This window comes from Corticicoccus populi, from assembly GCF_042686195.1.
Taxonomy (GTDB): Bacteria; Bacillota; Bacilli; order Staphylococcales; family Salinicoccaceae; genus Corticicoccus; species Corticicoccus populi.
The window spans coordinates 1,325,385-1,382,401 of record NZ_JBHUOQ010000001.1; the positions used below are offsets into that span (position 1 = coordinate 1,325,385).

The following is a 57,017-nucleotide window of genomic DNA, read 5'->3' on the forward strand; positions in this document are numbered from 1 at the left end:
ATAAATGTTGTAATCGATATGATTTCAGCGCTTCTCATTTTAACAACCTCACTGGTTACTTTGGCGGTTGTAATATACTCTTTCCAGACTATTGGAAAGGATCGCGAACGATACTATTATTATCCAATGGTTATGTTTATGATTTCAGGTGTAATCGGTGCATTTTCAACGGGTGACATATTTAATATGTTTGTTTTCTTTGAAGTCTTTTTACTGGCCTCATATGTTTTAATTACACTCGGCGGCACGAAGATTCAAGTGCAGGAAGGGTTTAAATACCTGTTAATTAACGTGATCGCATCGAATTTCTTTGTTCTTGCTGTTGCTTATCTGTACTCGGTTGTCGGATCTTTAAACTTTGCAGATATTCACAATAAACTGAGCGGTTATGAAGGTAACCTTGCTGTAATCAGTATCATCTCAGTTGTATTTCTTCTCGTATTCGCTGCAAAAGCCGGATTGTTCCCATTTTACTTCTGGCTGCCCGGCTCATATTACGCACCGCCGATGCCGATATTAACGCTGTTCGGTGCTCTGCTGACAAAAGTCGGTATTTATGCAATAGCGAGAACGTACTCTCTCTTCTTTATTGATAACATTGCTTTCACACATCAAATGCTGATGATGCTTGCCGCAGCAACCGTTATAATGGGAAGTATTGGTGCAATAGCTTATACTGATATGAAGAAAGTGCTGATTTATAATATTATTATTGCTGTCGGTGTCATTGTTCTTGGTTTATCCATGATGGATCAAACAGGCTCTATCGGAGCATTATACTATTTAGTACACGATATGATTATTAAAGCAGCATTGTTTATGCTGATTGGATTTATTATTTACAGAACCGGTCATACACGTGCAGAAAATACCGGCGGGCTGATAAAAGTCCATCCCTGGACAGGCTGGATGTTCCTAATCGCAACTCTGGCACTTGCAGGTGTACCGCCTTTATCAGGATTTTACGGAAAGTTTTATATCGTTCAATCTTTAATTCTGAATGGTCATATTATTTCAGCAATTATCGTATTAGTTTCGAGTCTCGCTGTCCTCTACTCTGTAATCAGAATATTTATCATGGTATTCTGGGGAGAGGAAATGGATTTTACAAAATTAAAGCCGATTAAGTATGATAAAATTTTATTTGCATCATTTGCGATGGTTATATTAGCAGTCGTCTTTGGATTATGTGCGGACACATTATATCCGCTGTTTGAAATGGCTGCACAATCTCTTTATGATCCATCCACTTATTCCAGTATTTTAGTGGAGGTAGATTAAATGGCATTACAAATTTTAGTTAACATTATTCTCGCATTTTTATGGGTTCTGACTGTTTCGGAACTTAATCTGGGTACATTGCTTACAGGTTATATTATAGGTATTCTCCCTATTTATATGATGCGCCGGTTTTTCCCGGGTACATTCTATCTGCGGAGATTTTACTTTATCATTAAATTATTTTTTATATTTATCTGGGAAATGATTAAGGCAAATTATGATTTGTTTAAAATCATCTTGTCCCCGAAAATAGATATTCACCCCGGTTTCTTTGCTTATCCTTGTGATTTAGAAGAAGAATGGGAAGTATCTCTGTTGTCTGCTCTTATCTCGCTCACACCAGGTACAGTGATTGTCGCAATTTCCGACGATTTTTCTGTCCTGTACATTCATGGTATTGATTTAGTCGATGCTGATGAATATATTAATGAAATCAAGAAAAACTTTGAAGATGTTATAAAAGAGGTGGCTAAACCATGACTACTGTATTAGATATCGTTGTGATTCTCAGTCTCATTATTCTGTCCATCTCTTTAGCCGGGCTGATTTTCCGAATGATTAAGGGACCGTCACTCCATGATAAACTTGTAGCACTCGATACTTTTGGTGTAATGCTGATGGGGATGATTGCTTTAATTTCTGTCATGGTTGGTACTGCACAATATGTTGCTGTTATTCTTTTAATCGGTGCACTGGCATTCATCTCAACTGTTGCATTTGCGAAATATCTGGAAAGGAATGTGCTTATTCATGATGATAGAGATCTTGATGACTAGCCTCATCTCAATCCTTTTACTTGGCGGATCGCTGGTCACATCATTTTCAATGATTGGTATTGTGCGTCTTCCTGATATGTATTCCCGTTTACATGCAGCAACAAAAGGAGCAACACTCGGTGTCATTATGCTGATGCTCGGTACCTTCTTCTATTTCTGGTATGTCAAAGGCGAGATTGATTCGCAGATTCTGCTTGCTGCTGTATTTATTTTAATTACTGCACCGGTCAGCGGTCATATGCTTTCAAGAAGTGCCTTCCACGCCGACGTAGAACCTTATAAACTCACTGTGCTTAACGAGTTAAGACGTGATGAAACAGGTACTGATGTTGAAGATGACGTTGAAGATTAATTTATATTGAAAAAAGCATCGCGCAAATTTGCGCGATGCTTTTTTATCTTTTCTTTTTAACTGCCATTGTACATCTTGATACACATACAAGTGCATCGTTCTCATCTGTAATATCAATATTCCATACTTGAGTACTTCTGCCCTGGTGACGTACTTCTGCTTCAGCATACAGCACGCCGTCCTTTTTAGTAGAAATATGATTGGCGTTAATTTCCATGCCGAATGTAATCTCATCATCTTTAATCAGACGCGCCGCCCCTAAGGATGCTGCGGTCTCTGCAAGTACGACATTCGCACCGCCGTGCAGGTAGCCGAACGGCTGAAGTACCTTTTCAGTGACCGGCATCTTCATGACCATCCTGCCAGGTTCCTCATTAACTATTTCGATATCAAGAAGACCAATCAGTCCTGTATGTTCATTATTTTCTCGTGGCATATTCACTCTCCAGATACTTTACAATTGTACGGATGTGAACACCCGTCGGCCCTGCAGGGCTGAAAGAAGTTTCCCTGCCGGTGGTTGCAGTACCTGCAATATCAAAATGCATCCACGGGGTTCCGTTTGCAAACTGTTTAATAAAACCTGCGGCAAATGAAGCTCTGCCCTGACTTTCAACATGGTTGGTAAAGTCTGCAATTTTTGACGATTTCACTTTCTTTTCCTCTACTTCATCAAGCGGCAGTCTCCAAAGCGACTCACCTAACTCTTCGGCAAAGTCAAATACCGGTGACAGCAGGAGCTGGTCTTTATTCGTAAATACACCCGTCCGTTCTGCACCGATCGCAGCAATCACTGCGCCTGTCAGTGTCGCAAAATCCAATATCACGCTTGGCGAATACTGTGATGCATGGAAGACCGCATCAGCAAGCACGAGGCGTCCTTCTGCGTCTGTATTTTTTACTTCTACAGTGTGACCGCTGTATGCTTTAAATACATCATCCGGCTTCATTGCATTACCGTCAATCATATTTTCAGCAAGTGCAATGACACCTACAACGTGTACCGGCAGACCGAGCTTCACAATTGCATAAAGCATTCCAGTCACATTCGCCCCGCCGCATAAATCATATTTCATTTCAGGCATTCCCGTTTTTGATTTAATGGAATAACCGCCTGAATCATAAGTAATCCCTTTGCCGACTAACGCAACAGGCTTATGGTCGCGGGCATCCGGATGTTTGTATTCCACAGTCACAAGCCTCGGCTTGTTTACAGACCCTTTGCCGACCGCTGTAATTAAACCGTAGCCTTCTTCTTCAAGCACCTCATGTGTTTTCACTTCACCGGTCACATGTTCTGATTCTTTGAATAGATCAATAATATATTCAGAGAACGCTTTTGGTGTCATAAAATTCGGCGGTGTTTCAGCAATATCGCGTGATATATTGACGCCTTCACCTATCACCTGTCCCTGTACTGTATCATCTGATATGTCACCTTCAGTAACGACTGTCACAGAAAGTACCGGCGGTGCTTCATTATCCTGTTTATAATTGCTGAACTCATATGTACTGACCTGTGACATATAACCGAGTGCTTCCGCTCTCTTTTCAGGAAGCGGGAAGGATTCCAGCATAAACTGGCACGATGATGTTTTTGTGCGTTTTAAATATTTAAAGATTTTCCCGAACAGCTGGTGAAGTTTTTTAATCGTTACAGCAGATGAGTCTCCGAGACCGACAGTAACCACTTTTTTAATTTCCGTCTGAATCATCACAGCTGTCGTTGAAATTTCTCCAAAAGATGTTTCCAGTATTTTATTCTCTACTAAATCTTTCAACTGCCCGTTTAATAAAATATCCATTTCTTCCACTGAAGGAATATCAGATAAGTTATTAGGCAGCCCGATAATAATCGGTCCTTCTACCGCTTCGTATCTTTCCGAGTAATTAAATTCCATCCTATCATCCCTCCTAGAACATTTGATATCCGGCTTTTCGCAAATAACGGATTGTGTATCCCGCTGCGATGATTCCCACAAATCCGCTTCCAAGCATTAAAATGTCAGGCAGTGACAAATTAATAATGCCTTCCCATGCTGCACTGAATGATTCTCCCGGATTTGTAATGTAGGCGTATGTTGATATGCCGTCCATTAAAAAAATTACGATGAACGGATAGACAAATGCCATCAGCCATGTCACTTTAAGTATCATGTTTAAAATAAAACTAATGCCGTAAAACAAGACAAAGAAAAGCAGCATGGATACTATTAACTGAACAATAATTGCCATGTGTTGTGCCTCCAAAAAAAGCATGGGCACTTATATGCCCATGCCGTTGTTATATCATCAATCTATTAAAATAATTTACCTTTTGAGTACGCAAGGAACGGTCCGCCGATTTTAAAGATTGCTCTTGAATCGATTACACGTTTCATGAACGCTGCTTTTTTACCTTTGATTTCACGTCCGAGTGCAATACCGATACCATCACTTGAACCTAAAGAACATACTGTTCCTTTATCATCATATTTGAAAGATTTAAGCTTTTCGCCTTCTAATTTCAATTTGATATTTTTCGCTGTATGCTCACCGAGCTGCATTGCAATCTGTGCAGTTGTCGGGTAAGGTCTTGCATCCGCACCTTCACCGTTCATCACAGCTGCAACGTCACCGATAACGAAGATATTGTCATACCCTTCAATTGTCAGGTCCTGCTTCGTTACAATACGTCCGCGTTTAACACCGTCAAATGATGCTTCCATCAGTCTTGAACCGCGTACACCTGCTGTCCAGATGACGTTATTTCCTTCAAGCTGCTTTTCAGTATCATTCTGTTTAACAACAAAACCTTTTTCATTTGTTGCAACAATCGGTGTACCGATCAGGAATTCCACACCGCGTTTTTCAAGGTATTCCTGTGCATACTTCCCTAAATGTTCAGGGAACATCGGCAGCATAGAAGGCATTGCTTCAACACAAGTTACTTTTACTTTGTTGTAATCAATTTTGTGCTTTTTAGTCAGTTCCGGAAGACTTTCAACAAGTTCACCAAGGAATTCTATTCCTGTGAATCCTGCTCCGCCTACAAGAATTGAAAGATCGTTGTCATCACCGGACTGTTTATAGTTCGCAAAATTCTCTTCGATTTCTTTACGAACCGCTGATGCAGTCTGTGGATTCACGATGGACTGTGCATGCTCTTCCATACCCGGAATACCGAATGTTTCACTTTCAAATCCGAGAGCTACAACAAGAATGTCAAATTCAAAGTCGCCCTGATTCGTTTCTACACGCTTCTCATCTTTATGAATCGCAGTCACTTCAGCAGGTACAAACTTAACCTTCTGAGCATCAACTACTTTACTGATTGGATATGTTCCATCTTCCCAGTTGATTGTGCCTGCCGCTGTTTCATGAAGCCATGTCGCTTCATAGTGATATTCGTTTTTATTGATTAATGTAATGTCTGCATCTTGGAAGCCAATTAATTTCTGCAACTTTGAAACTGTCTGTAACCCAGCGTATCCAGCACCTAGTACAAGAACTTTCTTTCTTTCAAAACTCATTGAACTGTCACCTTTTCCTAAATTAATTATATGGTATAGTCAAAAATAAGACCGCTAATATTAATTACAATAATATCATAACTAATATTAGCGATTTAGAGATTACTTTTCAAGTATTTTTGTGATTTTATTAGCAATTTTCCGGTGTTCCGGCATTCTGTTTTGTTCTGAATGAAGCACCGCAGCCGCAGGACAGCATCGCATTGGGATTATCTATCGTAAATCCGCCGCCCATTAAAGACTGTTTAAAATCAATTACCGTGCCGTCAATCACAGCAACATCCTTTTTAGCAACCAGTACTTTCACACCGTGAAATTCATATTCTATATCGTTGTCAGATTTATCTGTCTCTGCAGCCATCCCGTATGTGAGGCCGGTACAACCGCCGCCCTGCACTTTAAATCTGAGGAAGCCGTCTGACATATCATTCTTTTCAAGCATATCTTTAACTTCATATGCCGCACTTTCCGTCAACGTAATATTTGACATACTCCTCACTCCTTCAATACTTTCAATTATATATGACATGAAATCATAGCTCAAACTATCTGATTAATTTCCTGTTTGTTCTTCAGAAAATCATGTATCTGTTTCAGGGACTTTATTTCAAATCATCGAACATATCATACAACTTATCCTGTTTGTCCTGCTGCCTTTCAATTCTTTTATATATTTTATCTTCCAGTTTGTCCGGCTCTTTCGCACTGACCAGTTCACCGTCTACGAGCGCAAAGAAAGACTTGCTGCAAAGTCCGCAGTTATTTGTACATTCATAATCGACACAGTCAATACCCTCAGCCTGCTCCAGGCGTTTAAACACTTCTTCTGTGCCCTTTAACATATTCGAATTACAAAATTCAACCAGGCTGAACATTTGTATGACCTCCTCTGATTCTTTCTGTTTACATTTATATGAAGATTCGTTTGTAGTTTATAGTTTTTACAATTATACTGTACATAGAACATAATACATAAAGGTGATGACATGAAAAAAATAGTTTGTCTCGGCGGCGGCTACGGTAATTTAAGAATCATCCAGAAATTACTGCCCAAACTGCCGAAAGATTATTCAATTACTTTAATCGACAGAAATCCCTATCAAGGGGTTAAAACCGAATATTACGCTTTAGCTGCAGGAACTAAAAGCGAAAAGGAAGTCCGTGTACAATTTCCAAAAAATGATGCTGTTGAACTGTTGTTTGGGAAAGTCACACACATTGATTTAAGCGGTAAATTTATTACGCTTGAAGATGAAAACATTCATTATGACTACCTGGTTATCGGTCTCGGGTGTATCGATAAGTACCACGAAATTCCGGGTGCAGAAGCACACACATACGGCATCCAGACTTTAAATGACTCAAGAGAGACATTTAACGCCATCGGCGCACTGAAGCCGAACGCTTCTGTCGGTATCGTCGGTGCGGGCCTTTCCGGCATCGAAATCGCAAGCGAACTGCGTGAAGCAAGAAGCGATTTGAAAATAAAATTATTTGACCGCGGCGACCGTATTCTTCCGATGTATCCTGTCCGCTTAAGTAATTACGTAAAAACCTGGTTTACAGACAATGATGTTGAAATCATTCCATATTCCAATATCGTTAAAGTCGAACCGCACAAAGTTTATAATAATGAAGACTCACACGACCTTGACATCTGTATCTGGACTGCGGGTGTGCAGCCTGTTGAAGTGGTCCGTAATCTGCCCGTTGAGTTCGGTGTCGGCGGACGTGTAGTGTTAAACCAGTACCACCAGATTCCAGACTATGAAGATGCATTTGTAGTCGGTGACTGTGCAGCTTTGACACATGCACCGTCAGCACAGGTTGCTGAAAGCCAGGGCGAACAGATTGCCGATGTCCTTCAAATATTGATGAAGGGCGACCCACTGCCTGAAACGATGCCTGACATTAAATTAAAAGGCGTTCTCGGCTCCCTTGGTTCAAAAGAAGGCTTTGCCTATTTAAAAGAACGTACTGTAACAGGACGTATCGCACGTATGCTTAAAAGCGGTGTCCTCTGGATGTATAAACTCGGCGGTAAATAACTGAATCTATAAAGTAAAACCACCAAATTCAAATTTGGTGGTTTTGTAGTTTCAATTAAAATACCTGCTCAATTTCTACAAACCCCGGTACTTCTTCAAGCATTGCACGCTCAATACCAGCCTTTAAAGTAATTGTAGAACTTGGGCACGTTCCGCATGCACCGAGTAAACGTAATTTTACTACGCCGTCTTCTACATCTACAAGCTCACAGTCACCGCCGTCACGTAAAAGAAACGGTCGGAGCTTCTCTATAACTTCCTCAACTTGTCCATACATTGTATCCTGATCAGTTGTCATTTAATTCACTCCTATCAAATCTTACGAAAAATAATCTATATATATTATAATAGATTTAAGAAGAAAAATCTATCATCTGAAAGGCGGAGTTTAACTTTGAAATATGTTGTGAATGTTTACGGCCGTGAGACAGTATGTGCGAGCTGTGTGAATGCGCCCGGATCACAAGAAACGTATGAATGGCTGGAAGCTCTTTTAACACGCAAATATCCGGACCGCACATTCAACTTTAATTATATTGATCTAGACCACACAGAGAATCTCTCGGACTTTGATGAATCTATTATAGAACAGATTAATGAAGATGAACTTTTTTATCCGCTTGTTGCCATCAATGATGAGGTGCTGCAGGATGGTTACGTTCAAATCAAACCAATACAAAAATGGCTTGACCGCACGGAAAACGAGATGCAGACGTAAATTTCATATAATAAAGAAGCCCTTGTCTGTAAACCATTATTAAACACGAAAGACACTGTATGATTTAAATCATACAGTGTCTTTCTTTAATATGACATTTCAAAACTTAAAACTCATATATCGGTGTTAAACTCTGAAATCTATTTTTTTGTACCGTCCTTGACATCATCGCTTCTTATCTGCTGAAAATCCTGCATATGTTCAGCTTTTGCGAGGTCATCCTCTACTGTGTTCTTCTCAAGAGGTACACCTGTGCGGTAAGCAGAACGGTTAATCATCAATGCCGACAGCGGTGCAGTCATAAACACAAAGATAATCGCCAAAAATATTTTAAAATTAAACTCACCCTGCGGGATGAAAAATATCAGTGTAGCAAGCATCAGACTGACTATACCGAGTGTCGCACTCTTGCCGGCAGCATGCATTCTGCTGTAAACATCTTTTAAGCGGACAACACCGAACGAACTGACCAGTGTAAAAAAAGTACCGATTAATATAAATATACTAACTATTATCTCTGTTACGGTCAATGACAGCACCCCTCTCAATAAATTTTGAAAGTGTTACTGTCCCGACAAATGCCAATATTCCGAGAACCAGCACAACATCAGAATACGCAATTGTATTCTGCAGAATCATGATTAATCCGATAAAGCCGACTAATGTGATGCCGATTGAATCAAGTGCGAGAATACGATCATTCACTGAAGGACCAAGTACTGCCCTTACTAAAAACAAGACAAGAGAAATCGATATTCCTATGAGACCAATATATAGAATTATGTTAAACATTTCTATTTAGTCACCTCCAAAATCGCCTTTTCAAGACTGTCCCTGATGTCTGCAATCATCTCAATTTTATTGGGTACATCCAGCGAATGCACATATATTTTTTTATTATCCAGTGAAAAGTCCATAGAGACAGTTCCCGGTGTGAGAGAAATTAATGCTGCGAGTGTCGCGATTTCGAAGTTTGTTTCAAGCCTTGTATCTACTTCGACAATCCCCGGTTTATTATGCAGTTCTCTACTCATAACCACTTTCAATACATCCAAGTTAGCCTTTATTAATTCCCGGATAAAAATCAGTATTAATTTTATAAACGCCCAGGTTTTTCTGAAATAAAAGTCGAATCCAAGAAAGTACCTTAGAATATAAAGCACGAATATCCCTATAATATAGCCGAATAAAAAATTCGAAAACGTTAAGCTGTTATGCAAAAACATCCATATGATGGCGATGAGTAAATTGACTATAATTTGAAATGGCATGACATCTACTCCTTTAAGACCGCATCTATATAATTAGACGGCTCCATGATTTGTTCTGCAATAACCAATGAATACTGGAAGACATATTCTGCTCCAAATCCTAAGATTACCGATAAGGCAACAAGCGGCGCAACAGGCAGTAAGAGTTTATTTACACTGATTTTCGACTGTTCTTCTGTCAATTTGTTCTTACCCCAGAAGACATAAGAGAAAATTTTAATCATCGAGAATAAAGTCAACAGTCCAACCAGTAATGCAACTGCTGAAATAACATACTGCCCCTCTTCAAAACCGGATAAAATAATCGGGAATTTACTGAAGAATCCGCTGAGCGGCGGAATCCCGGCAAGCGATACTGCACTGATAAAGAAGAACCAGGCAAGAAGCGGATGTGATTTCAACATCCCGCCCATCTGTTTAATATCCGTCGTACCGGTGACTTTCTGCGTCGCACCGGACAGCAGGAATAGTGCAGTTTTTACGAACATATGGTGGACAATATAAAATATCGCACCCGCAACAGCAAGCGGCGTAAATATTCCGAGACCCATAACCATATATCCCACCTGACTGATGATGTGATAACTCAATATCCGTTTAAAATCAAATTGGGATACTGCACCGAGTACACCAAGAAGCATGGTGAAACCGGCAATCGTCACAATTACACCTTTATGTGTAAATTCAGGTTCATGGTAAAAAATCAATGTGAATGTACGGATAATCGCGTATATTCCGACTTTGGTCAACAGACCGCCGAACAATGCAGCAATGGCTGCAGGCGGACCGAAATACGATTTAGGAAGCCAGAAATACAGTGGAAATAATGCCCCTTTTGTCGCAAAAACGATGAGCAGCATGATTCCAATGACCGTCAGCGTTCCTGTCTGACCTGCTTCAGCAATTCTTTCCGACAAATGCGCCATGTTCAAAGTTCCTGTAACTGAATAAAGCCAGGCAATCGCAACAACAAACAGTGCTGAAGCAAAAACATTAATGATCACATATTTAAAAGATTCTCTCAGCTGATATTTGCTGCTCCCGTTGACAATTAAAACATAGGAAGACAACAGCATAACCTCGAAGAATACAAACAGGTTGAAAATATCACCTGTTAAGAATGAGCCGTTTACTCCGATAAGTAAGAAGAAATAAAACGGATAAAAGAAGAATTTCTCCCGTTCTTTTGAGATTGTCCCGTAAGCAAAGAATAAACATGCGGCACTCAGTATACTTGTAATCAACAGCATAAGAGCTGCCAGGTTATCAAGAACTAATATAATTCCGTAAGGGGCTTCCCAGTTTCCTGCTGCAAGGGTCACTGTCCCTTCATAAAATGCAATATGTGCCAGATAAGCAGAAATAGCGATTAAAGCCAGTACTCCGATTCCGCTCAGTACCCGCTGCAGTTTCGTATGCTTATAAAAGATGACTAATATTGCCCCGATTAAAAATGGGAAAACGACCGGTAAAATAATTAAATTACTCATCTTTTGCCCCTTTCAATTCCTCTAAATCCACTGTCTTATGGGCTTTATATGTCTTATAGCCCATGACTGCAAGCAGTGATGTGACTCCAAACGCAATAACGATAGCAGTCAGTATAAGTGCCTGAGGCAATGGATCTGTATATGAAGATTCTTCTAATGATAACAACGGAGGTGCACCCGTCTGAAGTCCTGCCATTGTCAGCAGGAGAAGATGCACACCATGTGAAATTACGAGTGTGCCGATGATGACACGGATTAAGTTCCTTGACATCATCAAGTAAACTGCGACTGCGAATATAATACCTATGACAACTGACATTAAGATTTCCATGTATCATCATCCTCCGCAATCGTAGAAATAATCGTAAGTGCTGCACCAACAACTACCAGATAAACACCCAGGTCAAAGACCAGTGCCGTTGTAAGCTCTACCTCCCCGAATATCGGAAAGCTGAAATAATCAAAAAACTGAGTCAGGAAAGGATATCCGAATATTACAGAAATCACACCTGTTACAGCGCCAAACAAAAGCCCGAGACCAATCAGCATAATGAAATTGAGTGGTATCACTTTTGTGATCGATTTTAAATCAAATACCAAATACAGCACTACTATTGCACTTGCCGTCATTAAACCGCCGACAAAACCGCCGCCCGGAGCATTATGTCCGGCAAGGAAGATGTAGATTGAAAATGTAAATACAACTACTGCAATCAATTTCATAAATGTCTGCAACATCATATTATTCGGTGTCTGCTTCATACATCTTCACCTTCTTTAATCTTGAGTTTAATAATCGAGTACACTCCAAGTGATGCGATTCCGAGCACTAATATTTCAAGCATTGTATCCAGGCCACGGAAGTCGACTAAAATCACGTTAACAATGTTGTATCCGCCGGCGAGTATTTTCGAGTAATCTACATAGTACTGAGAAATAGATTCGAACCCGATAATGTTTCCGGTTGAATATGCACTTAAAGAGACCAGCGTAATCATTACACCAACACTTGCAGCAACAATGATTTTCAATATTTTCATGACCGGCTTCTCAACATCTTTCGTTAAATTAGGAAGATGGTAAAATACCAGCATAAAAAGTACAACCGACACTGTTTCAATTAACAGCTGTGTTAACGCAAGATCCTGCGCTCTGAATACAACAAACATAAATGCCACAACATATCCTGCTACACCGGTCAGTATAATGGCTGTCAATCTGTTTTTCACAAAAAGCAGTAAAACAACAGATGCGGTCAAAAGACCAATCACAATCCACATATACGGTTCCACAGGCGAGATATTTTCAAGATGGAATGAAAAACCATCAAATTTAAACATTGTATAGAATATGAGACCGACTATAAATAAACACATGTAGATAAAATAGTCTCTCAGTCTTCCGGTCATCTGGACTCTTGTTATTTTTTGTGAGCCTGTAATTAAACCATCATATCCCTTGTCATAAACTGCATTAAAAATATCATTCTCTTTTTGATATATACCAAACTGAGACCATTTCTTCATTGTCATATACAGCAGTATGCCGATAACAATAACTCCAAGTGTCATCATCAGTTCAAGATTAAATCCGTGCCAGTGGTAGATATCTACGTGGAATCTTTCTCCGTCACTGAGTACACCGTTTAAAATAGACTGCATTGCCGGTTCTATCATAGTATATCCGACAATATTCGGGAAAAAGCTCAGAGCAAGCACTGCAATAATCAGAACAACCGGACTGATCAGCATTCCGACAGGTGCTTCGTGAACGTGCTTATTCGGCAGACGTTCCGGCTTAAATTCACCTGTAAATGTTCTAAAGAAAATAATTGCAGAATACAATAATGTAAATATGCTGGCGATCCAGGCAATCACGGGAAGAAGCATTCCGAATGTATCGGCATTCCACATTGAATAGTCCGTGACATTAACCATAGCAGTAAAGAACAGCTCTTTACTTAAGAAACCGTTAAACGGCGGCAGACCCGCCATCGCTGCAAGACCAATGAAAGCAATGGTTGCCGATACCGGCATTATTGTCATCAATCCGCCGAGTTTGCGAATATCTCTTGTCCCTGTCTCATGATCAACAATACCCGCCATCATAAATAGAGCACCTTTAAATGTCGCGTGGTTCAGAAGATGGAACACTGCTGCGAGAATCGCAGTGGTGTAAAGTGCATTATCCCCATACATATAATAGAATGCGGCACTTCCTGCACCAATCATGCTCATTATCATCCCAAGCTGACTGACAGTTGAGAAAGCAAGAAGACCTTTTAAATCTTTCTGTCTGACAGCAGATACAGAGCCCCATATCATTGTAATAATCCCGACAATAGAAATAATCCAGAACCAGTACTGGCTGCCCCCGAAAACAGGTGTAAACCTTGCTACAAGATAAATCCCTGCTTTTACCATTGTTGCCGAGTGAAGATAGGCACTGACAGGCGTCGGTGCCTCCATTGCATCCGGCAGCCAGATATGAAATGGAAACTGTGCAGATTTAGTAAATGCACCAAGCAGCACCAAAATCATTGCCGGCAGGAGAAGTGAATGCCCGAGAATGATATCACTGTTTTCGATAAGTGCCTGTATGCTGAACGTTCCACCCATTACGTACAGGAGCGAGAATCCGCCGAGCATTGATAAGCCGCCAAAAACTGTAATGTACATCGACTTTTGTGCACCGTAAATAGATTTTTCCTTAGTATACCAATAGCTGATTAAGAGAGAGGATGACACGCTGGTCAGCTCCCAGAAAACATATAAAACAATCAGGTTATCCGATGTTGTCAGCCCGAGCATCGCACCCATAAACATCAGCATGTATACGTAAAAATGATTCAGACGCTCTTTTTTATCCGACAGATAAAAAATGGAGTAAAGAATAACCAAAGTACCGATTCCGGTAATCAATAATGCAAATAATAAACTCCAGCCGTCAATGAAAATATCAAAATTAATCCCCAGTGAAGGCACCCATCTGAAACTTTCCATCACTGTTCCGCCACTTGATGTGATCGGAAGGTATGTTAAAAAATAAATAAATAATGACAGCGGTATAAAAAGTACAAACCATCCAGTATGTATCTGCTTAACGAATTTATATAAGAAAGGCACTAAAATCGCAAACAAGAATGGTGTGAGTACCGCAAGATGCAATAGCGTCATATCATTTCCCCCTGTAATGATTAAACTGTAAATTCAGTGAATTGTTCATCCCAATAAGAAAGAGTCTCTCCACTATAGACACATTTATCCTAGTGTGACAGACTCCTCCCGAAATTTCTTATTATATTTTACTGAATTTATAAACTCTATTTCTGATAAATATAATGTTCTCATAATTGCATTTATAATACAAGTGAAATCTGAAATTTATTGTAAAGCGGTTTCATTATTTTTACTCAGCAGATTTTGATAAAAATCATCCTCACCGATAATAACCACCCTGTCGCAAAGTGCTTCAATCTCATTCATATCATGCGAAATATAGATAATGGTCTTTCCTTCATCCACCGATAAAGATTTTAGCAAATGACCGATTTCTATCCTGGATTTCAAATCTATGCCCGCTGTCGGCTCATCAAGAAGCAGAAGTTTCGGATGATGAATCAGACTGACTGCGAGATTTAATTTTCTTTTCATTCCTCCGGACAAGTCATTCACCTTTGTATCAAAACGGGTGAGCTGCACACTGCCGATAATCTCTTTCAGCTCAGATTCAGTCCGCTTCACTGTCGATAATTTAGAGAAAAACTTCATGTTTTCCATAACTGTTAAATCTTCAAAAAGCGCTATGTCCTGAGGAACGTATCCAATTTCTTTTCTGATTTTCTTATATTCTTTCCGGTACAACTGACCATCCAGATAAATTTCTCCTTTTGAAGGCTTTAAAAGCGTGGTCAGTATTTTCAAGAGTGTGGATTTTCCGGCACCATTCTCTCCGATGAGGCCGATAATCTCACCTTTTTTTACTTCCATATTGAAATCTTTAAGTACCTCATGTTTTCCATAGCTTTTATAGACGTGACGTACACTTAACATTTCACACACCTCTTCTTTTCCAAATGAAAATGCAGCAGCTCAGTACCAGCAGCCAGAATAAATTCATACCTCCGTTTATAAACGACACAATGATATGAAAATCTAAAATATAAGGTACACGGATTAACGGCAGTAAAATCTCTATGCCGATTAAAACTGCTGTCATCAGTATTGCTGTACGGTAATATCCAATTAAACTTTTCGATAAAAGTGCCGTGACTAAGGCGGCCATGTTTAGTGCCAGCCTGAAGCACAGAAGCGGCACAAAATTGACAGATGTATCAAATATTAAAGAGAAAACAAGAAATGAAATCCAGTCAAACACCATCATCACTGCTGTATATAAAAGCATATTAAAAATTAAGTATGTCTTGTACGTCCATCTCATTGATATAAATCGTGAATATATGCCTTCTTTTCTCTCATTTACTATAAAATCAAACATAAACAGTGCAAACAACAATGATAAGTACGCCCAGATATGTACCGGATTCACACCTTCAGTTTCTTCAATTTGTTCTTCTCCCGAAAGTTCGAAAGACTGTGTCACAAGATTAGTTTCACGCTCTGTCTGTTCAATCTGCTGTATCACTTCCGCTTCTTCCAAAACACTATCCGGTGCGTATATTTCTTTCATATCGAATATCTGCTCAACAGCATACAGCTCACCTAATTTCCCCTGAATCACAGATGCTGCCACTTCTTTTACCGGGTCATAGAAAAGTGAACGGTCGGTGTAATACGTCTCCACGATATTTCTTCTTACACCGTCTTCTATATTTTCCTCGAAATCTTCTGGAATAATAAACACACTGTCAAACTCATACTGTTCCATTGAATGCAGAACGCTGTCCGTCATACTTTCATCAAATATTTCCACATCCATATATTCACTGTCAATTAATGCCTCAATGACATCAGCGGTCATCTCCCCGCCTTCATCTTCTGCAATCACCGCAACAGGAATTCTGAAATCATCGCTCGTTCTGTTAATCACAGTGGTGAGAAGAACAGTTAAAAGTAAAGGAAGAACGAGCCATAACAGCAGTTTCCATACTTTATGCCTGACAAGAAGCCATCTCGTCTCAAGCAGTATTCTCATCGTCTGAAACGCTCCTTCCACAATGCAGAAGCAGCCAGACAAACACAAGCCGCAGCAGCAGTAATGATTAAAATATCCAGCTGATATGTATATCTGCCGTTTAATAAAATATTCTCTATCCAGTTGAGACTCTGAAAACTGTAGATGTAATCAAAAAACGCTGTAAAATAGACAGGGAAATACGCAGCCGGAACGACCGCACCCGCAAGAAACAGAATCAGTATTACTACCGCAATTTGAGCCATAAATTTTATTTTCATTGAAGGTATGACTAAATCAATAACTTCTACTATGAGGGCAGTCACTGTCACATGAAGTGAAATCAACACCATTACCCTGAAGAAATTTTCAGGAACAAGAGCCAAAACTTCAAATCGTGTCAATAAATAAAGAAATACAGTACTTACAGCCGTTACAGTAATCACTGTAACTAAGACTTTCGACACACTCTTCACAAAATCAGTGACCCCGAAAAGTCTCATTCTTGCCTCTATCTGTTCATTCACATCACGGCTCAGAACCATACTTAATATCAACACCCAGAGTGTCACTGTAATAAATAGTCCACTGACTAAGAAATAACTGCTCCCCTGGCCGATTCCCGGACTGATCTCGTGTTCATCCATCATATTCCTGCTTGATACGACCTGCAGAAAGTAATTAATGAAATGCTGGAAAATCATTTCGTGACGTTCTTCCATATCCATATCAAAAGATTTTGCATAATGGTTAATGGTTAGAATATTGGACTGGGATGACCTGATGTAGCGTACGATTGTATCCACAACTTCACTGACCAGGTAACTTTCAAGCTGTCGGTTTTGATTTCCGGTCACTCTTAGTTCACTTGATTGTCCGGCCATCATATCCTGATAAAAATGTTCAGGGAAAACAATATAACTGACAAGCTCATCCTCTGAAACGGCTGCCTCTGCCTCCCTTTCATCTAATTCAATCAAACGCAGACTGTCACTGATATCTGATGTATCTGACAGACTTGAAACAAGCACAGCGGTTTCCTCACTGTCATCCTGATTGACAATCCCGACTTCAAGTGTCCGTTCTTCAAACTGCATCAACTGTGTCAAAAGTACAACTAACAGAAAAATAAAAAGAAACGGAGAAACGAAAAGAAGAGGAAGTGATATCCACTTCCTCTTAATTCTGTTAAAGTCGTTGGCGATAAAAATGAAAAGACTGTGTATCGTTCTCATGTCAACCGCCCTCCTTAACTAGAAACCTCCAGGTTCCATACCACCAAAGTTCTCATTTACCCATGAGTCAAAGGCAGGACCAAAAGTATTTGTAAAGTAATCATTTAATTCTTCTTCACTCATTTGTCCGATATTCACTTCATTCGTTAAATCCGGAACACTGACGCTGTCCACTGTAACACTTTCCTGAGCAATATTAAGTGTTGCAGTATCTCTTGTGATGGATACACCGTCCTCAGCATAGATTGTATAATCTGCAGTTACCTGATCATCTTCATAAGTGGATTCTGATTCTAAGAAAATAGATAAGTTCTCCATTCCCTGGCCCATTGGGACATCGAGCTGAAGAGTTGAATTTACTGCATCACCGGAATTATCTTTAGTTGAAGTCAGAACAATATTTGAGTCTGCTTCACTGGTTGATAATGTGATTGTATCTTCAAAACCATTTTCCACTTCATTTAAATCTGCATTTATTGTGAAAGTCATCTCCTCAGTACCATCACCAAGTACTGCATTGTAATTCATGACATTTCCATTTTCTGATATTTCATTCGTACCATTTAAGTTTACTGTTGCAGTCGTATCATTATTAACCGTCGTAACATTCAAATCACGCTGTACAATATCATCACCATCCAGCCATATCACAGAGGAGAGGCCGTCCGGGAATCCGACATTCTGTACATCTTCTGCAGCAGTTCTGAGGCTGTCACTTACATTCGAACCGATTTGATCCGCTTCATCCTGAGGCATACCGATGCTTGATGCTGTCACCTGTGCCTGAATCATATTAATCAGTTCTTCATCATCCGCCATCTTGTTGAAAAGATCACTTAAAAATGTATGAATCTGCTCTTCTGATAAATTCATTGTCAGTTTTTCAGCATTAATCGTATTTTCACCGACTGTAATTTCTTCATTTTCAGACTCAAAAGCATCGTCCGGAAGCTGGTCATGGATATAAGACATATATTCATCTTCGATATATTCACGCTCAGTTTCACTCAGCATTTGATCATCGAAGAACACAGAGTAATCTATTTCCTCTTCTTCACTGAAAGCTGGATCCATCATGCTTAACAGTCCTGGTGCATCCGCTTCATTTAAAGTTAAGTATTCTTCAATAAACGGGAAAGTAATACCGGCGTTATCACCAGTTAAAAATAAATCCAGTCCGTCTACTGAAAATCCTGCAACATCTGCAGACAATGCAAATGTGGAAATTTCATCTTCCATGTCCGTACCTGTAGATATGTTAATCTCTGATCCGCTGATTAGTTCCGAAAGACCCATCTGCTGCAGCGAAGGATCATTGGATGATGCAGTAATATTCAAGTCCGTTTGCACCGGATTCTCCTGCATATATTCATACCATTCAAGTTCCTCGGAAAAACGCTCTTCAAAAATTTCAAACGTATTATCAATATCTGCTTTTTCAGAAAGCAGATAACTGTTTTTAGGTGTGTTAACCATTGACTGGAAGATGAAGTATCCGCCGATGCCGACAATTAACAGTACACCCACAACAATACCGACAATGAGGCCGGTTTTTGATTTTTTTGTCTCACTTTGTCCGTCCATAATTCTCACTCCTATTTATATAAGTTAAATTAATGATACCATAACAAATTTGTCAAATATATGGCGGACCGTACTTCTTTGTTAATTTACAGATATATTTAATCCTCTTCTCCTTAAAACTACAGCAAACATAGCAGTAAGCGTACCCACAATAATATCTTTAATAATGAATGGGATGACTGTAATCATCAGCGCTTCAATAATCCCGACAGGCGTACCGATAACAGTATTCATGATAAATACGAAATACAATGCACCGAACACGAAAATAATCAGCAGTGCGCTGTATGTATAGAGCAGTACCTGATAAAACGGGATTCCCGGCTTTGCACCGAAACCCGCAACAAATGCGGCAGGTATAAACCCTAATATGAATCCGAAACTTGGTGAGATAAATGAGCCGATACCGCCGCCTCCGGCAAACACCGGTACACCGGTGAGGCCGATTAATAAGTATACTGTTGCCGCTGCTGCTGACAATTTTGGTCCGAGGATGAGGGCAGTCAATAAAATCATCGGGGTCTGGAGAGTTATGGGAACAGGCCCGACCGGTATTCTAATCTGGGCACCGACTGAGATTAATGCAACAAATAAAGCGACATAAACCATATGTTTTATTTTCATTATGTAGACTCCTTATTATTCAATATGGTTTATCATAGCATTAAAAAACTCTATTGTTAACCTTTTTATTTTAAGGTTAACAATAGAGTTTAATTTACTCCACCGGTGTAAACGGTTTGCCGCCGTTTAACACCTGCAGTATATTATTGATGCACAGTTCCATCATCTTGTCTCTCGTATCTACAGAGGCACTGCCGATATGCGGCAGCAGTGTCATGTTTTTTAACCCTACAAACGGATGGTCACTGCCTATAGGCTCTTTATCAAAAACATCGAGTGCAGCAGCGGCAATTTCACCGGTCTCAACCGCGTTCTTTAAGTCATTCTCGACGACATGGCCGCCCCTTCCGATATTGATGAAGTGCGCTGTATTTTTCATTTTTTCAAATGCTGTTTTATCAAAAGTATGTTTTGTTTCACTCGTCAGCGGTGCAGCACAGAGAACAAAATCAGATTGATTCAAAAGCTCATCAAACGATACCAGATCCGCATTTAAATTTTTAGCATAATCCGATTCTGAACGGTTATGGTAGAGCACCTTACAGTCAAATCCATTTAGTCTTCGCGCAAATGCCGCACCGATAGCGCCCATTCCAAAAATCCCGACAGTTTTTCCGTACACATCAGTGCCTGCCATGTGATAAGGACTCCAGCCCGTCCAACTGCCGTCTGTAAGTTCTTTATTGGCCTCAATGACACGTCTCGCAGACATCAGCATCATTGTAAATGCAAGTTCCGCGGTCGTCTCAGTCAATACTTCCGGCGTATTTGTAACAACAATATTTTTACGTTTTGCAGTTTCTAAATCGATATTGTCATATCCGACTGCCAAATTTGATATTACATGCAGATTTTCAGCCAGGGACAATACTTCTTCATCCACCTGCTCGCTGAGCATCGTCATCACTGCGTGTGCATCTTTAACTTCTTCCAAAAATTTTTCACGCGGCATAGGAATTTCATATTCCGGCCAGACAACGACTTCAAAATCTTTCTCTAATTTAGCAATACATTCTTTGTTGATCATACGGGTAATCAATACTTTCTTTGTCATGACAATACACTCCACTCTGCTAGATTATTCACTGCGTGATTAGGTTTTACATCTTTTTTTAATATATCTTCAAGAGGTGTAACGCCGGTATTTACATGAATTGTATCTATTCCGCCGTTTATACCTGTCATAATATCTGTATCATAATTGTCACCAATCATGGCTACATTTTCTTTATCCAGTTTCATGCGTTTTAATGCCGCTTCCAGAATATGATGTTCCGGCTTACCGATGATGACAGGTTTTTTATTCGTCGTTTCCATCACAACCTGTACTAAAGAACCGTTGCCCGGGACAAATCCGTATTCTGTCGGGAATTTTTTATCAAGATTTGTTGCGATAAAGGATGCACCGCCTGCAACAAGCAGTGACGCTTCTTTTAGTTTATTGTAGGTCACATCTGTGTCGAGACCCATCACAACTACTTCCGCCCTGCCTTCAGTCACATGAAGACCTGCCTTTTCAATCAGAGTTTTCAGGCTGTCAGTTCCGACAACATAAGCACTCTCACCGCTGTGGTGCGTTTTTAAATATTCTGCGGTTGCCATCGAAGACGTATACATCCGTTCTTTCGATACATCAAATCCCATCTTCAACAGCTTTTCCGTTGCTTCTTCCTGGGATTTCGTTGCATTATTCGTTAAAAACAAGTAGGGAATATTATGCTCGTTCAGCCGGTCAATAAAGACCTTTGCCCCGTCAATCACAGTCTCCCCGTTGTACATTGTGCCATCAAGGTCAATCAAATATCCCTGATACATTCAATCATCACCTTTAAATGCCGTTACTGTCTGGCCTTCATTGATAAAAAACTGCTCTATACTTGCTTTAAAGCCCTGGTAGGCTGAAATATGCTTCAGAAAGTCCCGCTTCAACTTCCCGTGGTCAATATTCGTATAATCTCTGGTCAAAATTTTACGCCATTTAAAAGTCTCAGTAAAATGTACTTTATCCTCACTGGAAACTGCCTTTTCATTTTCAAGTATATCAATGACATCCTGGTAGCTCCCGGGATCTCTTAAAATGAAAGCATCAATAATCATGTTTCCGACATCCACTGCTGCTTCTATCAGCATGTGACAGATTCTTTCGAGTTCAAATGTTTCTGCCGTTTTCACTTGATATGACAGTGAGTCCACATATTCGAGCCGTGCTGTCAGCACTTCTTTATCCACAAAATACAAATTTGACACTCCTTCTCAGTTTCTTTATTACAGTATTAATATTATGATAGCATGAAACAGTATGTTTAAGGGTGATATACATTCGGGAATTATAATACTGCATTGAAATTAATAATACAGACAATCAGGACTTCGGAGGGGGAAAAAATAATGTTGGATTTCTTTTTATATGATGATACAGAAGACACTTACACAAGGTATGTGAGTTTTGTCGGGGAGCACGGGCGGTATGATCTCGCAATCATGCAGACGACGCGCTTCTTCGGGAAAAGTCTTGTTTTAAATATGCAGAGTAACCGTTTTGGAATTATCGGCAGTGATGACCTTCAGGAGGAGGGATATATCGCACATATTCTGGACCTTGACAGCGAGCAGGGAAAAGAGGTGGAAACATTTCTAAGTGATATTACTTCTTCTGAATGGGGCGGTATGGAATAAGTAAAGGGCAGATTCGTCTGCCCTTTACTTTGTTATCCCTGTTTTTTCAATGCTGCGTATGTCTTACCGGGCAGCGGTTTTTGTTCATTTTCAAGCGTATGTTTACTGCCTTCATCAGGAAAAACTTCCTGCCCTTCAGTATCTTCATTATCCGTCAGGTCACTGACATCTTCCGGCTGATCCATCGCTTTTACTTCTGCCTTCGTTACTTTCCTCAGTACAAAATATGCACAGCCGAAGTTGCAGTATTCGAATAGATAATCCTGAATCGCACTGTATTTTTTATCCCGATCTACTTTCTTTTTGTTATCTCTGTAAAAACCGGCAAGTCTCAGCTTTTCATAGCCGATGTCACCGACGATGTAATCATATTTGTTCAAAACCTCACTGTACTTCTCAACAAACTGTTCTTCATTAAACGCATCACGGTAATTCTCAATCAGTTCAAAATTCATATGATTGATCGTTATCATTTGTTATTCACCCTTTAATAATTCATCACCGATACGCTGTTTTGCTTTTGCTGCCTCATTCACCTGTTCATCAGCATGATAGCTAGAGCGCACCATCGGGCCTGCCTGGCAGTGTTTAAATCCTTTTTCCATCGCCACTTTACGCAGTTTCCCGAATTCAAGCGGTGTATAGTATTTTTGGACTTTCAAATGTTTACGTGAAGGCTGCAGATATTGGCCGATAGTCATAATATCCACATCATTGGCACGCAAATCATCCATTGTCTGATAAATTTCTTCAACAGTCTCACCAAGTCCGACCATTAAACTGGACTTTGTCGGAATATCCGGATTTAATTCTTTTGAACGTCTTAAGAACTCAAGCGTTCTATGATATTTTGCTTTTGCACGAACTCTCGGTGTCAACCGTTCAACTGTTTCAATATTATGGTTCATAATATCCGGTTTCGCATCCACCAGTGTTTTTAAATTATCATACTCTCCCGCCATATCACTCGGCAGCACTTCAATTGTAGTGTATGGATTCATTTCACGGACTTTTCGAACGGTTTCCGCATAGACTCTTGAACCTGCATCTTTAAGATCATCTCTTGCGACTGCGGTAATCACGACATGCTTCAAGTTCATCATCTGCACAGATTCAGCCACCCGGTTCGGTTCATCCCAGTCGAGCTCATTAGGAAGTCCTGTCTTTACGGCACAAAAACGGCAGCCGCGTGTACATATTGCTCCGAGTATCATAAATGTTGCGGTCCGTCTCTCACCCCAGCACTCATGAATGTTCGGACACTTAGCCTCTTCACAAACAGTATGTAGATTTTTCTCACGCATCATTTTCTTCAGCCCGGTGTAGTTTTTATTCGTATTTAATCGAATTTTCAACCATTCCGGTTTTCTTAAAATCTCTTCATTTTTTGTTGCCATTTTAGAACGCTCCAATCCTAATAGTGTCGTCTACACAATATTATCATAAATGCACAGCCAATTAGTAAGACTTGAAAATATTATTCAAAAAAAATCCCTGCCTGTCAATTAGATGACACATAGGGATTGTAAAAATTATTCGGATACCGGCCTTTTGATCGGCTTGTATATAAACTTCGCAACAATATACACACCGATAACCAGAGCAAGTACAGTTAACAGAGAAATCCACAGATTATTTGTTGAGCCGAGTACAATATAGCCGATAAAAGCAATCACTGCTGAAAGAACGGCATACGGCAGCTGTGTAATGACATGTGTAATATGATTACACCCGGACCCCGTAGACGCGAGGACAGTGGAATCTGAAATCGGAGAACAATGGTCTCCAAACACTGCTCCTGAAATAACTGCTGCAATTGCAGGCAGCAGCAGGTCAGTTTCACCAAGAGAAATCATAATTTCTCCGGCTATCGGTACTAAAATACCGAATGAGCCCCAGCTGGTACCTGTCGCCAGTGACATCAAACACGCCACTGCAAATATAACTGCAAGAAACATACTGACCGGCAGATTGGAATCCTGCACCATCTGTCCTAATACTTCGCCTGTACCAAGATCACTGATTAAATCACCAATCATCCATGCAAGTGTCAGTACAGAAATTGCCGGAAACATCGCAAGAAATCCTGATTTAATACCAACCAATATTTCCTTACCGCCAAATAACTGATTATTCTTTGTATGCTTACGATAATAATAAAATGCTAGAATCAAGCCGACAATTCCACCCGCTATTAACGAATGCGTGACCAGCATATTCTCCATCACACTGTATAAACTGAATGATCCTGCTTCCACTGCACCTGTTACAAGCATAGCAGTAATCACAGTCGCAACAAGACCGACCATGGGAACAATTAACGCCTGTGCCGAACTGTCTGAAACAACAGGAAGGTCATCCTGTTCACTTTTTTTAATATCTTCTTCATCAGCAAGGACGTTATCAACAATTGCTCTTTTTTCCTCTTTCCGCATTGGACCGATATCAAACTGAAGAAGGATAACGATAAACATCATCAGCAATGCAGCAATAACATAAAAATTCATCGGTACTATATATAAAAATGCCTGAAACGGCGTAATGGAGGTAATTCCCGCAGCTATTAACAGCGGCGCGATTAAACCCATTATTCCGGCACCCCAGCTTGAAATCGGTGCAATAACAGAAACCGGTGATGCTGTAGTATCCACATAATATGCAAGTTTCGCTCTGGAAATCCGGTATTTATCCGTTAAAGGTTTTGAAACCTGACCGGTCACAAGTGCACTGAAATAATCATCGATAAAAATAATAATACCAAGGATACCGGTTAAGAGTCCGGCACTGCGTCGGTTTTTCACTTTCCCGATAGCCCAGTTGGTAAAAGCTCTTGCGCCGCCTGACATATTCATAAACGCAATTAAAATTCCGAGCATCACTAAAAATAACAGAATAAATGCATTCCATGTATTCAATGCCCCGTCCTCAATAAAAATCCAAATAAATGCATCCCAGACCAGTCTGAACATTCCGGTCACACTGCCGTCGGCAATGATAAATGCGGAAGTGATAATTCCAGTCCCAAGACTTAAACCTACTTTTCTTGTAATCACTACAAGTAAAAGTGTCAACAGCGGTGGAACTAAAGAAATATATTCCCAGTTAAGTATACTTTCCATGTCTTTTTGACCTCCAAAAATAAAAAATCACGCAGCATGATAAATGCTGCGTGATTTCTATATCATCATTGTAGCGCATCATCATCATGACAGTCCTGAACTTATTCAATCCAGTCCCAAAAATTAAACGCGCCCGTTAAATTTTTTCGGCATTCATCCCTTTCAGAGTGGTTCAAACGTATGCCTACTCACCACACCTACTCTTGATTCATGCAACCTCTACTTCGTGCTATTCAATTAACAGATTGTATTATAGCACATGGAATAATCCATGGCTACAGCTTTTCACTGTATTTTCGTACGATATCTCTTAAAAAATCAGGCATAATATATTTTTTCCGCGCCGTCTTAAACTGTGGGAAAATACGCCCGAAAGTGTACATGTCCAAAGTACCGAGTGTGTATATTTTCCGCTCATCAATCGGCACTCCGCCAACATAGTATGCACGTTCAGACTGGATACAGCCGATATTATCCGTCACAAAAGTGCCGAAAATATCACCTCTGAATCCCATACCCCGCACGACTTCATCCTTGAATTCGTGTCTTGCAGCCTGGTTAAATACTTCCTTCAGCTCGCGTCCTGTCAGTTCAATCTGCACTGCATTAATCGGATGCGGCAGTACCTTGTGCAGATCATATTCTGTTAAAGTTCCGCCTTCAAATGCTTTTGCGATCAGACCGGTGTGGACGATACCGGCATCACTTTCCGTAAATTCACGCAGCATTTCTGCAAGTGTCGATATAAACCTGCCCGGACGGTATAAAGTTCTCGGTATCTGACCCATATTATCTTTGACAATCTGACTCTCAAGCATAAATTTACCGATATCATAATATTGATCATCTACATTTGCCAATAAATCACTCTCTGTTAAACGCGCTTTGCTGCCTGTTAATTTACGTCCGTCAAATGTTAAAGTTACTTCACCGATATAATCACCAAAACGTCCTGCAGCACCGATTAAAGTATTACCGACAACATCACCGTTTAGGAAATGGTGATGTGTATGCGAACTTAAAATGACATCAAATTCCGGAAACATCATGGCAAGTGTCTCATCATCGTATTTACCGAGATGTGATAACATAATAAGACAGTCGACCTGGTCCTTAACCTCTTCTACCGCACGCATAATCCAGTCGAATGCATCCGAAACCTCCCAGCCGAGCGCACGGTAAAACGGCGTGAATTCAACTGTAGCTGCAACAAAGCCTATTTTGATGCCGTTCACTTCTTTTATAGTATACGGATTAAAAAACGGTACATCTGCTTCAGGTTCCTTCAAATTCGAGCAGATCACATCAAAATCTGCATCTTCATATAATGTTTTTAAATCGTTTTTTTCGAGTGTAATTCCTTCATTGTTGCCTATAGTTGCGACATCACAACCCGCTTCATTTAAAAGTTCAACATTACCTTTTCCGAGAGTCGCTTCTGTATATGGATGGCTTCTGTCGACATGGTCACCGATATCAACATAAAGCATGGATCCGCCGTACTGTTCTTTTTTATTTTTAAGGAAGTTCATGATTTTCAAGTAATTATAAAGATGACTGTGTATATCGTTTGTGTGAAAAATTTTTATCTCCAGTGCTCTCACTCCCTTATCGAAAAGTCACTCATCAGTTTTCTAAAATGAGCAGCAGAAATTTAGTAAATTAAAATAATTTCAGTTGCTTCGGCGACAGGCCTTCGTATTTAATTTTCATAATATCCAGAAATGACTCTGCATTTCCTGCCGCATGCCCGCCTGAATTATTATTAAAAACAATATATATGTCCTTTGTTTTATGCTTTAAAATATCAACCTGTTTCTTTAACCAGGCCAGTTCATCAGCATTATAGTCATATAAATAACGTACTGTACGCCATTCTTCCGATGTTCTGTCCTTCTGGGTCCAGCCGTGGACGTTACGTCCGTGGAGACGGATGAAAGCTGTCGAATCCGTTACCCTGTTCACAAATGGAATGCATCCCTGGCCGGCCTGCGGTTCATCGCAGATACTGTGAATGACATTATTGTCATGCAGGAAATTCAATGTCCCTTCAGTATAACTGCTTGAGAACCATGTCTGATTTCTAAATTCTACAGCGATTTTATATGGTTTTATCAAATCAACTGCGAATTTTACATAACGGATATTTTTCGGATTGCATTCAAACCACGGCGGAAATTGAAGCAGTACAAATGCTAACTTTCCGCGTTGATGCATCGGCTTAAGCATATCGGTAAATGCGGTAAATACATCCTTGATGGAATCATAATGGGCTCTGTAATCACCATGACCTGTCATATACTGGTGCGCCTTCACAATAAATTTAAACGTGTCGTGGGTTTCGTCACACCATTTTTCTATCGTCTCCTGACGCTGCACTGCATAATATGTAGCATCCAGTTCCACAATGGGAAAGTGGGAGGCATATGTTGTTAATTTGTCTTTTTTATTTGTTAAATCGGCATATAATGAGTGATGATCACCCCAGCCGGTTAATCCTACATGAATCATTTAATCACCTTCTTCTATTTTAGCATATTTGTACGAAGTGACACTTCTATTGAAACTTATAAAATTTGAAAATGTATGTTCATTATAGATATTTTACACCCTATACTGTCACAAATATGGCAAGAATATTAATATATTTATTCACACAATAAAAAGCGGCTGCAGTTCAAACCACAGCCACTTAATTAACTTTTCATATGATTCAATTACATCAGGTTACCGCTGATCCATCCGCTGCTCTGCAAGAAGTGGAATAATATTATCAAATATATGTGTATCATCATCCGTAATTGAATAGCCGCCGTAGTATTCGCTGTCAGTGTCATCCACCCGGAATTCTATCATCCGGTTAAACACATCTTCGGCAAGGTTCTCTTCACCTATCTCTAGAAGATAAAGTGTCAGAATTCCATAAACTGCGGGTGATTCATACTCCACGATCGGTTCACCACTCACCCGGTCATACATTCCATGAACAATACCACGCTCAGACATTTCCCGGGAAATAAAATCCAAAAATTCTTCAGAACTCTGCCCTGTTCTCGATAAATGATACGCAACAATCGCCTGATCCACCATATTCAGCTCATCATCAAACTGATACTCTTCACTCTCTGCATTATAGGATTTCGGAAAGAAACCATTATCAATCGGCACATCTTCCAGTACCTCCATGGTCTTTTCCGCTGCAGCACTGTCGAGCGTATCTGATTCACCGAGAAGCTGAAGCCCCTCCAAGTCAACATAGGAAAGTGTGACTGACTCACTTGCATAATCATCATTACGTTCATAATAATCTGTAAAAATCCCGTTTTTTACATTATGCTGTGACAGATACTCACTGATTAAACCGGAAGTACTGCGGTATTTATCTTCATTCCATTTATCCGCCGCATTCAATAAAGCTTCTGCGATACGAATATCATCAATCAGCGCATTGGTCGACACGCGTGCCTTCCCGTCCTCTTCCAGTTTCCAATATAAAAATCCGTCCTTATCAAGAAAATAATCATTCAACTGGCCGTATATAATTTCAAATAAGTCCTGGTCTTCTTTCTCCAGTGCATAAAGCATCCAGAGACCCATCGTCTCAGTTAGTGTCTCCCGGCCGCTGACCAAATCTTCATCAAGCGTTTCACCGTCCTGAATATAAGTTGCGAGTGTACCGTTGTCATTCTTGAACCACTTATAAATAAAATCCTCGGTACTGTATTTTGTTTCAATATCCAGCTCTTCTTCATCTCTCATGAAAAACCACCCTAAAATCACTACAATTAAAACAATTACCACTGTGTTCAAATATTTCAACCTGGTATCTCCTCAAATGATTTATTTTTATAGCGGTACAGCGGTTGTATATGTCCGGGAAGTAATGGTCTGCACTTATATTAAACTCTTCTTAATATCTTCATATACATGATCCCATAATACTTGGTCTGTTGAGAATCGAAGAACAAGTTCACTGACCTTTTCCTTGAACACTTCATTATATTCAGGTGCATCCTTTTCCGGAAGACTTTGAAGCATACGGTTATGAATATCGGCAACTTTTGGTGCGCGTGGTCCCCACTTCGATACTTCCCGCCCCTCATCATCTATGAATATAAAAATCGGGATAATCCGTTTACCATTTGTCTCATATTGATCCATCAGCTCAGGGTGTGTATCTCTAAGACAGACACTGATTTCCATGCCGCTTTTCTCTGCAATTCTTTTTAATATCGGAATATTGAGCATGCAATGACCGCACCAAGGTTCTGCAATCACAAGCGCTTTTAAATTGTTGTTCTGAATTTTTTCAATCATTGCCGCATCATCAGGCATAGAAAAATCAGCATAAATTTTTTCAAAATTTTCTCTGTGATCTGTCAGTTCGTTCACGTATGACTCAATTGACATTCCTTTATCAAACCATTCATTTAACTGCATATTCTATCTCCTCTGCCGATACTATTTTTCAATATTTTCATTGTTCATATCTTCCAGTGCCCGGTCAATCTTCTTCTTCCAGTCTTTCCTGCGGTTTACAACAAATTTATGTCTGGTGTCATCTTTCATCGTAATTGTAATTGCGTTTGGAACTGGAAGTTTATAGAGCAGGTTGTCATCAATTTCCACTGATTTTATTTCATCGAGCGGCATAGATGTCTCCCCACGTCTGAAATGAAGTGCACTGGCAATATGAAGCACGCGGCTTCTGGTTAAATACAGCTTACCTTTTACAGGATCAATTCCCTGCCACCTGTTTGCTGTACCTTTCTTAATAATGTCCTCTGCCATGCAAACCCTCCTCATCTGGTTACTGCTTATTTTATCATATCATTCAACTAAATAACCGGAATACAGATTACACTGCATCCCGGTTATTATACCATGCTTATGCCATTTCTTTGTCTTTTCTGCCGTGAACAAAGTAATATACAACGATTCCAATAATCACTAAAAACACGAGTGAAAAATACATTCCTCTGTAGCCGGTTGCAGGGACAAGGTAGCCTAAAAGAAGCGGACCTACACCAAGTCCTAAATCCAGCGCAATAAAGTAAGTTGAATTGGCAAGTCCCATTCGGTGCGGCGGTGTCAGTTTAATCGCAATCGCCTGCGCTATAGACTGGAAATTCCCGTAGCCGAGACCCAGAAGGACAGCGGCTGTTAAAAATATAAAACCTGTAGATGCCTGGCTGATTAACAGTAAACCAAGTGCAAACAGGACAAGTGATGGATAGACAACAATATTTGCCCCTTTTGAATCCATTAAAGGCCCAGTCACCGGACGTGATATTAATACCGATACACCATAGACAAGGAAGAAGAATCCGCCTGCCTGCATCAAATTAATACTGCTCGCGTATTCTGTGACAAATGACAGAATACCTGAATATGCAACAGCCATGACAAACATCGCTGCTGAAATCGGCAGGGCATGTTTTTCAAAGTACTCACTGAAACTGAATCCTTTTTTCTCCTTAAGTTCCTCTTTCGGCTGAGTAATTTCCGGCGGATTTAAAAATAAAGAGAGAATCAGGCTGACAGCTGCCATTACAACAGAAAAAATAAAAATACTGGTGAAACCAAAACCACTGACTAAAAATGTTCCGATTAACGGACCTACTGCTGTCGCAAGCACAATACTCATACTAAAATAACCGATACCCTCACCTTTCCGGGTCGCCGGAATCACCTGTGCAATAATCGTTCCGGTAGCAGTTGTTGCCATTCCTAAAAATATTCCGTGAAACAAACGGATAATCATCATGCCAATCAGACCAAGCGGCAGAAAATACATTATTGTTACAATAAAAAAAGCGATGATTCTGGTCATCAGCATTTTCTTATTACCCATCTCTGCAATCTTCTTACCTGCATATAATCGTCCGATTAAAGAACCGATTACAAAAATACTGGCAACAAAGCCTGCAAGACTGATTGAAGCATTATATTCCTGCATGGAATACGTTGCCATTGTTACCAACAATAAATACATGGACAGCATCATGACGAAATTTACAACAGACGTAAATATAAAATCTTTCGTCCATAGTATCTCTCTGTTTGAATTAGCCATTTCCTACATCATCATCCTTAATAATTTTTTAGATTTTCAGATATTTTTTTTAAAGCTTCCGTCACCTCCTGCTGTGTATCCTCATCAACACCATCCAACAGATTACGGTAGAATACATCAATTTTTTCAATCACCTTACTGCATACAGCGCGTCCGGAATCTGTCAGCTGAATCATTCTGACTCTCTTATCCTCACCAGTTACCGCTTCAACATATTCAAGTTCTATCAGTTTCTGCACCAGACGTGTAATCGTCGGTTTTTCAACATAATTATGATGTGCAATTTCACTGATGGTATGCGGCCCCTTATCCAGCAGTAATTTCATAATTCTCCACTGGGAACTGAACAAATTGTACGCATTCAATTCCTTATCCAGCCGGTTGATAAACGGACGGTAGATCGTCGCTAACTCATAAAATAAAGTGCTTGATGACATATTCTCACTCCCAATATCATTAATTAGTTACCCTAAGTAACTATATTACATCTTTACACGCCTTCTGTCAATATCAAAAAGAGTGTCCGGCAGCGGACACTCCTTGTTACTGATGCTGTTTTTCGAGTTTTTTAAATAAAGTCCCGCACTCCTCGCCTCCGAGGATACTGAAAACAATACTCGGATTCAGTGCAGAAGTAATGACCATTGATTTCCCGAGCGCCATAACATACTCTGCTGCTTTTAATTTGGTCTCCATACCGCCGGTTGAGAAAATAGATCCCGTACCGCCTGCCATGGACAATATCTCTTCATTAATTTCTGATACAAACGGGATTAATGATGCCGAGTCATCTGTTTGAGGATTGGCAGTATATAATCCGTCAACATCACTCATAATGATTAATATATCTGCATCAATCAATTCCGTGACCACTGCTGATAATGTGTCATTTTCACCGAACTTCGTACAGTGTCCGAGCTCATCCACCGATACCGCATCATTCTCATTAATAATCGGTATGATTTTTTTATTCAAAAGAGAATTAATAGCTGTCTTACAATTATGGTATGCATTCGGATAATCGATAATATCCCTTGTCATTAATATCTGTCCGACGTACTGACCGTAGTGCTGGAAGAAGCGGCTGTATAAATTCATCAACGCACTCTGGCCGACAGATGCCAGTGCCTGCTGTTCTGCGATTGAACTCGGGTACTTGTTCATCTTCAGTGCACTTGCACCGACACCGACTGCACCTGATGACACCAGTATGACTTCCTTACCTTCCTGCTGGAGTGTTGAACAGACGAAAGCCAGCCGGTCGATCTTATGGTAGTCCACTTTTGTCGGGGACTTCATAATAGAATTTGTACCAATTTTAATCACGACACGGCTGCAATCTTTTAAAGACTCTCGATTCATCCGATTCACTCCTAATCATATTTAATATTATTAATTATACATAATTACGAATAAAAATCCATATAAATTTTAATTTTTCTAAAAATAAAAGTCTTCTGCCGGTTAGACAGAAGACTTTCACAAATATCATATTATTCTCTGATGTGTCCGGAGCCCTGAATCACATATTTATAGCTCGTCAATGCCTCAAGTCCCATCGGCCCTCTGGCATGAAGCTTTTGAGTACTGATTCCTATTTCACCGCCGAAGCCGAACATTTCTCCATCTGTAAATCTGGTAGAGGAATTAACATATACTGCTGCCGAGTCAACAGCATTCAGGAAGTTTTGAATGGTTTCGTAATCTGTTGCTGCGATGGTTTCTGAATGTCCTGTAGAATACTTTTCAATATGTTCCACTGCCTCATCACAGCCGTCAATCACTTTGACCGCAATATCCATACTTAAATATTCTTTGTGGAAGTCATCTTCATCCGCTTCCTCGACCTCAGGTACAAGTGATTGAATATAACTGTCACCATGAACCGTTACACCGCTGTCTATTAAAGACTGAACTAGTTCTGTAATTTTCTCATCACCGAGATTCTTGTCTGCAAGTAACGTTTCAAGAGAGTTACACACAGATACTCTGTGGGTTTTTGAATTGATCAGGATACTTTTCGCCATTTCAAAATCTGCAGATTCATGAACAAATAAATGGCAATTTCCTGTTCCCGTTTCGATTACAGGGACAGTCGCCTGCTTCAATACTGCCTGGATTAATCCCGCGCCGCCTCTCGGAATTAAGCAGTCAATATAATCGTTCGCCTTCATGAACTCTGCTGCGAGTTCTCTTGACGGGTCTGTAACGAGCTGAATACACTCTTTCGGCAGTTCGGACGCTGCAAGCCCCTCCTGAAGGACTTCAACAATCGCTCTATTACTGTTAAGTGCTTCTTTACCGCCTCTTAAAATCACAGTATTTCCTGCTTTCAGACAGAGGCCTGAAGCATCTACTGTAACGTTCGGTCTCGCCTCATAAATAATACCAATTACACCGAGCGGTACTCTGACTTTACTGATTTCCAGTCCAATATCATTAATCCAGCTGCCGTCTCTTCTCGTGATGGGATCCACCAGGCTGATCATCTGACTAAGACCGTTCTCCATCCCTTGAAGACGTTCTTCGGTCAATTTCAAACGGTCTACGAGTGACTCGCTCATTCCCTCTGAAATACCATTGTCCACATCTTTTTGGTTTGCCTCGAGAATTTTATCTCTGTTTTTTTGGAGGGATTCCTTCATTTTCAATAGTGCATCATTTTTTACACTTGAAGATGCTGTTCTTAACGTTTTTGCTGCCTGTTTTGATTTTGTTCCAAGTTCTTCAATAGAAACTTCGCTGACTGTTTTACTTTCTGACATAAATTTATCCTTCCTCCTTCAATACGGATTCTTTTTTATACTTCCTGAATAACGTACCTTCCGTTTCACCGGCAAGTATATCAAATATAACATTTAAATCTTCAGAAGACGTAATAATCATCGATTTCCCGAGCGACATGACACTTTCCGCCGCCTTAATCTTCGTCTCCATACCGCCGGTTGAGAATGTCGATCCTGCACCACCGGCCATATCAAGTATTTCAGCGTTAATCTCATCAACATGCGGAATCAGTTCTGCTGTATCATCGTGATGAGGATTGGCATCATACAATCCATCAACATCACTTAAAATAATTAACAAATCTGCCTCCGTCAATTCTGTAACGACGGCTGCCAGTGTATCATTCTCTCCAAATCTTGTCCGGTGGTTGCGTTCATCAACAGATACCGCATCATTTTCATTAATGACAGGAATGATATTTTTCTCAATCAGGGAATTAATAGATGACTGACAGTTCTGATATGAGCTTGGATAATTAATAATATCCCTCGTCATCAATATCTGGCCGACGTACTGACCGTAATGCTGGAAGAAGCGGCTGTATAAATTCATCAACGCACTCTGGCCGACAGATGCAAGTGCCTGCTTTTCGGCAATTTCAGTCGGATATTCATCCATATTCACTTCACTCGCTCCGACACCGACAGCACCTGATGATACAAGAATCACTTCTTTTCCCTGCTGCTGAATTGAAGAACACACAAAGGCCAGCCGGTCAATCTGCTGGTAGTCCACCTTTGTCGGGGACTGCATAATAGAATTTGTCCCAATCTTAATGACTATGCGTTTACAATTCTTTAAACTCTCACGGTTCATTCGATTTCCTCCTATTATCTTTTCATACTATGCCTATACCCAATTGAACCATAGAAAATACATGTTATCCGTAACTTTTTACCCTTTTATTACCGAAATGGTTTTCATTCTAAAATCATTCAGTGATTGAATCAACCACTTTACAAATCGTAATCATTACGATATATTAATGTGAGCAAATAAAAAGGAGGCATAATAATGACTTATCACTGCGCTGTCATCGGCGGCGGCCCGGCAGGCTTAAATGCTGCACTTGTACTCGCAAGATCACTTAAGACAACGCTGCTGATTGATAATAATACCGCCCGGAATAAAGTCACACAGGAATCTCACAATTTTATCACCCGTGACGGCATCACACCTGAAGAATTCAGAAGAAAAGCACATGAAGATTTGTATAAGTACCCTGAGATTCAGATACAAAATCAAACACTGACAGACATCGTTAAAACAGAGGACTGTTTTCAATTGACCACTGACAACGGAGAAACTTTTGAAGCACAGAACATTATACTCGCAACCGGCTTGAAAGATATTCTCCCTGACATCAAAGGCATTCATGATGTATACGGCAGAAGTGTCTTCAGCTGTCCTTTCTGTGACGGTTATGAATCTAAAGATGAACCACTCGTCTACTTTGCTCATGATGACAATACTTTTCATGCTGTTAAAATGATTTCAAACTGGAATAAAGACATTACTATATGTACAAACGGGAAAAATATATTGACTGAAAAGGAATCAGAAACTCTTTTAAATAAAGGATTTCAGATTATCAATAATGAAATCAAAGCCATTCACAGTAATGACGGAAATTTAGCTCATGTTGAATTTACAGACGGCAGTATTCTGGATAAAAACCGCGGCTTTGTTTCATACCGTATGGAACAGTCGACTGATTTCTTTAAGACGCTCGGCTTGAAAATGAATGAACTCGGCGGCATCGAAACAGATCCGTACGGCAGAACAAATATATCAGGTATTTATGCTGCCGGTGATAATGCAGAAGGACCGCCTCAGCTGATTATTGCTGCTTCACTCGGCAGTAAGGCTGCTATCGGTGTCATTATGGACAGCGTTGAAAAACAATTCGAATCATAGAGTATCTCTCAAATAGTTGAGGGATTTTATTTCTAATTTTCATAAATCGTAATGATTATGTTTTAAAACTTAAAAGGAGAATTAATTTATTATGGCTAAAAAATCAAAAATTACTAAAGCAAAAAAGCGGGAACAACTCGTTGAACAGTACGCTGAGTTAAGAAAGGAACTAAAAGCAAAAGGAGATTACGAAACCCTTCGTAAACTGCCGAGAGATTCTTCACCGACACGTTTAAAAAACCGCTGCGGAGTAACCGGCAGACCACGCGGATATATGCGTAAATTTAATATGTCACGTATTGCTTTCAGAGAGCACGCACATAAAGGACAAATTCCAGGCGTGAAAAAATCCAGCTGGTAAGGAGGCATTTCATTGACTGTACCCGTAACTATCCTGACAGGATTTTTAGGTTCAGGCAAGACGACTATGCTTAACAGGCTGTTAGAAGAAAGTGTATCTGAAAATACTGCCGTTATCATTAATGAATTCGGTGATACGTCCATCGACAGCCACCTTGTCATACCGACTAAAGAAGAAATTATAGAAATCAACAGTGGATGTATATGCTGTAACGTCCGTCAGGATTTAATTACACTGCTTCAGAATATTAACATCGAAAATAAGAATATTGACCGTGTGATTATCGAAACTACCGGTCTCGCAGACCCCGCCCCTGTCATCCAGACTTTTCTTATGAAAGAAAGTATCTCACATGCTTATGAAATTGACAGTGTTATCACTATGATTGATGGAAAACATATCGTCAGGCATCTTTATGAGGATGAGGTAAAATCACAGATTGCATTTGCGGACACTATGATTATTAACAAAATAGATTTAATTGATGAAGCTGAACTGTTGGCACTGAAACATACCCTTTTTAATATGAACCGAACCGCAGAGGTTTTCACGGCTGAATATGGAAGTGTTCACGTTAACCATCTGATGAACAGGTATACATTTAATTTAAATCATGTTCTTGAAATTGCACCTGATCTCGCGGATAACAGCTATCACCATCATCATAATAACGAAATCATTTCAGTCGTTCTTAAAGTAAAAGAACCGCTTGATATGGAAAAGGTGAATCAATGGCTCGGGTATTTCGTGACTTTTAAGGGAGAAAGCCTGTACAGGTATAAAGGCATTTTAAATGTTGCCGACACAAATCGGAAAATTGTCTTTCAAGGGGTTCACATGACATTTGCAGGCATGGATGGGCCCTTATGGACAGAAAAAGAAGACAGACAAAGTGAAATCGTATTTATCGGTAAAGGCTTGGATAGTGAGAGTTTGAATCAATGGCTCCAATACTGTCTGGCCTGAATTTATTCCAGGAGGTTTTATTTAATGGGACAAATCCCTGTAACAGTATTAAGCGGCTATTTAGGTGCCGGAAAAACAACATTATTAAATCATGTACTGCATAATCGTGACGGTTTAAAAGTAGCTGTTATTGTAAATGACATGAGTGAAGTCAATATTGATGCAGAACTGGTAGAAACAGAAGGCGGGTTTTCCCGTACAGAAGAAAAAATGGTGGAGATGTCCAATGGATGTATCTGCTGCACATTACGTGAAGATTTACTTGTTGAAGTTGAAAAACTTGCAGCTAAAGGAGAGTTTGACCATATTCTTATTGAATCCTCAGGTATCAGTGAACCGATTCCTGTTGCACAGACATTTTCCTATATTGACGAAACAATGGGTATTGATTTAACACGGTACTGCAGACTCGATACGATGGTGACTGTCGTCGATGCCAATCGTTTCTGGCATGATTTCGGATCCGGGGAAACACTCATAGACAGAAGCCAGGGAATCAGCGAAGCGGATGACAGAAATATCGCTGACCTTTTACTCGACCAGATTGAATTTTGTAATGTTTTGCTTTTAAACAAAATCGATTTAGTGGAAGAACAACACTTAAAACAACTGGAAGATGTAATCAAAAGACTGCAGCCGGAAGCAAAAATTATACGAACGGAACACAGTAAAGTAAATCCAAAAGATATATTGAATACCGGAATGTTTAACTTTGAAAAAGCGAGCGAATCTGCGGGGTGGCTTAAAGAATTGACTGCAGGTGTCGAGAATCACACGCCTGAAACTGAAGAGTACGGTATCGGATCCTTTGTTTTTTACAGCTCAATCCCTTTCCATGCTGAGCGGTTCGCTTCATGGTATCAGGCACTTCCGGAAAATATTGTCCGCGCCAAAGGAGTGATATGGTGTGCAACGCATAACGACATGGCTCTTTTATTCTCACAGGCCGGACCGTCTGTTGAAGTCAGACCGTTATCCTATTGGGTGGCTTCCCTTCCTGAATCACAAATAAATGATATTTTATCTGCAAACCCTGAAGTCAAAGCAGCATGGGATAAAGACTACGGCGACCGGCACACGAAAATGGTGTTCATCGGTACAGACCTTGATCAGGAAGAGATTACTGAAGAACTAAATCACTGTCTGATGAGTCCTTCTGAAATGCAGTCGGACTGGTCGGAACTTAAAAATCCTTTCCCATGGAAGGTGAATCAAAATGTCTGAAAAAATTCCAGTTACTGTCCTGAGCGGTTTTCTTGGAGCTGGAAAAACCACCCTGTTAAATCATTTACTCAAAAACCAGGACGGACTTAAGATCGCAGTGATTGTTAATGACATGAGTGAAATTAATATTGATGCCAGACTTGTTAAAGACGGCGGTCTGATTCAGACCGATGAACAAATGATTGAAATGACCAACGGCTGTATATGCTGTACATTACGAGAAGATTTAATTACAGAATTAAAAAAACTCGCACAGCTCGATATTGATTATGTATTAATTGAGTCAAGCGGTGTATCAGAGCCTATACCTGTTGCACAAAGTTTTACTTATGAAGATGCGGAGCTCGGCATTGATTTAAACCGGTATTTTACACTCGATACTATGGTAACTGTTGTCAATTCTGAACAGTTTTTTAATGATTACCATTCTGAAGACCTTCTGTCTAATCGGAATTTACAAGTCGATGATGAAGATGAGCGTGGAATTGTTGATTTACTAGTAGATCAAATTGAATTTGCGAATATCATTTTATTGAATAAAACAGATTTAATTTCCGGGGAAGAACTGGATGCAGTAAAAGCATTACTGAGAAAACTTAATCCGGAAGCGGAAATTATTCCTGTTAAATATGGCAGGATTGAACCAATGAAAGTATTGAATACAAAACAATTTGATTTTGACGCTGTTAGTATGAGTCCGGGTTGGATTAAAGAGTTAAATGAAGAACATATACCCGAAACAGAAGAATACGGCATCAGTTCATTTGTTTATCGAAGAAAACAACCGTTCCATCCGGAACGATTGAACCAGTGGCTTAAGAGCTGGCCGTCTGAGATTTTGAGAGCGAAAGGATTTTTCTGGGTCGCAACAAGGAAAGATACTGCCTGTCTCTTATCGCAGGCAGGTTCAATGGTAACACTGGAAAATGCAGGACACTGGCTTGTTGCTGAAGATGAAAACACCTTGTCTTCACTGAAACAAGATGACCCAGAACTATTTGAAGAATGGGATGAAACATTCGGCGACAGAATCACAGAACTCGTGTTTATCGGAAGCGGGATGGACAAGGAGAAAATCGTATCTTCCCTTGATGACTGCCTGGTAACAGAAGAAGAATACTCAAACCCTGATTCGTTATCGGACCCACTTCCGCTTTAGTAGTTTAAGTTTAATATGATTGAGCCCTCAGCAGTAGTGAGGGCTTTTTCAGTTAATGTAACTATAGTGTTTTTTATAATCTACTTCACGAGAAGGCATTTTAATTTATTATTTATAGATGAGGATGGCATAATGCGATTCAGTTCTTCGCTATTTTTTATTCTGTGGCGTTTTTGCACCGAAAATGCTACAGATTCGTTGGTACACCCATATCTGTGGCGCAATGCGATACAGTTCTCCAACATTCATCATTCTGTAGCGTTTCCGCACCGAAAATGCTACAGATTCGTTGGTACACCCACATCTGTGGCACAATGCGATACAGTTCGTCGATATTCTTTATTCTGTAGCGTTTCCGCACCTAAAATGCCACAGATTTATCAATACACTCTCACCTGTGGCACAACACGCTACAGGTCTCCAACATTCAATCATTCTGGAGCGTTCCCACACTCAAAATGCTACAGACTCGTCAACATACCCACATCTGTGGCACTTCACCACAACAAAACCAAAAAAACTCCTGCCACAAGTGTGACAGGAGCAAGAATTCAAATATATTACCCGATAGATCCTTCCATCTCAAATGAGATTAGACGGTTCATTTCTACCGCATATTCCATTGGAAGTTCTTTTGTGAATGGCTCGATGAAGCCCATAACGATCATTTCTGTCGCTTCTTCTTCACCAATACCACGGCTCATGAGATAAAATAACTGTTCTTCTGATACTTTGGAAACTTTCGCTTCGTGTTCAAGAGAAATGTTATCGTTTAAAATCTCATTGTATGGAATTGTGTCTGAAGTAGACTCATTATCCATAATCAGAGTATCACACTCGATGTTTGAACGCGCACCTGTTGCTTTTCTGCCGAAGTGAACTTGTCCACGGTATGATACTTTACCGCCGCCTTTAGCGATGGATTTAGATACAATTGTTGAAGATGTGTTTGGTGCAAGGTGAATCATTTTTGCACCTGCATCCTGCAGCTGACCTTTACCTGCAAGTGCGATGGACAATGTCATACCACGTGCGCCTTCTCCTTTAAGGAAAACAGCAGGGTATTTCATTGTTATTTTAGATCCCATGTTACCGTCAATCCATTCCATTGTACCGTTCGCATCAACGAATGTACGTTTTGTAACCAGGTTGTATACGTTTCTAGCCCAGTTCTGGATTGTTGTATAACGGCAGTATGCATCTTTTTTAACAATAATTTCAACAACAGCTGAGTGCAGTGAATTTGTTGTATAAACCGGTGCAGTACAACCCTCAACATAGTGTACGCTTGAACCTTCATCACAGATGATTAAAGTACGCTCAAACTGTCCCATGTTTTCTGAGTTAATACGGAAGTAAGCCTGTAAAGGTGTATCAAGCTTAACTCCCGGCGGGCAGTAAATAAATGATCCGCCGGACCATACTGCAGAGTTCAATGCCGCAAATTTATTGTCGGAAGGCGGTATTACTGTTGCCCAGTACTCTCTGAACAGGTCTTCATTTTCACGAAGTGCAGAGTCAGTATCTTTAAAGATAACACCCTTATCTTCAAGGTCCTGTTCCATATTATGATAAACAACTTCTGATTCATACTGTGCAGAAACACCTGCAAGGTATTTTTGCTCTGCTTCTGGAATACCCAGTTTATCAAATGTTAATTTGATTTCTTCAGGTACTTCGTCCCATGAGCGTTCTGTTTTTTCAGAAGGTTTTACGTAGTACGTGATTTCGTCAAAGTTCAGTTCGGATAAGTCTCCGCCCCAAACCGGCATCGGCATTTTATAGAAATGCTCCAATGATTTCAAACGGAAATCAAGCATCCACTCGGGCTCTTCTTTCATCTTAGAGATTTCTCTTACAATCTCTTCTGTTAATCCACGGTCTGAACGGAAAATCGAAACGTCCTCATCATGGAAACCATATTGGTATTCTCCGATATCCGGCGCTTGTTTAGCCATATTCGTCACTCCTTATTATTATTTACTCTCTGATTCTTTTACACCTTTTTCAAGTGCTTTCCAAGTTAGTGTTGCACATTTTATGCGTGCTGGGAATTGGCTTACACCAGAGAGCGCTTCAATATCCCCGTCTTCTTCCGGAATATTATAATCTTCCCCCAGCATCATCTTGCTGAATTCATCACCAATCGATAATGCCTCATCAAGTGTCTTTCCTTTTATCGCTTCTGTCATCATTGATGCACTGGACATAGATATAGAGCAGCCTTCTCCATCGAATCTTGCATCTTTAACAACATTACCGTCAACATCAAGTGTTAAACGGATTCTGTCACCACAGGTCGGGTTGTTCATATCGACAGTTAAAGTGCCATCTTCAATAACCCCTTTGTTTCTGGGATTCTTATAATGATCCATAATTACAGATCGATACAGTTGATTCAGATTGTTAAAATTCATAAGAGAAAAACTCCTTCGTACGTTTAAGCCCCTCGATAAATATATCTATCTCTTCTTTTGTGTTATAAATATAAAAACTTGCTCTGGCTGTGGCAGATACACCAAGCCACTTCATCAGCGGCTGAGCGCAGTGATGCCCGGCTCTGACAGCGACACCTTCAGAATCCAGCGCTGTTGCAAGGTCATGCGGGTGAACATCTTCCAGATTAAAAGTGATTAATCCGGCACGTTCTTTCGGACCGTAAATTTCAATACCGTCAATCTCTGACATTCTGTCATATGCATACTTTGTCAGTTCCTGTTCATAATTTAAAATATGATCCGGACCGATTGACTCTATATAATCGATTGCAGCGGCAAGACCGACAGCTTCAGCAATCATCGGTGTGCCTGCTTCAAACTTCACCGGAAGGTCAGTCCATGTGGACTCATACATACCGACAAAGTCTATCATATCTCCACCATACTCTACAGGCTCCATTTCATCAAGCAATTGCGCCTTTCCATACAGTACGCCTATGCCGGTCGGACCAAGCATTTTATGCCCGCTGAAGGCATAAAAATCAACACCTAAATCCTGAACATCAACCTTCATATGGGGAACAGCCTGGGCACCGTCAACGCTGATATATGCATCATTTTGATGTGCTGTTTCCGCAATACGTTTTATATCATTAATTGTACCAAGTACATTTGATACATGTGCTACAGCTACAATTTTTGTTTTTTCATTAATTACAGATTCCAGACTCTCTATCTTGATTGAGCCGTCGCTCTCAAGCGGAATAAAGACCAGGCGGGCATTTTTACGCTTGGCAAGCTCCTGCCAGGGAACAATATTCGCATGATGCTCCATTTCAGTTACAACGATTTCATCGCCTTCTTCAATGACTGCATCACCAAAACTGCGTGCAACGAGATTAATCGATGCCGTAGTTCCACGAGTAAAGACAATCTCTTCAAATCTTTGTGCATTGATAAAGCTTCTGACTTTCATTCGTGCCTGCTCATACTGATCTGTCGCCTTTGTACCCAGTGTATGAACACCGCGGTGAACATTCGAGTTATATTCTCTATAATAATCATTCATCGCATCAATCACCTGCACGGGTGACTGACTGGTTGCAGAAGTATCAAGATAGACTAAGTCTTTGCCGTTCACTTTTTGATCAAGTATAGGGAAGTCTTTTCTAATGTCCGCTGTGTTCATTTGGAAAAACCCCTTTAATACTTATTTGGATAATACTTTAAGTTCAATTACTTCTCTAAGCTGGTTTTTTACTGACTCAATCGGAAGTTCTCTTACCACAGGATCAAGGAATCCGTGGATGACAAGTCTTTCCGCTTCTTTTTGTGAAATACCGCGGCTCATCAGGTAGAACAATTGAATTGGATCTACTCTGCCGACTGAAGCAGCGTGACCTGCAGTCACATCGTCTTCGTCAATCAGAAGAATAGGGTTCGCGTCACCACGGGCTTTTTCGCTCAGCATCAGTACACGTGATTCCTGCTGTGCATCACTTCTTGTACCGCCGTGTTTAATATGACCGATACCGTTAAAGATACTTGACGCACTGTCTTTCATTACACCGTGCTTCAGAATATGTCCGACACTGTCTTTACCGTACTGAACAATTTCAGTCGTGAAGTTCAATGTCTGGTTACCGCGTCCGACTACAACTGTCTTCAAGTCAGATGAAGAATTGTCGCCGATCAGGTAAGTGGTATTGTCATTAATTACATTTGAATCATTCATCAGGCCGAGTGCCCAGTCAACTGTCGCATCACGGTATACTACACCGCGTCGGTTAATATAACCCGTCATACCGGCAGCAAGGAAGTCCACTGTACCGTATGTGATTTTAGCATTATCATTCGCAATCACTTCTGAAATGATATTGATCTGTTCTTTGGATTCTTCCACTTCTGAAAGGTAGCTTTCAACATAAGTCAATTCACTGCCCTCTTCAGCAACAATCAGTACATGGTTGAATAAAGAAGCCTCCTCATTATCATGAAGTACAATCATCTGAACAGGATCCGGCACCTGAACATTTTTCGGAACATAAACAAACAGTCCGCCGTTCAGCATTGCCGCATGGAATGCCGCCAGTTTATGGTCATCAATCTTCACGCCGTCTGTCATGAAGTATTTTCCGACCAGTTCAGGATGGTTGTGTGACGCTTCAATAATGTTTTCGATGATTACACCCTGCTCCTGAAGCTCGTCTGAGACCTGAAGATAAGCAGGTGTATTATTGTGCTGTACATAGATGTTTTTAGTGTTATCAATATCCACTAAGTTCTTAACAGCTTCAGGAAGTTCTTCCAAGCTGTCGTATACCGGGCTGTCTACAACCGGTTTGGATACTGTGAAAAAGTCCCACTTTGTAATTTTAGTCTTGTCAGGTTTCGGCATCTCAAGACTTTCAAATTTATCGAGTGCTTCTTTTTTCTTACTGATTAATAGTTCAGACTCACCGCGTTCAGTAGCACGGTTGATGACTTCATCAGCATTTATATGGAATTCATGTGATTCAGTAGTCATTAAAGATCCTCCTGTCTTTATTTTTCAGATTCGATTGTCATATCCTCAATACCAAGTTCTTCTTTAATCCAGTCGTAACCTTCAGCTTCAAGGCGTTCAGCAAGCTCTTTACCGCCGGATTTAACAACACGGCCTTTCATCATTACGTGAACGTAGTCAGGCGTGATGTAGTTCAGAAGTCTTTGGTAGTGTGTAATAATCAATGATCCGAAGTCATCTCCGCGAAGTTCGTTGATACCTTTGGATACAACTTTAAGTGCGTCAATATCAAGACCGGAGTCGATTTCATCAAGAATACCGAATTTAGGCTCAAGCATCATTAATTGAAGAATTTCATTACGCTTCTTCTCCCCGCCTGAGAAACCTTCGTTTAAATAACGAGTAGACATGTCTAAATCCATTTCAAGGAATTCCATGTTTTTATCTAATTTTTTGATGAACTGCATCAATTTGATTTCATCGCCCTCTTCACGCTGTGCATTAATTGCAGAGCGGAGGAAGTCAGAGTTTGTAACACCTGAAATTTCTGAAGGGTACTGCATACCAAGGAATAAGCCGGCCTGTGCACGCTCGTCAACTTCCATTTCAAGCACATCTTCACCGTCAAGAAGTACTTCACCTTTAGTTACTTCATAACGCGGATGACCCATGATTGCCTGTGCCAAAGTTGATTTTCCGGTACCGTTTGGTCCCATTACAGCGTGAATTTCACCTTGTTTTATAGTAAGGTCCACACCTTTTAATATTTCTTTACCGTCGATTTCGACATGTAGATTTTTGATCTCTAAAACAGAAGTCATTTACTAATCCTCCAATAAGAATTTTTGTTTTTTCATACTTTACTTAGTTTATAATAATTCTAAATTATAGTCAAAGTCTCACAGCATGAATATTAAAATAACACTTTTATATTATAACGTAAATAACAGGTGCTTAAAAGGGAATAAACCTCATAAAATCACGTTTAATCCCTTTATTTAAGATATTTTACCGTTGTATAAAAATATCTTAAAATACGCGTACACATAATTATTTTTCTCACTTTATAAATAATCATTATCATTAAAACAGCCCGGCAGTTATGCCGGGCATGCAGTCATTATTTTATAATGTCCAAAGTAAACGGCGGTTTGTACATCTCACCATTCAGGGACTTAATAATTCCGATTACGATAAATACATATGTCAGTACAGTAATAATCGGGCCTAGCACAAAACCGATTAATATCACTGTAGTCAGCCATGCAATGAAATTATAAATTGTAAACGACAAACCGAAGTTCGCAACGTTCCTTAATGCTTCCGCTGTTCTCGGGTCATCATCTTTTTTCACTGCCCATAAAATCAGCGGTCCGACTACCAATGTAAAAATCGCCAGTATATAAGACACTAATGCAATCGAACTGTCGAAACTTTTTTCCTCATTAAATTCATTCACTTTAATACACCTCTTTTCAGTCATTATCCCACTCAATATTCACCCTGATTATAACACCAGGATATATCAATATACAAATTTTACACTCCCGGGTCAATTAAAAAAACGCCGAATCAACGACGTTTTTAAGACTTTTATTCAGCGGGAATTACTGCACCGTCATAATTTTCTTCGATGAACTGTTTAATTTCATCCCCTTGAAGTACTTCAACCAGCTTTTGAATATCTTCTCTGTCTTCATCACCGGCACGAACTGCGATTAAGTTCGCATACGGGGAATCTCCGTCTTCAAGTACGATAGAATCTTCAAGAGGATTTAAACCGCCGTCAAGTGCAAAGTTGGAGTTGATAATTACAGCAGGCGCTTCATTATTATTGTACATTTCTACAAGAAGTTCCGGTGCTGTCTGGTTATTGAACTCAAAGTTATGCGGGTTTTCTGTAATATCATCAAATGTCGCATTCTGAATTTCAATACCCTCTTCAATTTCAACAAGACCTGCATTTACAAAGAATGACAGGAAGCGTCCTTCTTCAGCCGGGTTATTTGAAACAAGAATGGTTGAACCGTCAGGAATGTCTTCCAGTGAATCATAATCATTGGAATAAACCGCCATCGGCTCAATATGAACATTTCCTGCGCTGACCAAATCATAACCGTGGGATTCAATTTCTCCATCCAGGTAAGGCACATGTTGGAAGTAGTTTGCATCCACTTCCTCATCGGCAAGCAGTCTGTTCGGTGTTGTATAATCATTGACAATATTCACTTCAAGATTAATGCCTTCATCCTCAAGAATTGACGCCGCTTCTTCAAGAATCTCTGCATGCGGTGCAGGTGACGCTGCAACAACAAGCTCTGAATCTTCACCGCTGTCTGCTTCTGATTCCGCTGAATCATCAGAACCATTGCCGCAGGCTGCGAGAACTAAAACCAAAACTGATAATGATAAAAAAGATAAAAACTTTTTCATAAAAATAAACCCTTCTTTCCATATAATATATTTATATAATGACTACCGCTTATCCACAGTTTTCGCCAGCAGATCGCCGACAACCTGAATGATGAATACGATAATCAAAATTACTACTGTAGCAACAAGTGTGACATCACTCTGGCTGCGGGTGAAACCAACCATATATGCGAGGTTGCCGAGACCTCCGGCACCAATAACACCGGCAATCGCTGTTGAACCGACCAGCATAATTGCAGTCACTGTAATCCCGGAAATCAGTGCCGGCAGTGACTCCGGAAGCAGTACTTTCCAAATGATTTCCCATGTGCTTGCACCCATCGATTCCGCTGCTTCAATCACACCTTTATCAATTTCCTTAAGGCCAATCTCAACCAGTCTCGCATAGAAAGGCGACGCGCCGATAATCAGTGCCGGCAGTGCACCTTCAACTCCCATTATCGTCCCCATCACCGCTTTAGTCAGCGGAATTAACAGGATGATTAAAATGATAAACGGAATTGCTCTGAACAAGTTGACTATAAACGCTGTGGCACCGTACAACGGCGCACTCAATGTATGCTCACTTTTATTTGAAAGATATAAAATAATACCCAGAATAATTCCGAACAATGCGGTAAAGACTGTTGCGATACCTGTCATATACAGTGTGTCGAGTGTCGCCTCCCACACCACATCCCATCTGACATTTTCAAATGAAAACATTTCAATGAGGTCTTCTCTAAATTCATTCATGTTCTTCCACCTCAACTGTTACCCCTTCAGCACCTAAAGACTCACTTAATGATTTCAGCACTTTATCATCAATATCAAGTGCCACATAAAGGTGTCCGTAGGATTCATTGTTTGTATTTTTAATATTTCCGGATAAAATATTCAAATCCAGGTCGTAGGATTTAATGACTTGTGAGACCACCGGTGTTTTCGATTTAGTTCCCACAAAACCAAGCTTCAAGATTTTAGAATCTGGAAATACCTCTCTCACTTCATCAATTGCGAGTGCAGTCTCTTCATCATTGATGTCATCTTTGACGAACCGTTCTGTCACCGGGTGCCCAGGATTTTGAAAGAGCCTGAGAACAGGACCTGTTTCAACGACTCTGCCTTTTTCCATTACAGCCGCCTGGTCACATATTTTCCGGATAACATGCATTTCATGTGTAATCAATACAATGGTCAGCTGCAGCTCTTTCCGGATTCTCTCAAGCAGTTGAAGTACTTCATCTGTTGTCTCCGGATCCAGTGCACTGGTCGCTTCATCACAAAGCAGTACTTCCGGGTCGTTCGCGAGTGCACGTGCGATACCGACTCTCTGCTTCTGGCCGCCGGAAAGTTCACTCGGATAATTTTTCTCACGCCCGGAAAGACCGACAAGTTCGATTAACTCCTGTGCGCGGCGGCGGCGTTCACTTCTCGGGACCCCTGCAATCTCAAGCGGGAAACTGATATTTTCCTCGACTGTACGGGACCACAGTAAATTAAAATGCTGGAAAATCATTGAGACTTTCTGCCGTTTTTTCCTGAGGGCCTTTTTCGATAGTTGATTGATGGTGTCACCGTCAATCACAATATCACCGGAAGTCGGCACTTCAAGGCCGTTCAATAAACGAATCAGCGTCGATTTCCCTGCACCGGAATAGCCGATGATACCAAATATTTCACCTTTTTTAATCGTTAAAGAAACGTCATCAACTGCTGTAATATTGATATTTTTAGTACTGAAAATCTTACCGGCATTTTTAACATCTATCATATGTCTTCATCCAAACTATATAAATTTAACAATAAAAGCCTACTCATTTACTATGAAATGAGCAGGCTTTTATTTACGCCCCTCATCTTCGAATGTAAAATTCAGTGAATTGGCACCTTGTCTTTCTGACGGTTGCCGTGGCTTCAACGGGCACTTCCCTCCACCACTCTCGATAAGAGTTCCTTCTATTGAATTGTCATTATATTATCATCACCGAGTAATATAGTCAACATTATTTTTGTAATATTTCCACCAGCTTTGTGACTGATTCGAATGCATAGACGGAACGAATCAATTCTCCCCGCTCGAACACGAGAAGTGCCGGTGCTGATTGAACATGAAATTCATTGATAAACGCCTCATGATAATTCAAATCAACCGGTGTATATTCAAATCCGACCACTTCTTTCGCAACATTCAGCATCCGTTCTGCAATCTGACAGTTTGCACAAATCGGTGCATATCCGAATACTATCACTCTGTCTTCAGATTGTATAAGATTGTATAAGTCCCTGGTATCCAACTCTTGCTTCATCATAATACTTACCTCTCAAAAATCCGGGTTTCACTTGAAACCCCTGACGGTGCAGTACACCTGCCAGATAATCCTTTGGACATCTTGCCACTGCACCGAATTTCGGATCAATATAAATATGTTTACTTTCACTTAAATGCTTTTTAAACCACTGACGTATTTTCTGTCCCTCTTTATCTGCATCAGACAATATATAAATATCAGATACTGCAATCTGATCCAGTATATTATCAAGCTTTGACACACCCATTGTACCAAAAGTACAGATGATTTGAACAGGTTCTGCTATGACACTCTCCACGCGGCATTTGTCACTCTTACCTTCAACAATAATTACTTTTTCAGAAAGATACATATTTATCCCTCCAGTCATTATATAAAGAAAACCCCGGACATCCGCCCGGAGTTGATATATTACGCACCCGTCATTTCATCGTATGCGTCTGCATCCATAAGACCGTCAAGCTGTGATTCATTTGTCAGTTCAACTTTAATCATCCATGCGCCTTCATAAGGTGATTCATTAACAAGTTCAGGGCTGTCTTCCAATTCTTCATTCACTTCAATGATTTTACCATCAACCGGTGCATAAAGTTCAGATACTGTTTTCACAGATTCAACACTGCCGAAAGATTCTCCCTGTGTTACGTTATCATCTGTTTCAGGAAGCTCAACAAATACGATATCCCCGAGTTCAGATTGTGCGAATTCAGTGATACCGATTGTTGCGGTATTCCCTTCAACTTTCACCCATTCATGGTCTTCTGAGTATTTAAATTCTTTTGGTGCTGCCACGATTAAAACCTCCCCGTATATTATATACACATCTATAATGACACAAATTTAAACATTTTAGCAAGATATTTTGATCAGCGGACTGCCGCTTCGTATGCTTCTTCCTTGAAACCTAAAACTACAGTATCATCAGTAACAAGAAGCGGTCTTTTAATCAGCATGCCGTCGCTTGAAAGAAGCTCGAGTTTCTCATCAAGTGTCATATCGTCGAGTGTTTCTTTTAACCCGAGATCTTTAAATTTTTTACCGCGTTTATTGAAAAAGTCATCCACTGAGTAGTCCGACTGCTCAATGATTCCTTTCAGCGTATCTGCACCTGGGGGATTTTTCACCATGTCATGTGCTGTAAAGTCTATACCACTGCCGCTCAAATATTTTTTCCCTTTCCGGCATGTCGTACATTGTGGATATTCATAAAGTGTAATCATGATTTACCTCCGTGTGTTTAGTTACTTTAATTATACATGACTGATACATTCATACGAAGTATTTTTCAAAAATGCATGCAGATTTATTTTAGAACGGATTGATGGTAGACTGATATCATATAATATACTGGAGGTCAGGATTTATGGAACCTATTAAAACATATGAAGATTTTACAGAAAAAATAAACGGCAGTGACAAAATCGTCGTTAAATTCTTTGCAGACTGGTGCCCGGATTGTACACGCATGAACATGTTTATCCCGCCGATCTTGGAAGAATTTAATTATGTCAACTGGTACGAAATTAACCGTGATGAAGTTGAACAGCCTGCACTCGACTACGATGTGATGGGTATACCAAGCCTTCTCATCTTCCAAAATGGGGAAAAGCTCGGCCACCTGCATTCTGCAAATGCAAAAACTCCTGAAGATGTACGTGAGTTTCTGCAGCAGAACCTGTAATATTATATAAATATTATTAACGATAAATAAAGGATACATGACTGAAAAATCAGCCATGTATCCTTTTCTTAATCAATACCGCTATCTTCTTTTGAAAGTCTCAACGATACTTCTTTACATCAATTGAAACAGCGCACTACTATTCATACGCAGACAGCGCCTGACGGATTTTTTCGGCATGCACCTGCCCGGGTGCCGCAGTTTCAGCCACATAGCCGTATGTCATGCATGAACCGAACGTACCGCCCGCAAGTCTCGTAATCATACCCGTTTCCCCCATTGAAATACCGACTATTTTACTGCCGACAGCGGACTTTGCAGAGGCAACAACACTCATCACATTTAAAGTATCATTTTCATTCTGTGGTGCATATGCCACTTTTAAAATATCGCCGCCCGCACGGTCCATCCGGTACAAAAGCTTCTGCATTTCTTCAATCAGCGGTGTACGCGTAAAATCATGATTGCTGAGCAGTACTTTAACTTCTCTTTTTCCTGCTCTGTCGATTAAGTCCGCTGTAATGTCTTCATCTGTTAAAAACTCTATATCCACTAAATCAATGCTGCACTCCTCTATCACACGTTTTAAAAGTGCATAATAGTCTTCTTTTGAGCGTCTGCCGTCGCCGCCCTCCCGAAAAGAGCGGTATGTATAAATGACAGGGCATTCAGAAAAAGCCTGAATGATTTCATTCACAGCATTTATATGGGCATCATCCTGCAGTTCATCAAAATAATCCGCCCTAATCTCAAGAATATCAAAAGATTCCCTGAACTGTTCAAAATACCGTGCAGCATCCGCTGCACCGTGGTGTGTATCTTTTGAGGTCGATACAACAATTTTCGGCGCCCCTGTTCCTAATTCAATGTTTTTCACCTGCATGACTACACCTCTTCCATGTATTACTGCTATATTATACAGGATTCTATTCATAATAAAAGAAGACACCCTGTCGGATGCCTTCTGATCTGAAAACTATTGGATGACTTCTACACTTAAGCTGACATCAACATTGCCGCTGACCGCTTTTGAATACGGGCAGAAATTGTGTGCCTGTTCCAAATACTGATTTGCATCATCTTGTGACATATTTTTCACTTTCGCATGAATGTCCACTTCAAGTTTCGGACTCTCTGCATTCTCATCATCCACAAGACGCACTGTCAAAGTCACTTCCGGCTCTGCATCACGCACGCCGCCTTTTTTAATCATTAAGTCAAATGCACCGTTAAAGCAGGATGCATACCCGGCAGCAAATAACTGCTCCGGATTTGTACCGTCACCCTTCTGATCCGGCGGCAGAATCGCTGTGTCAATCGCTTTATCATCCGTCACTACGTGTCCTTTACGTCCGCCGGTATTTGTTGCGCTTGTTTCATATTTTACTGCCATTACATTTTCCTCCTTAATTAATGTCTCACTCATGTTTTACCCGGGTTCAATATGTTTTAATCATAGATTTTTTCTGTTTCTTATTTTAATCATTCTCCTGGTCGAGCTTCTCTTTTTTTATCAGCTGTGCAACACCGCCTAAAAGAAGTGTCAGCATCAGACCGATACCGCTCAGTAAATAAAGAAGCATAAACATTTCAGAAAAGCCGTTTGCGGGTGTATAGTTCACTTCAATCGAAGTCGGCAGCAGTATCACGACACTCGTATACAGCGCTTCAGTAAAGCGCATCCCTTCTGTATTCATAAAGAAAATCACACCGCTGATAATAATAATGATTAACATAAACAACAGTGCACGGAGTGTTTCATTTTTTAATATACGAACTAAATTTTTTAAGTTTCTGCGTACTGCCAGCAATAATGAGACCATCTTCCTGCTCCATTCCAAATTTTTATTTATAACACATTGCAGCAAATTTTTATATTCGTTACTGCATATACTTCAATATCATTTTATCATACCGGACAGCCCGCTCTCTGTAATAAAAATATTATAAATAAAAATCTCCGAATAACCAGACAGAGCATCCGGCTGTTAGTCAGCTGTTCCGTGAAAGTGACTGTTTAGCCAGATTAATAATAACCATATCATCCATCGGCGGGTTATGAAGACCGGCCCGGACATTACGGTAGTGCCTCTGTAGTTCACTGCTCTCTGATAAACTTTTTGCACCAACCACCCGCATTGAGAGGTCCACTGCTTCAACTGCCTTATTAACTATCGATGTTTTAACTGCACCGAGTTCACCTGACATTTCTGCCCGTTCTTCCTTGGAAGAATCATCCCACTGCCCTGCCACGCTGTAGAGAAAATGTTCTGCTTCCATCAGCATCAGCTCTATTCTTCCAAGTTTCTCCTGTACGTTCGCAAGCTCGGAAATCGTTCCCTCGATACTGTTGGGCGAGTATTCCCCGGCAAATTTAACTGCCGCATTCTGTGCTGCCCGTGCGATTCCGAGGTAACATGCCGGAATATGCAAAAGCCATCCCGAAGGTTCTTTTCTGCCCGGCGTACGGTAAGATACCAGACAGTCCCGGTCTACTTTCACATCCTTCAAGATAAAATCATGACTTCCTGTCGCCCTCATAGCAATTGAATCCCAGGTTTCATCAATACTCACACCATCAAGTGACGTATCGACCAGAAAATTCCCTACTTTGTCAGTTCCGTCAATTGAGGCACTGACAATGCCGTACTTTAATACCGGGGACAGTGTCGCAAATGTTTTACGTCCATTCAATATAAAGTCGTCACCGGATTTATGTGCTGCCGTCTCAGGACGGCCGCCGCGGGTCGGGCTTCCCGTTGCCGGTTCAGTCGCAAGGTTATTCACAAGCGCACCGTTTTGAATCACTTCATCTACTACTGCCCGGTACACTCCGTCATCCCATAACTGTTTTTCACCGGTCTCCATGATGATTCCCATATGCCAGCCCACAGAAAGTGCTGTAGCACCGTCATATCTTGCGATCTTTTCCTGATGCTTCATTAATTCTGTAAGGGAAATACCGTCTCCTCCATATTTTTCAGGAATAGAATATTTAAAATATCCAATACTATTTAACTTTTCTATATTTTCTTTCGGAAATGTAATATTTTCATCATGCATCTGTGATGTTTCTGCAAAAGATTCCGCTGTACGCTGAACCTTCCGCACTCTTTCTTCTGCTGCAGCATCTAACTTTCCTGCCATCAAATTCCTCCTAAATACATTCAAACACCTGATACATATTTTTAAAATCATACGATAATGATAAATCATTAATTCCTATTTGACAACTGGGATATAAACTTTATAATGAATACTAATATTTTAAAATAACTTCTAAAAAGTAGGTGTTTTCTTGTTAGAACTAAATGATTTAACCTTATCTTACAATCAAAAGCCCGTTTTAAATAATATCAGTCTCAACATAGAAAAAGGTGAAGTAGTCAGTTTGATCGGCCCGAGCGGTACAGGAAAAACCAGCTTATTAAGATGTATTAATCTTTTGGAATCCCCGGACAGCGGCTCTATCCGTCTTCTGGATTTAAATATAGATTTTAATTCGGTTTCCAAAAAGGACAAATTGATGCTCAGAAGAAACACCGCAATGGTATTTCAACAGTATAATTTATTCAAAAATAAAACCGTTCTTGAAAATACCATGGAAGCACAGGTTCTGGTTCAAAAGAAATCAAAAGAGGAGGCATATGACAACAGTCTTGTTCAATTAAGCAAGGTCGGTCTGTCAGATAAACTGGACAGCTATCCTTCCGAGTTATCAGGCGGACAGCAGCAGCGTGTCAGTATTGCCCGTGCACTTGCTTTGAATCCTTCCGTGATATTATTCGATGAACCCACCTCTGCACTTGACCCGGAACTTGTCGGAGAAGTATTGAAAACAATCAGTGAAGTGGCTGAAAGCGGCATGACAATCGTTCTTGTGACTCACGAAATGTCATTTGCCAGAGACATCTCCGATACAGTTATTTTCATGGACCAGGGACAGATTGAAGAACAGGGCACCCCGGAACACATTTTCAATCATTCAACGAATCCGCGTACACGGGCTTTTTTAAATAAATTCTACACGCCCGATTTTGTCATTTAAAAGGTGAGACTTATGAAATTATATAAAATAATGATGATAGCCGCCCTGCTGACTGTTTCTGCATGCAGCAGCGAAGATATAGTTGAAGACGATGAACGTGTCGTGAATGTTGCGGTGCCAGCTTCCGAACGGCCGCTCAGCTACACCGGGACAGACGGGGAACTTACCGGCTATGAAGTTGAAATTTTGAAAGCTGTAGATGAAAAGCTCGATGACTATGTTTTTAATATCCAAGGGACAGATGACAGTGCAGCAGAGATAGGTCTTGATACCGGGCAGTACGACATGATTGCTCAAGGATTGATTTTATCCCCGCAGCGTGAAGAATCATATTTAATTCCATCAGAAAGTAACGGCCCAAGTCTGATGAGAATTTATGCCACAGGTCATTTCGCGGATGAAATTAATTCATTAGAGGATCTGACAGATAAAAATATTACGCCGGTGAGCCCTTCAGGAGGCGTATACAACCTTCTTGTTAACTATAATGAAGAACACCCGGATAACGAATTAACGTTCCGAACAACTGACGGCGGCATTCCGACTGCCGGAAGACTGCAGGAGGTGGATTCGGGTGCGTATGATGCACTGATTCAGCCGTCAAACCTGGGACAGCAGGAGATTATGGATATCGCCGGACTGGACCTCCACGTTTCCGATCCAATCGAAATTAATCCGACGTATTTTCTGATTCATGATTCATCTGAAAATGAGCAGTTAAATCATGATGTAGGCAGTGCGATTAAAGAATTAAGAGAAGAAGGAACACTATCGGAACTCTCTGAAGAATTTTACGGTGAAGATATATTGAAATATGAAACAGAGGAAGGCGGGAATTAGATGGACATAAAATACATGATAGAAATACTTCCAAGATTTATATCAGTTATTCCTGTCACTGCATTGATAATAACAGCTGCCGCTGTTCTTGGACTCATTCTGAGTATTGCAGTCACAATAGTGCGCTTGAAAAAAATACCTGTTCTCAGCACCCTTGCTGAAATATATATATCTTTCAGCAGAAGTATCCCGATACTTCTCCAGTTATTTTTGTTTTACTTCGGCCTGCCGGTTTTGTTTCAGCAGTTCGGAATCAATGTCACGGCTGTTGAAGCAGTGTTTGCTGCGGTTCTATGTTTAATCATATATAACGGGGCATATATGTCAGAGATTTTAAGACCTGCCTTTCTATCCCTCGATAGAGGGCAGATGGAAGCGGCGGACAGTCTCGGTTATACACCGTTTCAAAAGTTTAGAAAAATCATCCTGCCGCAGGTTACCCCTGTCGCTCTTCCTGGTATTGGTAATGCC

General features: G+C 40.3%; 68 protein-coding genes and 2 riboswitches (2 of these 70 cut by a window edge). Of the genes, 16 read left to right on the forward strand and 52 right to left on the reverse strand.

Features of this window, described 5'->3' with window-relative positions:
* The 4 genes in view from ACFSX4_RS06570 to mnhG (ACFSX4_RS06585) are tightly spaced (each overlapping or abutting the next) and all read left to right on the forward strand, a layout consistent with a single transcriptional unit that may run on beyond the window.
* Positions 1–1,281 carry the 3' portion of a Na+/H+ antiporter subunit D gene (locus tag ACFSX4_RS06570; RefSeq protein WP_377772766.1) on the forward strand. Its footprint begins 213 nt before the window's first position, so 1,281 of the gene's 1,494 nt are visible here — the last part of the coding sequence; its start codon lies beyond the left edge, outside the window; its stop codon occupies positions 1,279–1,281.
* Complete coding sequence (locus ACFSX4_RS06575; protein WP_377772768.1) at positions 1,282–1,761, forward strand: Na+/H+ antiporter subunit E; 480 nt, start codon at positions 1,282–1,284, stop codon at positions 1,759–1,761. It abuts the gene before it with no gap.
* Complete coding sequence (locus ACFSX4_RS06580; protein WP_377772770.1) at positions 1,758–2,057, forward strand: Na(+)/H(+) antiporter subunit F1; 300 nt, start codon at positions 1,758–1,760, stop codon at positions 2,055–2,057. Before ACFSX4_RS06575 ends, ACFSX4_RS06580 begins: the two co-directional genes overlap by 4 nt.
* A complete protein-coding gene (mnhG, locus tag ACFSX4_RS06585; RefSeq protein ID WP_377772772.1) occupies positions 2,050–2,409 on the forward strand; it encodes a monovalent cation/H(+) antiporter subunit G in 360 nt (119 codons plus the stop codon). The genes ACFSX4_RS06580 and mnhG (ACFSX4_RS06585) overlap by 8 nt, the downstream gene beginning before the upstream one ends.
* A gap of 43 nt (positions 2,410–2,452) precedes the next feature.
* Here the strand turns inward: mnhG (ACFSX4_RS06585) and ACFSX4_RS06590 are convergent, their stop codons facing one another.
* From ACFSX4_RS06590 to ACFSX4_RS06615, 6 genes are all read right to left on the reverse strand, one after another.
* The gene (locus ACFSX4_RS06590; protein ID WP_377772774.1) at positions 2,453–2,845 is read right to left on the reverse strand and encodes a PaaI family thioesterase; all 393 of its coding nucleotides are present in this window, start codon (positions 2,843–2,845) and stop codon (positions 2,453–2,455) included.
* Positions 2,829–4,310, reverse strand: coding sequence for a leucyl aminopeptidase (locus ACFSX4_RS06595; protein ID WP_377772776.1), 1,482 nt, complete (start codon positions 4,308–4,310; stop codon positions 2,829–2,831). Before ACFSX4_RS06595 ends, ACFSX4_RS06590 begins: the two co-directional genes overlap by 17 nt.
* Before the next feature lie 13 nt (positions 4,311–4,323).
* Complete coding sequence (locus ACFSX4_RS06600; RefSeq protein WP_377772778.1) at positions 4,324–4,644, reverse strand: YuiB family protein; 321 nt, start codon at positions 4,642–4,644, stop codon at positions 4,324–4,326.
* 65 nt (positions 4,645–4,709) lie between these two features.
* Entirely contained in the window at positions 4,710–5,921 is a 1,212-nt protein-coding gene (locus ACFSX4_RS06605) for an NAD(P)/FAD-dependent oxidoreductase (protein WP_377772780.1), read from the reverse strand.
* Positions 5,922–6,051: 130 nt separating this feature from the next.
* The gene (locus ACFSX4_RS06610; protein WP_377772782.1) at positions 6,052–6,411 is read right to left on the reverse strand and encodes a HesB/IscA family protein; all 360 of its coding nucleotides are present in this window, start codon (positions 6,409–6,411) and stop codon (positions 6,052–6,054) included.
* 112 nt (positions 6,412–6,523) lie between these two features.
* Positions 6,524–6,796 carry a YuzB family protein gene (locus ACFSX4_RS06615; protein ID WP_377772784.1) on the reverse strand — a complete coding sequence of 91 codons (273 nt, stop codon included), beginning with the start codon at positions 6,794–6,796 and terminating at the stop codon, positions 6,524–6,526.
* Between the two features lie 111 nt (positions 6,797–6,907).
* Here ACFSX4_RS06615 and ACFSX4_RS06620 point away from each other — a divergent pair, with 111 nt between their 5' ends.
* Entirely contained in the window at positions 6,908–7,969 is a 1,062-nt protein-coding gene (locus ACFSX4_RS06620) for an NAD(P)/FAD-dependent oxidoreductase (RefSeq protein WP_377772786.1), read from the forward strand.
* A gap of 55 nt (positions 7,970–8,024) precedes the next feature.
* Here ACFSX4_RS06620 and ACFSX4_RS06625 read toward each other — a convergent pair whose 3' ends face one another.
* The gene (locus tag ACFSX4_RS06625; RefSeq protein WP_377772788.1) at positions 8,025–8,267 is read right to left on the reverse strand and encodes a NifU family protein; all 243 of its coding nucleotides are present in this window, start codon (positions 8,265–8,267) and stop codon (positions 8,025–8,027) included.
* A gap of 96 nt (positions 8,268–8,363) precedes the next feature.
* Here ACFSX4_RS06625 and ACFSX4_RS06630 point away from each other — a divergent pair, with 96 nt between their 5' ends.
* Positions 8,364–8,687, forward strand: a complete 324-nt coding sequence (locus ACFSX4_RS06630; protein WP_377772790.1) for a YuzD family protein — start codon at positions 8,364–8,366, stop codon at positions 8,685–8,687.
* 140 nt (positions 8,688–8,827) lie between these two features.
* Here the strand turns inward: ACFSX4_RS06630 and mnhG (ACFSX4_RS06635) are convergent, their stop codons facing one another.
* The 15 genes from mnhG (ACFSX4_RS06635) to ACFSX4_RS06705 all read right to left on the reverse strand — a co-directional run bounded on the left by mnhG (ACFSX4_RS06635) (position 8,828) and on the right by ACFSX4_RS06705 (position 22,253).
* Positions 8,828–9,217, reverse strand: coding sequence for a monovalent cation/H(+) antiporter subunit G (mnhG, locus tag ACFSX4_RS06635; protein ID WP_377772792.1), 390 nt, complete (start codon positions 9,215–9,217; stop codon positions 8,828–8,830).
* Positions 9,192–9,479: a Na(+)/H(+) antiporter subunit F1 gene (locus ACFSX4_RS06640; protein ID WP_377772794.1), complete on the reverse strand. Its 288-nt coding sequence runs from the start codon at positions 9,477–9,479 to the stop codon at positions 9,192–9,194. Before ACFSX4_RS06640 ends, mnhG (ACFSX4_RS06635) begins: the two co-directional genes overlap by 26 nt.
* A gap of 2 nt (positions 9,480–9,481) precedes the next feature.
* Entirely contained in the window at positions 9,482–9,958 is a 477-nt protein-coding gene (locus ACFSX4_RS06645; protein ID WP_377772796.1) for a Na+/H+ antiporter subunit E, read from the reverse strand.
* Positions 9,959–9,963: 5 nt separating this feature from the next.
* Entirely contained in the window at positions 9,964–11,448 is a 1,485-nt protein-coding gene (locus ACFSX4_RS06650; RefSeq protein WP_377772798.1) for a Na+/H+ antiporter subunit D, read from the reverse strand.
* Positions 11,441–11,779 carry a Na(+)/H(+) antiporter subunit C gene (locus tag ACFSX4_RS06655; RefSeq protein WP_377772800.1) on the reverse strand — a complete coding sequence of 113 codons (339 nt, stop codon included), beginning with the start codon at positions 11,777–11,779 and terminating at the stop codon, positions 11,441–11,443. Before ACFSX4_RS06655 ends, ACFSX4_RS06650 begins: the two co-directional genes overlap by 8 nt.
* Positions 11,767–12,210 carry a Na(+)/H(+) antiporter subunit B gene (locus ACFSX4_RS06660; RefSeq protein ID WP_377772802.1) on the reverse strand — a complete coding sequence of 148 codons (444 nt, stop codon included), beginning with the start codon at positions 12,208–12,210 and terminating at the stop codon, positions 11,767–11,769. The genes ACFSX4_RS06655 and ACFSX4_RS06660 overlap by 13 nt, the downstream gene beginning before the upstream one ends.
* A complete protein-coding gene (locus ACFSX4_RS06665; protein WP_377772804.1) occupies positions 12,207–14,624 on the reverse strand; it encodes a Na+/H+ antiporter subunit A in 2,418 nt (805 codons plus the stop codon). Before ACFSX4_RS06665 ends, ACFSX4_RS06660 begins: the two co-directional genes overlap by 4 nt.
* A gap of 207 nt (positions 14,625–14,831) precedes the next feature.
* Positions 14,832–15,500, reverse strand: coding sequence for an ABC transporter ATP-binding protein (locus tag ACFSX4_RS06670; RefSeq protein ID WP_377772806.1), 669 nt, complete (start codon positions 15,498–15,500; stop codon positions 14,832–14,834).
* Position 15,501: 1 nt separating this feature from the next.
* On the reverse strand, positions 15,502–16,602 hold the full coding sequence (locus tag ACFSX4_RS06675; RefSeq protein WP_377772808.1) for an ABC transporter permease: 1,101 nt from the start codon (positions 16,600–16,602) through the stop codon (positions 15,502–15,504).
* The gene (locus tag ACFSX4_RS06680) at positions 16,599–17,816 is read right to left on the reverse strand and encodes an ABC transporter permease (RefSeq protein ID WP_377772810.1); all 1,218 of its coding nucleotides are present in this window, start codon (positions 17,814–17,816) and stop codon (positions 16,599–16,601) included. Before ACFSX4_RS06680 ends, ACFSX4_RS06675 begins: the two co-directional genes overlap by 4 nt.
* Before the next feature lie 18 nt (positions 17,817–17,834).
* A complete protein-coding gene (locus tag ACFSX4_RS06685; RefSeq protein ID WP_377772812.1) occupies positions 17,835–19,400 on the reverse strand; it encodes a hypothetical protein in 1,566 nt (521 codons plus the stop codon).
* 81 nt (positions 19,401–19,481) lie between these two features.
* Positions 19,482–20,024 (reverse strand): biotin transporter BioY, encoded by a 543-nt coding sequence (locus ACFSX4_RS06690; protein ID WP_377772814.1) that lies wholly within the window; start codon positions 20,022–20,024, stop codon positions 19,482–19,484.
* Between the two features lie 94 nt (positions 20,025–20,118).
* Positions 20,119–21,078 carry a 2-hydroxyacid dehydrogenase gene (locus ACFSX4_RS06695; RefSeq protein ID WP_377772816.1) on the reverse strand — a complete coding sequence of 320 codons (960 nt, stop codon included), beginning with the start codon at positions 21,076–21,078 and terminating at the stop codon, positions 20,119–20,121.
* Positions 21,075–21,839: a TIGR01457 family HAD-type hydrolase gene (locus ACFSX4_RS06700; RefSeq protein WP_377772818.1), complete on the reverse strand. Its 765-nt coding sequence runs from the start codon at positions 21,837–21,839 to the stop codon at positions 21,075–21,077. The genes ACFSX4_RS06695 and ACFSX4_RS06700 overlap by 4 nt, the downstream gene beginning before the upstream one ends.
* Positions 21,840–22,253, reverse strand: a complete 414-nt coding sequence (locus tag ACFSX4_RS06705) for a DUF86 domain-containing protein (protein WP_377773467.1) — start codon at positions 22,251–22,253, stop codon at positions 21,840–21,842.
* A gap of 159 nt (positions 22,254–22,412) precedes the next feature.
* On the opposite strand from ACFSX4_RS06705, the gene ACFSX4_RS06710 reads away from it, so the two are divergent.
* Positions 22,413–22,700 carry a DUF3055 domain-containing protein gene (locus ACFSX4_RS06710; RefSeq protein ID WP_377772820.1) on the forward strand — a complete coding sequence of 96 codons (288 nt, stop codon included), beginning with the start codon at positions 22,413–22,415 and terminating at the stop codon, positions 22,698–22,700.
* A 32-nt stretch (positions 22,701–22,732) separates the two neighbouring features.
* Here the strand turns inward: ACFSX4_RS06710 and ACFSX4_RS06715 are convergent, their stop codons facing one another.
* The 13 genes from ACFSX4_RS06715 to proB (ACFSX4_RS06775) form a co-directional block, all read right to left on the reverse strand.
* Positions 22,733–23,173: a YutD family protein gene (locus ACFSX4_RS06715; RefSeq protein WP_377772822.1), complete on the reverse strand. Its 441-nt coding sequence runs from the start codon at positions 23,171–23,173 to the stop codon at positions 22,733–22,735.
* 3 nt (positions 23,174–23,176) lie between these two features.
* Positions 23,177–24,097: a lipoyl synthase gene (gene lipA / locus ACFSX4_RS06720; protein ID WP_377772824.1), complete on the reverse strand. Its 921-nt coding sequence runs from the start codon at positions 24,095–24,097 to the stop codon at positions 23,177–23,179.
* Between the two features lie 135 nt (positions 24,098–24,232).
* Entirely contained in the window at positions 24,233–25,819 is a 1,587-nt protein-coding gene (locus ACFSX4_RS06725; RefSeq protein ID WP_377772826.1) for a Na+/H+ antiporter NhaC family protein, read from the reverse strand.
* 63 nt (positions 25,820–25,882) lie between these two features.
* Positions 25,883–26,049, reverse strand: a riboswitch (Lysine riboswitch).
* Between the two features lie 45 nt (positions 26,050–26,094).
* Entirely contained in the window at positions 26,095–27,423 is a 1,329-nt protein-coding gene (locus ACFSX4_RS06730; RefSeq protein ID WP_377772828.1) for a bifunctional metallophosphatase/5'-nucleotidase, read from the reverse strand.
* A gap of 58 nt (positions 27,424–27,481) precedes the next feature.
* A complete protein-coding gene (locus ACFSX4_RS06735; protein WP_377772830.1) occupies positions 27,482–28,330 on the reverse strand; it encodes a DUF72 domain-containing protein in 849 nt (282 codons plus the stop codon).
* 216 nt (positions 28,331–28,546) lie between these two features.
* Positions 28,547–29,638, reverse strand: a complete 1,092-nt coding sequence (locus ACFSX4_RS06740; RefSeq protein WP_377772832.1) for a glycosyl hydrolase family 8 — start codon at positions 29,636–29,638, stop codon at positions 28,547–28,549.
* A 75-nt stretch (positions 29,639–29,713) separates the two neighbouring features.
* Positions 29,714–30,259, reverse strand: coding sequence for a thioredoxin family protein (locus ACFSX4_RS06745; protein ID WP_377772834.1), 546 nt, complete (start codon positions 30,257–30,259; stop codon positions 29,714–29,716).
* Between the two features lie 21 nt (positions 30,260–30,280).
* A complete protein-coding gene (locus ACFSX4_RS06750) occupies positions 30,281–30,610 on the reverse strand; it encodes a hypothetical protein (protein ID WP_377772836.1) in 330 nt (109 codons plus the stop codon).
* 97 nt (positions 30,611–30,707) lie between these two features.
* Positions 30,708–31,895: an MFS transporter gene (locus ACFSX4_RS06755; RefSeq protein WP_377772838.1), complete on the reverse strand. Its 1,188-nt coding sequence runs from the start codon at positions 31,893–31,895 to the stop codon at positions 30,708–30,710.
* 17 nt (positions 31,896–31,912) lie between these two features.
* Positions 31,913–32,332, reverse strand: coding sequence for a MarR family winged helix-turn-helix transcriptional regulator (locus tag ACFSX4_RS06760; RefSeq protein ID WP_377772840.1), 420 nt, complete (start codon positions 32,330–32,332; stop codon positions 31,913–31,915).
* A 106-nt stretch (positions 32,333–32,438) separates the two neighbouring features.
* Positions 32,439–33,257 carry a glutamate 5-kinase gene (gene proB / locus ACFSX4_RS06765; protein WP_377772842.1) on the reverse strand — a complete coding sequence of 273 codons (819 nt, stop codon included), beginning with the start codon at positions 33,255–33,257 and terminating at the stop codon, positions 32,439–32,441.
* Positions 33,258–33,388: 131 nt separating this feature from the next.
* The gene (locus ACFSX4_RS06770) at positions 33,389–34,660 is read right to left on the reverse strand and encodes a glutamate-5-semialdehyde dehydrogenase (RefSeq protein ID WP_377772844.1); all 1,272 of its coding nucleotides are present in this window, start codon (positions 34,658–34,660) and stop codon (positions 33,389–33,391) included.
* Between the two features lie 4 nt (positions 34,661–34,664).
* Positions 34,665–35,498 carry a glutamate 5-kinase gene (gene proB, locus ACFSX4_RS06775; protein ID WP_377772846.1) on the reverse strand — a complete coding sequence of 278 codons (834 nt, stop codon included), beginning with the start codon at positions 35,496–35,498 and terminating at the stop codon, positions 34,665–34,667.
* 198 nt (positions 35,499–35,696) lie between these two features.
* On the opposite strand from proB (ACFSX4_RS06775), the gene ACFSX4_RS06780 reads away from it, so the two are divergent.
* The 5 genes from ACFSX4_RS06780 to ACFSX4_RS06800 all read left to right on the forward strand — a co-directional run bounded on the left by ACFSX4_RS06780 (position 35,697) and on the right by ACFSX4_RS06800 (position 40,309).
* Complete coding sequence (locus ACFSX4_RS06780; protein WP_377772848.1) at positions 35,697–36,599, forward strand: NAD(P)/FAD-dependent oxidoreductase; 903 nt, start codon at positions 35,697–35,699, stop codon at positions 36,597–36,599.
* A 91-nt stretch (positions 36,600–36,690) separates the two neighbouring features.
* Positions 36,691–36,960, forward strand: coding sequence for a 30S ribosomal protein S14 (gene rpsN, locus ACFSX4_RS06785; RefSeq protein WP_377772850.1), 270 nt, complete (start codon positions 36,691–36,693; stop codon positions 36,958–36,960).
* A gap of 12 nt (positions 36,961–36,972) precedes the next feature.
* Complete coding sequence (locus ACFSX4_RS06790) at positions 36,973–37,926, forward strand: CobW family GTP-binding protein (RefSeq protein ID WP_377772852.1); 954 nt, start codon at positions 36,973–36,975, stop codon at positions 37,924–37,926.
* Between the two features lie 24 nt (positions 37,927–37,950).
* Complete coding sequence (locus ACFSX4_RS06795; protein WP_377772854.1) at positions 37,951–39,150, forward strand: GTP-binding protein; 1,200 nt, start codon at positions 37,951–37,953, stop codon at positions 39,148–39,150.
* Complete coding sequence (locus tag ACFSX4_RS06800) at positions 39,143–40,309, forward strand: GTP-binding protein (protein WP_377772856.1); 1,167 nt, start codon at positions 39,143–39,145, stop codon at positions 40,307–40,309. Before ACFSX4_RS06795 ends, ACFSX4_RS06800 begins: the two co-directional genes overlap by 8 nt.
* Before the next feature lie 560 nt (positions 40,310–40,869).
* Here ACFSX4_RS06800 and sufB read toward each other — a convergent pair.
* The 13 genes from sufB to ACFSX4_RS06865 form a co-directional block, all read right to left on the reverse strand.
* Positions 40,870–42,267, reverse strand: a complete 1,398-nt coding sequence (sufB, locus tag ACFSX4_RS06805; RefSeq protein ID WP_377772858.1) for a Fe-S cluster assembly protein SufB — start codon at positions 42,265–42,267, stop codon at positions 40,870–40,872.
* An 18-nt stretch (positions 42,268–42,285) separates the two neighbouring features.
* A complete protein-coding gene (gene sufU / locus ACFSX4_RS06810; protein ID WP_377772860.1) occupies positions 42,286–42,726 on the reverse strand; it encodes a Fe-S cluster assembly sulfur transfer protein SufU in 441 nt (146 codons plus the stop codon).
* The gene (locus tag ACFSX4_RS06815) at positions 42,716–43,936 is read right to left on the reverse strand and encodes a cysteine desulfurase (RefSeq protein ID WP_377772862.1); all 1,221 of its coding nucleotides are present in this window, start codon (positions 43,934–43,936) and stop codon (positions 42,716–42,718) included. Before ACFSX4_RS06815 ends, sufU begins: the two co-directional genes overlap by 11 nt.
* 21 nt (positions 43,937–43,957) lie before the next feature.
* Positions 43,958–45,274: a Fe-S cluster assembly protein SufD gene (gene sufD / locus ACFSX4_RS06820; RefSeq protein WP_377772864.1), complete on the reverse strand. Its 1,317-nt coding sequence runs from the start codon at positions 45,272–45,274 to the stop codon at positions 43,958–43,960.
* Positions 45,275–45,291: 17 nt separating this feature from the next.
* Entirely contained in the window at positions 45,292–46,074 is a 783-nt protein-coding gene (gene sufC / locus ACFSX4_RS06825; protein ID WP_377772866.1) for a Fe-S cluster assembly ATPase SufC, read from the reverse strand.
* Between the two features lie 299 nt (positions 46,075–46,373).
* Positions 46,374–46,712 (reverse strand): DUF4870 domain-containing protein, encoded by a 339-nt coding sequence (locus tag ACFSX4_RS06830; RefSeq protein ID WP_377772868.1) that lies wholly within the window; start codon positions 46,710–46,712, stop codon positions 46,374–46,376.
* Positions 46,713–46,846: 134 nt separating this feature from the next.
* Positions 46,847–47,686, reverse strand: coding sequence for a MetQ/NlpA family ABC transporter substrate-binding protein (locus ACFSX4_RS06835; RefSeq protein ID WP_377772870.1), 840 nt, complete (start codon positions 47,684–47,686; stop codon positions 46,847–46,849).
* 42 nt (positions 47,687–47,728) lie between these two features.
* The gene (locus ACFSX4_RS06840; protein WP_377772872.1) at positions 47,729–48,421 is read right to left on the reverse strand and encodes a methionine ABC transporter permease; all 693 of its coding nucleotides are present in this window, start codon (positions 48,419–48,421) and stop codon (positions 47,729–47,731) included.
* Complete coding sequence (locus tag ACFSX4_RS06845; protein ID WP_377772874.1) at positions 48,414–49,439, reverse strand: methionine ABC transporter ATP-binding protein; 1,026 nt, start codon at positions 49,437–49,439, stop codon at positions 48,414–48,416. The genes ACFSX4_RS06840 and ACFSX4_RS06845 overlap by 8 nt, the downstream gene beginning before the upstream one ends.
* Before the next feature lie 79 nt (positions 49,440–49,518).
* Positions 49,519–49,618: riboswitch (SAM riboswitch) on the reverse strand.
* 53 nt (positions 49,619–49,671) lie between these two features.
* Positions 49,672–49,977, reverse strand: coding sequence for a thioredoxin family protein (locus ACFSX4_RS06850; RefSeq protein WP_377772876.1), 306 nt, complete (start codon positions 49,975–49,977; stop codon positions 49,672–49,674).
* Entirely contained in the window at positions 49,925–50,329 is a 405-nt protein-coding gene (locus ACFSX4_RS06855) for a toprim domain-containing protein (protein WP_377772878.1), read from the reverse strand. The genes ACFSX4_RS06850 and ACFSX4_RS06855 overlap by 53 nt, the downstream gene beginning before the upstream one ends.
* 59 nt (positions 50,330–50,388) lie before the next feature.
* A complete protein-coding gene (gene gcvH / locus ACFSX4_RS06860; protein ID WP_377772880.1) occupies positions 50,389–50,769 on the reverse strand; it encodes a glycine cleavage system protein GcvH in 381 nt (126 codons plus the stop codon).
* A 74-nt stretch (positions 50,770–50,843) separates the two neighbouring features.
* A complete protein-coding gene (locus ACFSX4_RS06865; protein ID WP_377772882.1) occupies positions 50,844–51,197 on the reverse strand; it encodes a Spx/MgsR family RNA polymerase-binding regulatory protein in 354 nt (117 codons plus the stop codon).
* Between the two features lie 143 nt (positions 51,198–51,340).
* Between ACFSX4_RS06865 and ACFSX4_RS06870 the strand changes: the two genes are divergently transcribed.
* Positions 51,341–51,658, forward strand: a complete 318-nt coding sequence (locus ACFSX4_RS06870) for a thioredoxin family protein (protein WP_377772884.1) — start codon at positions 51,341–51,343, stop codon at positions 51,656–51,658.
* A 139-nt stretch (positions 51,659–51,797) separates the two neighbouring features.
* On the opposite strand, the gene aroD is transcribed toward ACFSX4_RS06870, so the two are convergent.
* The 4 genes from aroD to ACFSX4_RS06890 form a co-directional block, all read right to left on the reverse strand.
* Complete coding sequence (gene aroD / locus ACFSX4_RS06875) at positions 51,798–52,541, reverse strand: type I 3-dehydroquinate dehydratase (protein ID WP_377772886.1); 744 nt, start codon at positions 52,539–52,541, stop codon at positions 51,798–51,800.
* Positions 52,542–52,634: 93 nt separating this feature from the next.
* Complete coding sequence (locus tag ACFSX4_RS06880) at positions 52,635–53,051, reverse strand: organic hydroperoxide resistance protein (protein WP_377772888.1); 417 nt, start codon at positions 53,049–53,051, stop codon at positions 52,635–52,637.
* Positions 53,052–53,136: 85 nt separating this feature from the next.
* Positions 53,137–53,481: a hypothetical protein gene (locus ACFSX4_RS06885; RefSeq protein ID WP_377772890.1), complete on the reverse strand. Its 345-nt coding sequence runs from the start codon at positions 53,479–53,481 to the stop codon at positions 53,137–53,139.
* A 169-nt stretch (positions 53,482–53,650) separates the two neighbouring features.
* The gene (locus tag ACFSX4_RS06890; RefSeq protein WP_377772892.1) at positions 53,651–54,805 is read right to left on the reverse strand and encodes an acyl-CoA dehydrogenase family protein; all 1,155 of its coding nucleotides are present in this window, start codon (positions 54,803–54,805) and stop codon (positions 53,651–53,653) included.
* 151 nt (positions 54,806–54,956) lie between these two features.
* On the opposite strand from ACFSX4_RS06890, the gene ACFSX4_RS06895 reads away from it, so the two are divergent.
* The 3 genes in view from ACFSX4_RS06895 to ACFSX4_RS06905 are tightly spaced (at most 12 nt apart) and all read left to right on the forward strand, a layout consistent with a single transcriptional unit that may run on beyond the window.
* Entirely contained in the window at positions 54,957–55,706 is a 750-nt protein-coding gene (locus ACFSX4_RS06895) for an amino acid ABC transporter ATP-binding protein (protein WP_377772894.1), read from the forward strand.
* A gap of 12 nt (positions 55,707–55,718) precedes the next feature.
* Complete coding sequence (locus tag ACFSX4_RS06900) at positions 55,719–56,546, forward strand: transporter substrate-binding domain-containing protein (RefSeq protein ID WP_377772896.1); 828 nt, start codon at positions 55,719–55,721, stop codon at positions 56,544–56,546.
* Positions 56,547–57,017 carry the 5' portion of an amino acid ABC transporter permease gene (locus tag ACFSX4_RS06905; RefSeq protein WP_377772898.1) on the forward strand. Its footprint extends 243 nt past the window's final position, so 471 of the gene's 714 nt are visible here — the first part of the coding sequence; its start codon is at positions 56,547–56,549; its stop codon lies beyond the right edge, outside the window.

Bases quoted from the DNA above. Each gene is read 5' to 3' on its own strand.
- ACFSX4_RS06870 (WP_377772884.1), top strand. From the start codon at position 51,341: ATGGAACCTATTAAAACATATGAAGATTTTACAGAAAAAATAAACGGC.
- ACFSX4_RS06725 (WP_377772826.1), bottom strand. From the start codon at position 25,819: ATGGAAAGTATACTTAACTGGGAATATATTTCTTTAGTTCCACCGCTG.
- ACFSX4_RS06700 (WP_377772818.1), bottom strand. From the start codon at position 21,839: ATGTATCAGGGATATTTGATTGACCTTGATGGCACAATGTACAACGGG.
- ACFSX4_RS06685 (WP_377772812.1), bottom strand. From the start codon at position 19,400: ATGGACGGACAAAGTGAGACAAAAAAATCAAAAACCGGCCTCATTGTC.
- ACFSX4_RS06880 (WP_377772888.1), bottom strand. From the start codon at position 53,051: ATGGCAGTAAAATATGAAACAAGCGCAACAAATACCGGCGGACGTAAA.
- ACFSX4_RS06710 (WP_377772820.1), top strand. From the start codon at position 22,413: ATGTTGGATTTCTTTTTATATGATGATACAGAAGACACTTACACAAGG.
- ACFSX4_RS06745 (WP_377772834.1), bottom strand. From the start codon at position 30,259: ATGCAGTTAAATGAATGGTTTGATAAAGGAATGTCAATTGAGTCATAC.
- ACFSX4_RS06690 (WP_377772814.1), bottom strand. From the start codon at position 20,024: ATGAAAATAAAACATATGGTTTATGTCGCTTTATTTGTTGCATTAATC.
- ACFSX4_RS06715 (WP_377772822.1), bottom strand. From the start codon at position 23,173: ATGATAACGATCAATCATATGAATTTTGAACTGATTGAGAATTACCGT.
- ACFSX4_RS06655 (WP_377772800.1), bottom strand. From the start codon at position 11,779: ATGGAAATCTTAATGTCAGTTGTCATAGGTATTATATTCGCAGTCGCA.
- ACFSX4_RS06640 (WP_377772794.1), bottom strand. From the start codon at position 9,479: ATGTTTAACATAATTCTATATATTGGTCTCATAGGAATATCGATTTCT.
- sufU (WP_377772860.1), bottom strand. From the start codon at position 42,726: ATGAATTTTAACAATCTGAATCAACTGTATCGATCTGTAATTATGGAT.
- sufC (WP_377772866.1), bottom strand. From the start codon at position 46,074: ATGACTTCTGTTTTAGAGATCAAAAATCTACATGTCGAAATCGACGGT.
- ACFSX4_RS06855 (WP_377772878.1), bottom strand. From the start codon at position 50,329: ATGTATCTTTCTGAAAAAGTAATTATTGTTGAAGGTAAGAGTGACAAA.
- ACFSX4_RS06580 (WP_377772770.1), top strand. From the start codon at position 1,758: ATGACTACTGTATTAGATATCGTTGTGATTCTCAGTCTCATTATTCTG.
- ACFSX4_RS06605 (WP_377772780.1), bottom strand. From the start codon at position 5,921: ATGAGTTTTGAAAGAAAGAAAGTTCTTGTACTAGGTGCTGGATACGCT.
- ACFSX4_RS06600 (WP_377772778.1), bottom strand. From the start codon at position 4,644: ATGGCAATTATTGTTCAGTTAATAGTATCCATGCTGCTTTTCTTTGTC.
- ACFSX4_RS06610 (WP_377772782.1), bottom strand. From the start codon at position 6,411: ATGTCAAATATTACGTTGACGGAAAGTGCGGCATATGAAGTTAAAGAT.
- ACFSX4_RS06800 (WP_377772856.1), top strand. From the start codon at position 39,143: ATGTCTGAAAAAATTCCAGTTACTGTCCTGAGCGGTTTTCTTGGAGCT.
- ACFSX4_RS06760 (WP_377772840.1), bottom strand. From the start codon at position 32,332: ATGTCATCAAGCACTTTATTTTATGAGTTAGCGACGATCTACCGTCCG.
- ACFSX4_RS06865 (WP_377772882.1), bottom strand. From the start codon at position 51,197: ATGATTACACTTTATGAATATCCACAATGTACGACATGCCGGAAAGGG.
- ACFSX4_RS06815 (WP_377772862.1), bottom strand. From the start codon at position 43,936: ATGAACACAGCGGACATTAGAAAAGACTTCCCTATACTTGATCAAAAA.
- ACFSX4_RS06665 (WP_377772804.1), bottom strand. From the start codon at position 14,624: ATGACGCTATTGCATCTTGCGGTACTCACACCATTCTTGTTTGCGATT.
- proB (WP_377772842.1), bottom strand. From the start codon at position 33,257: ATGAATCGAGAGTCTTTAAAAGATTGCAGCCGTGTCGTGATTAAAATT.
- mnhG (WP_377772772.1), top strand. From the start codon at position 2,050: ATGACTAGCCTCATCTCAATCCTTTTACTTGGCGGATCGCTGGTCACA.
- ACFSX4_RS06650 (WP_377772798.1), bottom strand. From the start codon at position 11,448: ATGAGTAATTTAATTATTTTACCGGTCGTTTTCCCATTTTTAATCGGG.
- rpsN (WP_377772850.1), top strand. From the start codon at position 36,691: ATGGCTAAAAAATCAAAAATTACTAAAGCAAAAAAGCGGGAACAACTC.
- ACFSX4_RS06840 (WP_377772872.1), bottom strand. From the start codon at position 48,421: ATGAATGAATTTAGAGAAGACCTCATTGAAATGTTTTCATTTGAAAAT.
- ACFSX4_RS06845 (WP_377772874.1), bottom strand. From the start codon at position 49,439: ATGATAGATGTTAAAAATGCCGGTAAGATTTTCAGTACTAAAAATATC.
- lipA (WP_377772824.1), bottom strand. From the start codon at position 24,097: ATGGCAACAAAAAATGAAGAGATTTTAAGAAAACCGGAATGGTTGAAA.
- ACFSX4_RS06750 (WP_377772836.1), bottom strand. From the start codon at position 30,610: ATGGCAGAGGACATTATTAAGAAAGGTACAGCAAACAGGTGGCAGGGA.
- ACFSX4_RS06575 (WP_377772768.1), top strand. From the start codon at position 1,282: ATGGCATTACAAATTTTAGTTAACATTATTCTCGCATTTTTATGGGTT.
- proB (WP_377772846.1), bottom strand. From the start codon at position 35,498: ATGAACCGTGAGAGTTTAAAGAATTGTAAACGCATAGTCATTAAGATT.
- ACFSX4_RS06755 (WP_377772838.1), bottom strand. From the start codon at position 31,895: ATGGCTAATTCAAACAGAGAGATACTATGGACGAAAGATTTTATATTT.
- ACFSX4_RS06595 (WP_377772776.1), bottom strand. From the start codon at position 4,310: ATGGAATTTAATTACTCGGAAAGATACGAAGCGGTAGAAGGACCGATT.
- aroD (WP_377772886.1), bottom strand. From the start codon at position 52,541: ATGCAGGTGAAAAACATTGAATTAGGAACAGGGGCGCCGAAAATTGTT.
- ACFSX4_RS06770 (WP_377772844.1), bottom strand. From the start codon at position 34,660: ATGTCAGAAAGTAAAACAGTCAGCGAAGTTTCTATTGAAGAACTTGGA.
- ACFSX4_RS06795 (WP_377772854.1), top strand. From the start codon at position 37,951: ATGGGACAAATCCCTGTAACAGTATTAAGCGGCTATTTAGGTGCCGGA.
- ACFSX4_RS06670 (WP_377772806.1), bottom strand. From the start codon at position 15,500: ATGTTAAGTGTACGTCACGTCTATAAAAGCTATGGAAAACATGAGGTA.
- ACFSX4_RS06885 (WP_377772890.1), bottom strand. From the start codon at position 53,481: ATGGTCTCATTATTGCTGGCAGTACGCAGAAACTTAAAAAATTTAGTT.
- ACFSX4_RS06680 (WP_377772810.1), bottom strand. From the start codon at position 17,816: ATGAGAACGATACACAGTCTTTTCATTTTTATCGCCAACGACTTTAAC.
- ACFSX4_RS06695 (WP_377772816.1), bottom strand. From the start codon at position 21,078: ATGACAAAGAAAGTATTGATTACCCGTATGATCAACAAAGAATGTATT.
- sufD (WP_377772864.1), bottom strand. From the start codon at position 45,274: ATGACTACTGAATCACATGAATTCCATATAAATGCTGATGAAGTCATC.
- ACFSX4_RS06590 (WP_377772774.1), bottom strand. From the start codon at position 2,845: ATGCCACGAGAAAATAATGAACATACAGGACTGATTGGTCTTCTTGAT.
- ACFSX4_RS06735 (WP_377772830.1), bottom strand. From the start codon at position 28,330: ATGATTCATGTAGGATTAACCGGCTGGGGTGATCATCACTCATTATAT.
- ACFSX4_RS06835 (WP_377772870.1), bottom strand. From the start codon at position 47,686: ATGAAAAAGTTTTTATCTTTTTTATCATTATCAGTTTTGGTTTTAGTT.
- ACFSX4_RS06890 (WP_377772892.1), bottom strand. From the start codon at position 54,805: ATGGCAGGAAAGTTAGATGCTGCAGCAGAAGAAAGAGTGCGGAAGGTT.
- sufB (WP_377772858.1), bottom strand. From the start codon at position 42,267: ATGGCTAAACAAGCGCCGGATATCGGAGAATACCAATATGGTTTCCAT.
- ACFSX4_RS06615 (WP_377772784.1), bottom strand. From the start codon at position 6,796: ATGTTCAGCCTGGTTGAATTTTGTAATTCGAATATGTTAAAGGGCACA.
- ACFSX4_RS06660 (WP_377772802.1), bottom strand. From the start codon at position 12,210: ATGAAGCAGACACCGAATAATATGATGTTGCAGACATTTATGAAATTG.
- ACFSX4_RS06675 (WP_377772808.1), bottom strand. From the start codon at position 16,602: ATGAGAATACTGCTTGAGACGAGATGGCTTCTTGTCAGGCATAAAGTA.
- ACFSX4_RS06645 (WP_377772796.1), bottom strand. From the start codon at position 9,958: ATGCCATTTCAAATTATAGTCAATTTACTCATCGCCATCATATGGATG.
- ACFSX4_RS06850 (WP_377772876.1), bottom strand. From the start codon at position 49,977: ATGATGAAGCAAGAGTTGGATACCAGGGACTTATACAATCTTATACAA.
- ACFSX4_RS06625 (WP_377772788.1), bottom strand. From the start codon at position 8,267: ATGACAACTGATCAGGATACAATGTATGGACAAGTTGAGGAAGTTATA.
- ACFSX4_RS06620 (WP_377772786.1), top strand. From the start codon at position 6,908: ATGAAAAAAATAGTTTGTCTCGGCGGCGGCTACGGTAATTTAAGAATC.
- ACFSX4_RS06780 (WP_377772848.1), top strand. From the start codon at position 35,697: ATGACTTATCACTGCGCTGTCATCGGCGGCGGCCCGGCAGGCTTAAAT.
- ACFSX4_RS06900 (WP_377772896.1), top strand. From the start codon at position 55,719: ATGAAATTATATAAAATAATGATGATAGCCGCCCTGCTGACTGTTTCT.